The organism is Lysinibacillus sp. FSL M8-0337, from assembly GCF_038593855.1.
GTDB classification, from domain to species: Bacteria; Bacillota; Bacilli; order Bacillales_A; family Planococcaceae; genus Lysinibacillus; species Lysinibacillus sphaericus_D.
On the sequence record NZ_CP151996.1, the window covers coordinates 57,672 to 115,342 of the forward strand.

Sequence of the window (57,671 nt, forward strand, 5' to 3'; positions counted from 1 at the left end):
GATGCAGGTTACCCGCGACAGGACGGAAAGACCCCGTGGAGCTTTACTGTAGCCTGATATTGAATTTTGGTACAACTTGTACAGGATAGGTAGGAGCCAGAGATCTCGGAGCGCCAGCTTCGAAGGAGGCGTCGGTGGGATACTACCCTGGTTGTATTGAAATTCTAACCCATGCCCCTTAGCGGGGCAGGAGACAGTGTCAGGCGGACAGTTTGACTGGGGCGGTCGCCTCCTAAAAGGTAACGGAGGCGCCCAAAGGTTCCCTCAGAATGGTTGGAAATCATTCGTAGAGTGTAAAGGCACAAGGGAGCTTGACTGCGAGACCTACAAGTCGAGCAGGGTCGAAAGACGGGCTTAGTGATCCGGTGGTTCCGCATGGAAGGGCCATCGCTCAACGGATAAAAGCTACCCCGGGGATAACAGGCTTATCTCCCCCAAGAGTCCACATCGACGGGGAGGTTTGGCACCTCGATGTCGGCTCATCGCATCCTGGGGCTGTAGTCGGTCCCAAGGGTTGGGCTGTTCGCCCATTAAAGCGGTACGCGAGCTGGGTTCAGAACGTCGTGAGACAGTTCGGTCCCTATCCGTCGTGGGCGTAGGAAATTTGAGAGGAGCTGTCCTTAGTACGAGAGGACCGGGATGGACACACCGCTGGTGTACCAGTTGTCTTGCCAAAGGCATCGCTGGGTAGCTATGTGTGGACGGGATAAGTGCTGAAAGCATCTAAGCATGAAGCCCCCCTCAAGATGAGATTTCCCATTACGCAAGTAAGTAAGATCCCTCAAAGACGATGAGGTAGATAGGTTCGAGGTGGAAGTGTGGTGACACATGGAGCTGACGAATACTAATCGATCGAGGACTTAACCAAAAAAGTTTGAAACATTCAATGAACGTTTATCCAGTTTTGAAAGAACAACCTTTCTAAAAAGAGAGCTTCAAGACACAGTAATACGCCGTGTATTGGAGGTCGAATATAGTCTAGTGATGATGGCAAAGAGGTCACACCCGTTCCCATACCGAACACGGAAGTTAAGCTCTTTAGCGCCGATGGTAGTTGGGGGCTTCCCCCTGTGAGAGTAGGACGTCGCTAGGCAACTTAAAAAGATCGAAGAGAAATCTTCGGTCTTTTTTTATTTAAAATCATAACGTTTTCAAATCGCTAGGGGAAAGTTAAATAATTTATAGAAATAAAAAAATAATACTATAGCCCATTGCTATCTATGTCATAATTAGTTGCAAGCCAAAAAAGTAGGAGACCTTATAATCTATCTCATAGTCCAGCTACTATAACCAACATATATATTGTTTATAACCTGGGTGGCATCATATATCAATACAGTCAGTAAGAAATAGATAGTAAGTATTGCAAATGGTGAAAGCGATGAAAATAGAGATATTTAAAGAATTTGCTATATTGAGGAAGGCCATTCTTATTTAGGAAGTAAATATAATAGCTTTTTTGCATATTCCTATCATGCCAATTCTATAGTTAATTTATTGGCAATCATTGAATCGGTGTAGCAGTTAGAATGAAAATCAAATGCTGTTTTATAGTTATTTTTGCGTTCTAAATCTTAAGCTATCCTATTTTGTAGGATAGCTTTTTTATCCTGCCATAATCCCGTATAATTAAAGAATATAATAAACGAAAAAAGGGTGTCTTGTTTTGCAAAAGAAAAAGCCAATTGTAGAAGGTTTAGAGCGTTTTCGACAACAACAAAATATATCCTTTCATGTACCGGGACATAAACATGGAGAATTATCACATTTACCACAGGCTTTTAAAGATGTTATGCGATACGACGTAACAGAGTTAACAGGACTGGATGACTTACACTATCCTGAAGAAATGGTTTTAGAGGCTGAAAATTTACTAGCTGAAACATATGGTGCGATGAAAAGCTTTTTTTTAGTAGGTGGCTCAACAGTTGGGAATTTAGCGATGATATATGCTACATGTAAAAGAGGCGATACAATCATTGTACAACGTAATGCTCATAAGTCTATTTTTCATGCAATTGAGCTTGTTGGAGCGAAGGCTGTTTATGTTTCTCCTCTTTGGGACGACCGAACATTAACTGCAACACATGTTTCCTATCACGATCTAAAGCAGGCAGTTAATGACTATCCAGATGCAAAGGCAGTTGTTTTAACGTATCCAACATATTACGGTATGACATCAAAAGAAATATCACAGCAAATAGCATATTGTCATGAAAAAAATATACCCGTTTTAGTAGATGAGGCGCATGGGGCTCATTTTAATGCTTGTTCTTTATTCCAGCCATCTGCTTTAACCTTCGGCGCCGATGTTGTTGTGCAGTCAGCACACAAAACATTGCCTGCTATGACAATGGCATCTTTTATGCATGTGAACTCACAATTAGTCAATGTTGATCGTATCCATCACTATTTACGCATGTTACAATCCAGCAGTCCATCTTATGTATTGTTAGCTTCTTTGGATGATGCACGCTATTATATACAGACATATATGGAGAGCGATGGTGCATATATAATAGAGAAAAAAAATCAATGGATTGATGCATTACGTTCAATCGGTTCGCTTGAAGTAATTGAGGTAGACGACCCTATAAAATTATTGCTTCGCGTTAAAGGTTATAGTGGCTATCAACTACAGGAAGCATTAGAAGCGAAGCATGTATATGCAGAACTTGCCGATGCTCATCAGGTATTACTTGTACTGCCACTTTTAAAACAAGGGTATAGTTTTCCGTTTGCAGAGATTCGTGTACGTATAAAAGAGGCTGTAACAGCATTATTAAACACTGACAAAACAGAAATACAAACGGTTTCGCACACTGCCTACAGTTTCGCAGCTATTACGGAACCAGCATATTCATTTGATGAAATTGCCAATATGAAGAAGGAATGGCTACCCTACATGCGGACAATGGGACGTACGGCTGCAAGTATGATTATTCCTTACCCTCCTGGCATCCCATTGCTCATTCCGGGAGAAAAAATTACGGTAGCTAAACTAAGTCAGTTGGAGGAATTACTTGCAACAGGCGCAACATTTCAAGGAAATCACAGGTTAGAGGAAAAAATGATCGAGGTCATTAAATAGTTGGAGGCAATAACAGCATGAATTGCAATTTATTTATTACATTTGAAGGTCCAGAAGGTGCCGGGAAAACAACCATCATTAAAAAAATAGCTGAACGATTAGCACAAGAAAATATAGATGTTTTAGCAACGAGAGAACCTGGAGGTATTGAAATCGCCGAAAAAATTCGAACAATCATTTTAAATCCGGAACACACAGCAATGGATGAACGGACGGAAGCATTATTGTACGCAGCAGCGAGAAGTCAGCATTACTTTGAAAAAGTAAGACCCGCTTTAGATGCTGGTAAGATGGTTATTTGTGATCGATTTATTGATTCATCGTTAGCTTACCAAGGATATGCGCGTGGCATTGGTGTAGATGAGGTACTCTCTATTAATGAGTTTGCAATAGGGAAAAAATTACCTGATTTAACTATCCTATTTGATATTTCACCAGAGGTTGGTTTAGCACGTATACACGCTCATGGAGATCGTGAAGTAAACCGCCTTGATGTTGAAAGTTTGGCCTTTCATCAAAAGGTGCGTGAAGGATATTTACAATTAGTAAAACGTTATCCAGAACGTATAAGAGTCGTTAATGCGGACCAAAGTATGGAGCATGTAGTTGAAGATGTATGGGCAATAGTGTATAAGGCAATGCAGTAAAAACATGAAGTTAACTACCATATTGTGATATAATGGTAACATCTGATGACCCATTTACTGCATCGGATAAAAGAAAACTTTACCTTATAAGTGCTAAGAAGAATGCAATATGCCTACTTTCATCTGATACGCGTACGAATAAAGTTAAATCGTCGCAAAGTTTTTTAACATGAACGTTGCTAGCGTCTTTTCTTTCAACGTATGGATTGAAATTGTTGGACGATGTTGCTGTTTTGAATAAATTCTATCAAGGCCAATTATATAAAGGGGTGAGTGCGAATGAAGTTAGTCGTAGCTGTTGTACAAGATCAGGATAGTAGCCGCTTATCAAATGCTTTAACGAAAAATCAGTTTCGCGCAACAAAATTAGCGAGTACAGGGGGTTTTTTACGCTCTGGTAATACGACATTTCTAATTGGAACAGAAGACTCTCTCATACCCAAAGTTTTAGATATTATCCGTGATAATTGTCGAGCACGTGAACAATTGGTTGCACCCGTATCACCATTAGGTGGTAATGCAGATTCCTATATCCCATATCCAGTGGAGGTAGAGGTAGGGGGCGCTACCGTCTTTGTTTTACCGATTGAACAATTTCACCACTTTTAACAGTATTTAATATTTAGTGAGCATTGCCAAACTGGCAGTAATAATTTACAACTATAGATGACATTGATAATAAAGCAATTGGGGGCGAATGAAGCTTGAAGATCAATCAAGATATACGTGTCGGGATCAATACTAATCGTAAGGAGCCTCTACAAAATAATAATCCAAATAACCGATTTGGTGATATGGTCGTCAAGCAAGGCTCCAAATTGCAAACCGAACAACTAACACGATTGTTGGGGGATATTTCAACTGCTGGTGACCGTGTGGCAAGGTCCCGTAATTTGAGAGAGCTTGCTCGTTTTAAAATGCTTGTGAAGCGTTTCTTACAGGAAACTGTCGAGCATGGTATGGAATTAAAACAATCGCATACGTGGAATCGCTTTGGTGAAGGAAGACGATTGAAAATTATTGAGACAATTGATACGCGTCTTGTGGAGCTTGCACAAGATATTTTAGATGAAGAAAAGGAAGCAATTGACCTTCTCGACAAAATCGGTGAGATTAAAGGTCTATTAATTAATTTATATATGTAAAACCCGTGTCTTGTTCACTTGTAGGCGCGGGCTTTTTTCAAATTTAATCAGTAGGATTTACTCTTTACTATCACAATGGGTAAAGCGTTCGTTTCTTCTACCAAAAATAAATTTCATGTACAAGTCCATAAGGCTTTATAGATATAGGAAGGAATATAATAAAAATGGCGAAGAATGTTGAAGAGCTTTTCACACTACAGCCAGTCGTAATGAAGCAGCTTCAAACGATTTTTGACAAAAATAGATTAGCCCATGCATACATTTTTGATGGCGAAAAAGGAACAGGGAAAGTGGATATTATGCATTTTTTTGTAAAATTAATGCTATGTGAACACCCACATGAAAATGTTCCATGTGAAACATGTCGAAATTGCAGACGAGTTGAGTCGGGAAATCATCCGAATATTCACGAAATCTATCCGGAAGGTCAATTTATTAAAATTGATCAAATACGTGATCTTATTTCTGAAATGAAAATGATGGGTATTGAGCAAGGACGTAAAATATACGTACTTCATCATGCAGATCGTTTAAATATCGCATCTGCTAATATGATATTAAAATTTTTAGAGGAACCCGATGGAGAAGTTACGGCTATTTTGTTAACAGAGCAGATGCAATCAATATTGCCTACGATTCGTTCGCGCTGTCAGCATATTAAGTTTCAAAAAATGCCGCGTCAATTGTTGTTAAAGCATTTGCAAGAAAATGACGTTCCCCACTCCATGGCTTCTACGGTTAGCATGATGACGAACGAGCTCGAAACCGCTATTTTTTTAGCAAAAGATGAGCAGTTTGCACAGGCTCGAAAAACAGTGTTAAAATTAGTAGAGGCAATTCGCCAAAATGTACATGAAGCCATGATAGTTGTACATGAGGAATGGTTGCCACTATTTAAGGAAAAAAGCGAAATGGAGCAAGCATTGGATTTACTACTATTTGCTTACCGTGATATAGTGTCAATAAAAGCTAATCCCGAAGCAGCTTGTACTTATCCAGACATGTTACAGACGTTTAAAGAAGCTGCGTTACATTCGACTTTTGAACGCCTATCTAGTCAAATGGAGTCCATTTTACAGGCGCGTGCATCTTTACAGCGTAACATGAATAGGACGTTAATGATGGAGCAGCTAATGCTAAATCTGCAGGAGGGATATACATTTGTATAATGTAGTAGGAATCCGCTTTAAAAAGGCGGGTAAAATATATTATTTCGATCCAGCATCATTTCTACTAGAGGACAGTCAATATGTCATTGTAGAGACAGCTCGTGGTGTAGAATACGGTAAAGTGGTTGTCCCTCAAAAAGTAGTAGGGGAAAATGATGTAGTATTGCCACTTAAACAAGTACTACGACCAGCAGATGAACGTGATCGTATTCAAGTTGAAGAAAATGCGATTGAGTCAAAACGTGCATTTGAGCTAGCAAATGCAAAAATTATAGAACATAAACTAGAGATGAAACTTGTTGATGTTGAATATACATTTGATCGCAATAAAATTATCTTTTACTTTACGGCAGAAGGTCGTGTTGACTTCAGGGACTTAGTAAAAGATTTAGCATCTGTTTTTAGAACGCGTATCGAGCTCCGCCAAATTGGTGTGAGAGATGAAGCAAAATTATTAGGTGGTATTGGTCCTTGTGGCCGAATGCTATGCTGTTCAACATTTTTAGGTGATTTTGATCCGGTGTCTATTAAAATGGCAAAAGATCAGAATTTATCTTTAAACCCATCTAAAATATCTGGGTTATGTGGTCGTTTAATGTGCTGCTTGAAGTATGAAAACGATGAATACGAAGAAGCAAAAGAGGGTATGCCAGATATTGGTGAAATGACAATGACACCAGATGGCCGTGGGAGAGTTGTTGGTTTAAATGTGCTAGAAAGACTTATTCAAGTATATTTACAGGAGCAAGAGCGCACGGTTGAGTATACGCTCGAAGAACTGCTAGCATGCGAAAAAAATCTTATATAAGATAGAGAATTTAACGAGGTGGCTTGGGTGAAGGACCGTAATTTCTTAGATACCGTTATGGAGTTCGAACAACAGCTCGAAGCAATGCAGGCGCAATTTGGTGCATTGAAGCAATTTGTAGCGTTAATGATGGAAGAACATAAGGCACTCGAAACAGAAAATCATCACCTTCGTACACGTCTAGAAGAACTACTTTCTAAAGAGAACACCGTACAGGCTACAGATGAGAAGAAAGAGAATCCATTAGATATTGGCGAGGGATATGATAACTTAGCACGTCTATACCAGGAGGGCTTCCACGTTTGTCATGTTCATTTTGGAAGTTCACGTAAAGGTGAAGATTGTCTGTTTTGTCTATCATTTTTAAATAAGCAAAATGTGTAATAGAAGACTGATTCCCGCTTTGGTGGTATCAGTCTTTTGTTTTGTATAGTAGGAGGAAGGCTCATGGAAAATTGGTTGAAGGATGATGAAAGATTAGATTATTTGTTGGCAGAGAATTTACGTATTATTCAAAGCCCATCTGTCTTTTCTTTCTCATTGGATGCAGTGTTACTTTCGAAATTTGTCAATGTACCTTATTATAAAGGGGAAATAGTTGATTTATGCTCAGGTAATGGTGTCATTCCGTTATTTTTAAGTGCTAGAACGAAAGGACATATTACGGGTGTAGAATTACAGCCTCGTTTATTTGACATGGCAGAGCGAAGTATTCGGTATAATAACTTAGCGCAACAAATCAATATGGTACTTGGTGATGTAAAGGAAATTCCATCTCAATTAGGAATAGAAAAATATGATGTAGTGACTTGTAATCCGCCATATTTTTTAGCGCATGAAGCAAGTGATAAAAATTTATCTGAACATTACGCGATTGCTCGACATGAGTTACATTTAACACTCGATGAAGCGGTGCAATCCGCAAGTAGATTATTAAAACAAGGTGGAAAAGCAGCATTTGTACATCGCCCTGGTCGCTTATTGGATATTGTCACAGCTATGCGAGCAAATCGATTAGAACCAAAACGAATGCAACTGATTTATCCGAAAGTAGGGAAGGAAGCCAATACTTTATTAATCGAAGCAATAAAGGATGGTAAACCAGATTTGAAAATATTACCCCCACTGTATGTCTACGATTCAAATAATGAATATACAGCTGAAGTGAGAGCAATGCTTTATGGACAAAACGAATAGTCATTTCTTCTATGTGTTAGAATGTGCGGACAAGTCATATTATGCAGGATATACAACTAATGTAGAAAAGCGTGTTGCCGCACATAATGCAGGGAAAGGTGCCAAATATACACGGGCTAGAGGGCCGGTTGAATGTATTTATGTCGAAGCTTTCGACACAAAACAAGAAGCGATGCGGGCAGAATATGCTTTTAAGCAGTTAACACGGGCGCAAAAAACGAACTATATAGGGAGGGGTAAATCGTGAAATCACAAAAAAGTACGATGCAGGATCATCAAGGACATTTATATCTTGTCGCAACACCCATTGGCAATTTAGAGGATATGAGTGTACGTGCACTACGAATTTTAAAGGAAGCGGATGTAATCGCTGCTGAAGATACACGGAATACAAAGAAGCTATGCAACTATTTTGACATTGAAACACCACTTGTAAGTTATCACGAACATAATATTGATGCCGGGGGAGAGAAGCTACTTAGCTTTTTACGTCAAGGAAAGACGGTGGCATTAGTAAGTGATGCTGGTTTACCTTGTATTTCGGACCCAGGGGCAGATATTGTTAGTAAGGCAATTGCCGAAGGAATAGCTGTAGTACCAATACCAGGTGCGAATGCCGCAATTTCTGCTTTAATTGCTTCTGGTTTAACACCACAACCCTTTTTCTTTTACGGGTTTTTAAATCGTGGAAAAAAAGAGAGACGACAACAATTAGAGCAATTAAAAAAAAGACAAGAAACCATCTTATTTTACGAGGCTCCCCATCGTTTAAAAGAAACACTAAAGGATATGGAATTAATTCTTGGTAACCGTCGTATTGTGCTTGCGCGTGAACTGACAAAAAAATTCGAAGAGTTTCTTCGTGGTACTATAACAGAAGCGGTGGAATGGTCTCAAACTGAAGAAATCCGCGGAGAGTTTTGTATTGTATTGGAAGGAAATCAAAATGCAGAAGACGATATGCAAGAAGATGCCTATTGGATTGCCATGAATGTAGTGGAACATGTTGATTATATTATTGCCGAATCAGGCGTTACTTCTAAGGAAGCAATAAAAGAAGTTGCAAAACTGCGCCAAGTAGCGAAGCGTGATATTTATAACGAATACCATAGTGAGTGAGTAGTAAAGGTTGTCTCCATAGAGGCAATCTTTTTTTATTATGAAAATACAATATTCGCCAATTTATAACGATTGAGAGTGATTATCTCTATTAAAACGTTCATGTTTAAATTGATAATAATTGTAAAAACGGGTAATCTTAATAAAAGAGGTCTGACATGGACATTATATGGGAAGTATATATAAAACTTTTCCATTATAAAAAGAAATTTTTATCAAATAATAAAAACACCTAAACCGCTGTTGTCGATTTAGGTGCAGGAATGGGTTTATTTTTTTAAGCTAGATTGGATTTCTTTCATTAACATTTCTGCGCCTTCAGGGCTTAAAATTAATTTGCCTCCAACTAGACGGAAGTTATCATCAGAAACTTCACCAGTAACAGCACAAGTCATGTTAGGCATATATTTTTTTAGAATGATTTTGTCATCATCTACGTAGATTTCTAAAGCGTCTTTTTCAGCGATACCTAATGTACGACGAAGTTCGATTGGAATTACCACACGACCTAATTCATCGACTTTACGAACAATACCTGTTGATTTCATAATTATTTTTCCTCCTATAAGTGAAAGTTATATTTGTGTTTCGTCAAATTTCGACATAATTTCCTTGTCTGATAGTTATCATACCAAGTAATGCCATAAACGTCAATTAATTAATACAGTAATAATTTCTTATTTGTAAAAATTTTTGAGGAGAAAACTGTTATTTCTATTTTTTTAAAAGGTTTTTATTATAGATTTTATTTTATAGTAAAAAAGCTTCTTATAAAATACATTAAATGGATTAATATAATATTCGACATTTTTCGCATTCAATAAACTTTCATTGAAACGAATTTCGTACTTCGATAGAATAGATATTATACTGTGAAACATTGGAGGCAGTTCTCGTGAGCGAACAAAACAAAACATTCTATATAACAACCCCGATTTACTATCCAAGTGGAAAATTCCATATTGGTACAGCGTATACGACAGTAGCGTCTGATACGATTGCACGTTACAAACGTTTACGTGGCTATGATGTACGTTTCTTAACTGGGATGGACGAGCATGGACAAAAGATTCAAGAAAAAGCTGCAGAAGCTGGCAAGCATCCTCAAGAATATGTAAATGAGATTGCCGAGGCAGCGAAAAAACTATGGGCATTAATGGATATTTCTTATGATGATTTCATTCAAACAACGGAAGAACGTCATAAAAAAACTGTCGAAAAGATTTTCCAAAAGTTTTTAGACAACGGCGATATCTATAAAGGTGAGTATGAAGGGTGGTACTGTACTCCTTGTGAGTCATTCTTTACTGAAACGCAATTAGAAGATGGAAAGTGTCCAGACTGTGGTCGCGCTGTACACAAAGTTAAAGAAGAATCTTACTTCTTTAATATGAAGAAATACGCAGATCGCCTACTCGCTTATTATGAAGAAAATCTAGAATTCATCGAACCGGAATCTCGTAAAAACGAAATGATTAATAACTTTATTAAACCAGGGCTTGAAGATTTATCAGTTTCACGAACTTCATTTGATTGGGGTATCAAAGTGCCAGGAGACCCAAAACACGTAATTTACGTTTGGGTAGATGCGTTAACAAATTATATTACCTCTTTAGGTTACTTATCAGAAGATGAAACGTTATTTAATAAATATTGGCCAGCCGATGTACATGTGGTAGGAAAAGATATCGTACGTTTCCATACAATCTATTGGCCAATATTCTTAATGGCACTTGATTTACCATTACCTAAAAAAGTTTTCGCGCATGGATTTATTATGATGAAAGACGGAAAAATGTCTAAATCAAAAGGAAATGTTATCTATCCTGAAATGTTAATCGAACGTTATGGATTAGATGCAACACGTTACTTCCTATTAAGAGAGTTACCATTCGGCTCTGATGGCGTATTTTCACCAGAATCATTTGTGGAGCGAACAAATTTTGATTTAGCTAATGATTTAGGTAATTTATTAAACCGTACAATTTCTATGATTAATAAGTATTTTGATGGTAATATTCCTACAGAAAATCTTCAATCGACAGAATTTGATGAGGCATTAAAAGTGCATGCAGAAACTGTACGTATTAAATATGAAGAAAGTATGGAAAAAATGCAATTTAGTGTCGTATTAGCAGACCTGTGGACACTAGTATCTCGTACAAATAAATACATTGATGAAACACAACCTTGGGTACTTGCAAAAGAAGAAGTAGATAAGCCAAAATTAGGGGCTGTTATGCGAAATTTGGCAGAGAGTTTACATCATATTGCCGTTATGCTACAACCATTTATGACATCTACACCGACACGCATATTGCAACAATTAGGATTAGACGACAAATTTTTATCATGGGAAACAATTGAAACATTCGGTAATACTATTCCAGCAAACATTAAAGTGGTAGAAAAAGGTACACCAATTTTCCCACGTTTAGATGGTGAAATTGAAATTACTTACATTCGAGAAGAAATGCGCGGCTCTGTAAAAACTTCTCAAGAAGAAGAACCAAGCACAGAATCAAAAGTTGTAGAAATTCCAGAAATACCTGAAATTTCTATTGATGATTTTATGAAAGTGGACTTACGTGTGGCAACGGTTACAGCATGTGAACCGATTCCAAAAGCGGATAAATTATTAAAGCTACAAGTTGACCTTGGATATGAGCAACGCCAAGTAGTTTCGGGAATTGCTAAGTATTATACTGCGGAAGAGCTAGTCGGACAAAAAGTGATTGTTGTTGCAAACTTGAAACCTGTAAAATTACGTGGTGAATTATCACAAGGGATGATTTTAGCGGGTGAAAAAGATGGAATTTTAAAGCTAGCCTCTGTTGATCCAAAACTTGAAAATGGTGCAAAAGTAAAATAAAAAATGCAGTATGGCCTGTTGAGTAGAAAATATTCAGCAGGCCATTCTAAATTTGGACTATTATTTGGCTGAAAACTATTTCACTATAATTTATGCAACGCGTAAATTGGCGAATTTTAGGTACATGGTAATAGTTTTGACGAATATATATAAGTGTATTGTCACAATACTAATTTGTTTGTAACAAAATTGTAATGCAGATGAAAAATATGAAATAATAATCTTTAATAAAATCAAGGTTAGGGGAATGACAATGTTTATCGATACTCATGTACATTTAAATGCAGAGCAATATCAAGAAGACTTACAAGAAGTCATAGATCGAGCTCTTGAAGCAAAGGTTGAAACCATGGTAGTTGTAGGTTTCGATCGTAAAACGATTGAAAAAACAATGGAATTAGTAGAACAATACGATTTTATTTATGGTGTGATTGGTTGGCATCCAGTAGATGCCATTGATTGCACTGAAGAAGATTTAAAATGGATTGAGGAATTGGCGGCACATCCTAAAGTCGTTGGAATTGGTGAAACAGGGTTAGACTATTACTGGGATAAATCACCAAAGGATGTTCAGCAAGCTCTTTTTCGCAAGCAAATTCATTTAGCACAAAAAGTAAATTTACCAATTATCATTCATAATCGAGATGCAACAGCGGATGTTGTGGATATTTTACGTGAAGAGAACGCTGCTTCTGTTGGAGGCGTTATGCATTGCTATAGTGGCAGTGTAGAAACAGCACGTCAATGCATCGCAATGAATTTTATGATTAGTCTTGGCGGACCAGTGACTTTTAAAAATGCTCGTATGCCGAAAGAAGTGGCAACAGAGATACCTTTAGAGCACTTGATGATTGAAACAGATGCGCCATATCTAGCTCCACATCCATATCGTGGTAAACGTAATGAACCAGCATTGGTGCCATTAGTTGCAGAAGAAATTGCACGTTTAAAAGAAATCCCAATTGAGGAAGTTGCCAATGTAACGACTGCCAATGCAAAAAAATTTTTTAGGATTGACGTTTAACTAGCTAAAGTGCCTCCAATACTGTGTTTGCGGTTGGCTAAAATAGCATGGTCAAATTTTTTTGAAATACATTCGGGTTGACAGTGCTAAATCTAGTCCGTATAATCCAACTTTGTATTAAGGAGGCGTTTTTTCATGTCAAATAATTCCATGAAAAACTTGTTCTTAGGATCATTGAGGAGTAAGCAAACAGTGATAAGAATTGTTTCACTTGTCCTGTTTGTGTCAGTAATTTCATTCGTACTTTACCAAGGTACTAAAAAATCCGTAACGCTTAATGCTAACGGAGAAGCAATTGAAGTATCAACACATGCTAAAACTGTAGAAGAACTATTACAAAATCAAAATATAGACGTAGCAGCGCATGACAAAATATCACCCTCTCTGAATGCCAAAATTGTTAATGGTTTAGCAATTACTTGGGAACAGGCAAAAGAAGTAACAATTTCAGTTGATGGAAATCAGTCAAAAGTTTGGACAACTGAAAAACTAGTGAAAGACATTTTGAAGGAAGCAAATATCGAAGTATCAGAACATGATTCATTAGCGCAAGGTTTGGATACAGAAGTAGGAGCAGATAACAAAATCGATATTCAAAAAGCGTTTCAGGTAACGCTTGTCGATGGTTTAGAAAACAGACAAGTTTGGTCCACTTCGACTACGGTCGCTAACTTTTTAAAACAACAAGGAATTCAACTTAATGAATTCGATCGTGTCGAGAATAACCTGGAGGACGTTATCACTCCAGAGAGTAAAATCGCAGTAGTTCGCGTAGAAAAGGTTATCGATGTAGTGGAAGACTCTATAGATTTCACAATTGAAAAGAAGCAAGATGCTTCTTTGCTTAAAGGAAAAGAAAAAGTTGTCACGACGGGCGAGAAGGGTACAGTTTCTCGAACGTATGAAGTCGTGAAAGAAAACGGCAAAATTGTGGCAAAAAATTTACAATCTGAAAACGTTATAAAAGAGCCAAAGAAACAAGTAGTTGCTGTTGGTGCAAAAAAATTAGTAGCTAGCGCAACAACTGTGTCTCGTGGTTCAGCGGAGCCTGCTAGTGGGAAAGAATTTTATGTAACAGCAACAGCTTATACACCGTATTGTAAAGGCTGTTCAGGTACATCAGCTACTGGCATTAACTTGCGTTCAGGTTCTGGCTTAAAGGTAATCGCAGTAGATCCATCCGTTATTAAACTTGGCTCAAAGGTGTGGGTTGAAGGTTATGGAACAGCTATTGCTGGGGATACTGGCGGTTCAATTAAGGGTAATAAGATCGACATACTTGTACAAACAGATGCTCAAGCCCGCAACTGGGGACGTAAGAAAGTGCGTATTAAAGTATTAAATTAAAAAAATTGTAAAATATAACAAAATGTTTTCACTAAGCATTGGCTTTCCTGTATTGACTGGCGGGAAAGCTTTTTTCACGTATAGGACAAACGAGCTTTGTATTTCTGTACAATCACACAGGGCAGTTGTAAAATGGTCTGAAGATAAGGTAGAAAAGAGGAGCCTTTTTGCAAATTCAAGAAATCATTGTCGTTGAAGGAAAAGATGATACAACAGCCATTAAGCGAGCTGTGCAAGCAGATACTATTGAAACAAATGGATCTGCGATTTCAGAGGAGACGCTTAAACGTATTCAGCACGCACAGGATAAACGAGGTGTTATTGTGTTTACAGATCCAGATTATCCAGGACGGCGAATTCGAGCTATTATTGAGCAACATGTCTCAGGAGTAAAACATGCCTTTTTACCAAAATCAAAAACAATTGCAAAAAACGGTAAAGGTTTAGGCATTGAGCATGCGGCAGATGAGGATATTCGCGAAGCGTTAAGTCTTGTCTATACGCCAAATAGCAGCGAGCCCATTGCCGATGATATTACACTAGAAGATTTAATGACCGCTCGTTTAATCGGTCATCCATTGGCGAAAAGACGCCGTGATCGTCTAGGTGAAATATTGAATATTGGTGCAACAAATGGTAAACAACTTCATAAAAGATTGAAAATGTTTCAAATAACAGAACAGCAATTTGGTGCTGCTGTCGCACAGGTAGATCAGGAGGAAAATAATGCATAAGGATATTGCAACACCCATTCGAACACAGGAAATTTTAAAGAAATATGGTTTTTCATTTAAAAAGAGCTTAGGTCAAAATTTTTTAATTGACCCGAACATTTTAAGAAACATTGTTAGTCATGCGAATTTGACAGAAAACAGTGGTGCAATTGAAGTTGGTCCCGGTATTGGCGCATTAACCGAGCATTTGGCACGCAGCGCAAAAAAGGTCGTATCGTTTGAAATCGATCAGCGTTTATTACCAGTACTAGCCGATACATTAAGTCCATATAATAATGTGTCTATCGTGCATTCCGATATTTTAAAAGCAGATGTTGCTAAAGTAATTGAGGAGGAAATGCCAGGTATTGAGGATATTATGGTTGTTGCTAATTTACCCTATTATGTTACGACACCAATTTTAATGAAGTTGTTAAATGATCGTCTACCAATCCGTGGTTTTGTGGTGATGATGCAGAAAGAAGTTGCGGATCGTATTACAGCGAAACCAGGAACAAAAGAATATGGTTCATTATCGATTGCCATTCAATATTACGTGACGGCTGAAATTGCGATGACCGTACCGAAAACTGTTTTTATGCCACAACCAAATGTAGATTCAGCAGTTATTCGCCTTATTAAGCATGATGCGCCACCGGTTAATGTGATTGATGAGGACTTTCTTTTTGTTGTCACAAGAGCGTCATTTGTACAGCGTCGTAAAACCATCTTAAATAATTTACAATCGGGTTTACCAAATGGTAAGGCCAATAAAGAGAATATTATCGAGGCTTTAGAATCTGTAAATATCGAGCCAACTCGTCGTGGTGAGACGCTTTCTATTCAAGAGTTTGGAAAGCTGGCGGACGCACTTTACCCAACCTTTGCAAAGTAAAAAAAATTGTTACATTTTCATGTGTTATGAAAAAAAAACGTATTTTTTCAAAAAAAATAAGTTGACAACATTTACAAAGGGCTGATAAAATATTATATTTTGTTGACATTTTTGGGCGTATCACTTATACTAGTTATTAGTGAGGTGTAAGCGAAAATGCCAAAAACTTTAGCGGACATTAAAAAGTCGTTGGATTGTCATTTGGGTAAACGTTTGCAGTTAAAAGCAAACGGTGGTCGCAAGAAAACGGTCGAGTGTGCAGGGATATTGCGCGAAACATATCGTGCAATTTTTGTAGTTGAGCTTGATCAAGAAGACAATACGTGCAAGCGCGTATCGTATAGCTACACAGATATTTTAACTGAGGCAGTAGAGATTACATTTTTAGACGAAGCAAAAGCTGCTGTCGCGAAATAGTTTCTAGTACTTATTTCTATATTTTGGAGCACTCATGTATGTTAAAAACTACATGAGTGTTTTTCGTTTTATCGGACATACTAATGTCGTCAGTTGTTACAAGGAGGAGTTTATATGCCTAGAAAAGGTATCATGTCACCTCGTTTAAAAGAAGAGATCGCCAAAGAACTTGGATTTTATGATGTTGTGCAAAAAGAAGGTTGGGGCGGCATTAAAGCTCGAGATGCTGGTAATATGGTGAAACGTGCCATTGAGATGGCGGAAAGAGCAAGCAGTGAACAAGAGCGTAAGTAGTCTACTTTGCGTAAAATAGGTTGCTTACATTTATTTACTTCATTTAGCTAGGCTTGCCTATGCTGAACACAACAAAACAACTGACGAGAGAGAACCGTTATAAAACGGTTCTTTTTTCAGTTTGCTTTCTCATTATGGTAAAATAAAATGAATTATCTTGCGCGAAAAATGAATGGCTGTTTCTGCGTGTAGTTATGAGGGAGGAAGTAAGATGCTTTATGTAAAGGCGCCTGCAAAAATTAATTTAACATTAGATGTTCTTTATAAACGACCAGATAATTATCACGAAGTGGAGATGGTCATGACGACTGTCGATTTGGCAGATCGTATTAGCTTAGAATCTCGTGAAGATGGAGTAATCGAAATTATTTCAACGGATAATTTCGTACCAAATGATCACCGCAACTTTGCTTATCAAGCAGCGCGTCTTATAAAAGATACATACGGCATTAGACAAGGTGTATCCATTACAATTGAAAAAGAAATACCGATTGCTGCAGGTCTTGCAGGAGGTAGTAGTGATGCAGCGGCGACACTAAAAGGCTTAAATGAACTTTGGAATTTAAACTTATCCATAGATGAGTTAGCAGAGCTTGGTGCTAAAATTGGCTCAGATGTATCTTTTTGTGTATACGGCGGTACAGCGTTAGCAACTGGACGTGGAGAAAAAATTCAAGAATTACCTGCTCCGCCAAGCTGTTGGGTTGTATTAGCCAAGCCTAAAATAGGCGTATCAACAGCGGAAGTGTATGGCGGATTGAAAGTTGAAGGACTTGAGCATCCAAATACAAAGCAAATGATTCAAGCGATTGAGACGGATAATTATGAACTATTATGTGCATCTTTAGGAAATGTTTTGGAAACTGTAACATTTAAGTTGCATCCAGAAGTTATTATGTTAAAAGAGCAGATGAAACGTTTTGGAGCAGATGCGACATTAATGAGCGGAAGCGGTCCAACGGTCTTTGGCCTTGTGGATAGTGAGGCTCGTGTAAGTCGAATTTACAATGGCTTACGAGGCTTTTGTGAAGAAGTATATGCTGTGCGCATTTTAGGAGAGCGAAATACGCTTGCTTAAAAACGCATAATTGTGTTAATTTTACCTATAAATATTCGTGTTTAGGAGAGGGTCGCATGAAATGGAAGCGTAGTGAACGACTAGTTGATATGACGTACTATTTACTAGAACATCCACATCAGCTGATCCCGCTAACTTATTTTTCAGAATTATATCAATCAGCTAAGTCTTCAATTAGTGAAGATTTAACGATTGTAAAAGAAACTTTCGAAGAAAAAGGAATCGGGTTATTGACAACAGTGCCAGGGGCTGCAGGTGGTGTGAAGTATATTCCTAAAATGTCCGAAGAGGAAGTTCGTTTAGTGATACAGGATTTAAAAGCTGAACTTGAACATTCAGATCGTTTGTTACCTGGTGGCTATTTATTTATGACGGATTTACTAGGCAATCCAGATTTAATTAATCGAGTTGGTAAGGTCTTTGCATCTGCATTTGCTGACCAACAAATTGATGTCATTATGACGGTGGCAACAAAGGGGATATCTATTGCCCATGCCATAGCAAGACATTTAAATGTACCAGTAGTAGTTGTACGTAGAGACAGCAAAGTAACAGAAGGTTCTACAGTCAGCATTAACTACGTATCTGGTTCTTCTCGTAGAATTCAGACAATGGTATTATCAAAAAGAAGCATGAAGAGTGGACAGCGTGTACTGATTACCGATGATTTTATGAAGGTCGGAGGTACGATGAACGGTATGAAAAATCTATTAGAAGAGTTTGACTGTCAACTAGCAGGTATCGCGGTTCTTGTTGAAGCAGAGCATGCCGATGAAACTTTAGTAGACGATTACTATTCACTTGTAAAGCTTCATGAGGTTAATGAAAAGGATCGTACGATTGCATTAAGTGAAGGAAATTATTTTACAAAAAGGGAGAAATGACAAATGAATGTAGTATCTACAACGAATGCACCAGCAGCAATTGGACCATATGCACAAGGAATAATTGTAAATGGGATGTTTTATAGTTCAGGTCAAATTCCGCTTACTGCAACAGGGGAATTAGTAGAGGGTGATATCGCCGCTCAAACACACCAAGTATTTGCTAACCTAAAGGCAGTGTTAGAGGCTGCTGGTTCATCATTAGACAATGTAGTAAAAACTACTGTCTTTATGAAAGATATGAATGACTTTGTGGCAATGAACGAAGTCTATGCTAGTCACTTTGGCGAACATAAGCCAGCCCGTTCAGCAGTGGAAGTAGCTCGTCTACCAAAAGATGTGAAAGTGGAAATAGAAGTAATAGCCGTTGTAAAATAATATAAGCGCCCTTTAAAAGAACAATAGCTCTTTTAAAGGGTTTTTTACTAATACTCAAAATTTCTTACGAGTGCCATGTAGTCATTATCTTAGACATCTAAAAAACTTGTTTACTTAGAAAATGGAGCTGTATTACAGAAAAACATAAAAGATTCGTTAGTTTTCCAAAAATTTGACAAACTATTGTCAAATTTACGATGAACTAGAGAAAATATTATAGTGAATTAAAAATGAAGTATTCAAATTTTTTAGAAAATTTGTTAGACTATGAAAAGGAAAATATTCGGTAATAGGAATATAAATATTTTCATTTAGGCATCTAAGATGAGAGGTGGTGAGAAAATGGAAGTTACTGATGTAAGATTACGTCATGTTCAAACGGATGGTCGCATGCGTGCGATTGCTTCCATTACACTCGACAATGAGTTTGTGGTACATGATATCCGTGTAATTGATGGCAATACAGGCTTATTCGTTGCTATGCCAAGTAAACGTACACCGGATGGAGAATTTAGAGATATTGCGCATCCGATTAATTCAACGACACGTAACAAAATTCAAGAGATTATTTTAAACGCTTATCATAACTCAAGCGACATGCCTGAGTCAGAACAAGCAGCCGAATTAGAAGGAATTGGCGTATAGTTTTATGAAAATAAATGTTCGTTCAAAGGTTATTTACAAAATAAGGACTTTTTGGCGATGAAAAATAGAAAGAACTCCTCATTGAATGAAGGGTTCTTTTTATTTTTCAAAAAAGAGAAAACGGGCAGATTTTAGTGCATAGCTGATAACAATCGAGCATAAGCCGTGTTTGATTTAGGAATTCACTTTTTAGTCAATTCTACATGCCTTGAAAATAGATGAATTTTGCTATATAGTCATAAGAGAAAATGAGCGTATTGGAGGACTTACTGATGAGCAATATTTTTGCTGTCATTTTGGCTGCAGGTCAAGGTACACGTATGAAGTCCAAATTATATAAAGTGCTCCATTCAGTATGTGGGAAGCCCATGGTACAACATGTAGTGGATCACATTCAAACGTTAGATGTCGAGCGCATCGTAACGGTTGTAGGACATGGTGCAGAAAAAGTAAAACAACAACTTGGCGATAAAAGTGAGTATGTTTTACAAGCTGAACAACTAGGTACAGCACATGCAGTACAACAAGCAGAGTCAATTTTAGGTAGCGAGCAAGGAACAACATTAGTTGTTTGCGGTGATACGCCACTTATTCGTCCTGAAACGATGAAAGCGTTATTTGAGCATCATCTAGCAAACAATGCAAAAGCGACAATTTTAACAGCTGTTGCTGAAAATCCAACTGGCTATGGTCGTATTTTACGTGGCGATAATGGACAGGTGGAACAAATTGTTGAACAAAAAGATGCAAGTGTTACGCAACAGCAAGTAAAAGAAATTAATACGGGGACATACTGCTTCGATAACAAGGCGTTGTTTGAGACGTTAAAGCTTGTGAAAAATGACAATGCACAGGGCGAGTATTATTTACCTGATGTAATTGAAATTTTACAAAAGCAAGGCGATATTGTTGAAGCATATGTAACAGATGATTTTGAAGAAACACTCGGAGTCAATGACCGTGTGGCATTGTCACAGGCGGAAACGTTAATGCGTGCACGCATTAATGAACGTCATATGCGCAATGGTGTAACAATTATTAACCCAACTGCTACGTACATTAGTTCAGACGCAGTTATTGGACGTGATACTGTTCTACATCCTGGTTCTATGATTGAAGGGGCTACAGTAATAGGAGAAGATTGTATCATTGGTCCAAATTCACAAATTATTGATAGCCGTATCGGTGACCGTACTTCAGTACATTCCTCTGTTGTAAGAGAAAGCACTGTAGCGGAAGATACAGCGATTGGACCATTTGCACATATTCGTCCACTATCTGATATCGGTAGCCATGTTAAAATCGGTAACTTTGTAGAAGTGAAGAAAAGTACACTAGGTCATGACACAAAAGTATCCCATTTAAGCTATATTGGAGATGCTGAAATAGGAAATAACGTCAATGTTGGCTGTGGTTCTATTACAGTGAACTATGATGGGAAAAACAAATTCCAAACAATTATTGAAGATGATGTATTTGTAGGATGTAATACTAACTTAGTAGCGCCAGTGAAAGTTGGAAAAGGTTCATTTATTGCAGCAGGATCTACAATTACAAAAGAAGTTCCTGAAGATGCGCTAGCAATTGCTCGTGCAAGACAAGAAAACAAACCGAATTATGTAAGCAAATTAAATTCAAAATAATTATCAACTAAACAGGAGGCCATCATGCCGTATCAATATGCAAACTCACAATTAAAAATATTTTCACTCAATTCTAATAATCCACTTGCCCAAGAAATTGCGCAAGAAATGGGAGTTGAATTAGGGAAATCTTCTGTTAAGCACTTTAGCGATGGAGAGATTCAAATTAGCATTGAAGAAAGTATTCGTGGTTGTGACGTGTTTATCGTGCAGTCAACTTCTGCACCTGTAAACGAACATTTAATGGAGCTTTTAATTATGGTAGATGCTGTAAAACGCGCATCTGCACGTACAGTTAACGTTGTAATGCCTTACTATGGTTATGCTCGTCAAGACCGTAAAGCAAAAGCGCGTGAGCCAATTACAGCTAAATTAGTGGCAAACTTACTTGAAACGGCTGGTGCAACACGTGTTATCGTTTTAGATTTACATGCACCACAAATCCAAGGTTTCTTCGATATTTTAATCGATCACTTAATGGCGGTACCTTTACTATCTGATTACTTCAAATCAAAAGGTATTCCTGCTGAGGAAATCGTAATTGTTTCACCTGACCATGGTGGAGTAACGCGTGCACGTAAAATGGCAGAACGTTTAAAAGCACCAATTGCAATTATTGACAAACGCCGTCCAAAACCAAATGTTGCAGAAGTGATGAACATCGTTGGTAATGTTGATGGTAAAGTGGCAATCTTGATTGATGATATTATCGATACTGCAGGTACAATTACGATTGGCGCTGATGCATTACGTGCTGCGGGTGCAAAAGAAGTGTATGCATGTTGCTCACATCCAGTACTTTCTGGCCCAGCTATCGAGCGTATTGAAAACTCTGCGATTAAAGAATTAGTAGTAACAAATACAATTCAACTTTCTGAAGAGAAAAAATCACCAAAAATTACAGAGCTTTCAGTAGCTAAATTAATGGCAGATGCAATTTCTCGCGTTTACGAAAACAAATCAGTAAGTACTTTATTCGATTAATTAAAATCGGTTCATAATGTTTTTAGGGACAGATGCATGTCAATAAAGCAAAAGGCGGCGAACTCCATCGAAGGATAGTGTCCGCCTTAGCTTTTAAAAGGGTTATCTGTAACGCTAGAAATATAAATTATGGGGTTTGTTTTAGTTATACGTAAAAGAATTAGCATAATATGTGACAAAAAAAGGACAAATCTACATTTATGAGTAGATTTGTCCTTTTTGCGTAGCAGTTATGTGTGAAGTTTCTCATTAAAGGGTATAATAGTAATTGTTACTGCTTAATATTTGCATTCATATGTAAAAAGAATGTAAATATTATAAATAATTTCAGCGTTGTCAAAGACTTTTAACAGAACGAATAAATAGTATATTAAAATTCTGTAAATAGGTTGCGGCTTCGGTGAAATAAATTATTAATTTTTCTTGGAAGGGGAAGGTATAGATATGAGTACCGTGTTAAGTGTAAATAAACGCGAAACTGGGCATCGTTCGACATTAACCCAACTTAGAAAAGGGGGAGCCATTCCTGCTGTTATTTATGGCTACAAACTAGATTCAACCCCAATTTCTATTTCAGCGAAAGAATTTAGACAGTTCGTTCAAAAAAATGGGCGTAATGGTGTTATTCCGGTGGAGTTAGATGGTGAACGGGTAAATGTCGTTGTATCAGAAGTACAAAAATGTACACTGAAAGATGAAGTGAATCATGTTGATTTTTTAGCAATTGATATGACTGAAGAATTAGAAGTAGATGTTGCAGTAACACTTACTGGAGAATCCGTTGGTGTAAGTGAAGGTGGCATTTTAATGCAGCCAAACTTAGAAGTGAAAATTAAAGTAAAACCTACTGATATTCCAGAAACATTAGAAATTGATATTACGAAACTAGCAATTGGAGAATCTATCATGGTAGCGGATATTCGCAATCAAGTAGAGTTTGAAATTGTGAACGAAGATGATCATATCTTAGCAACAATTATGGCGCCAACCGTATCGGCAGAAGATGAAGAAGTCGAAGAAAGTGTTGAGGCATAAGGTTAAATAGACGTTAGTAGGGAAGGCTATCGAGGAAGTCGTAAAAGACGGACTTGATAGTCTTTTTTTTTGTTGAAAAAGCGACATGAAATTAATGGCGAATGAATTTTTAGCATATGGATAATTGTTCAGAAGTGATATGAACGAAATGCTTTCTTAGAGCGCAGTATGGTAAAATAATGACTATTAGATTGAAAGAAGTGAGGTACTTATGAAAATTATCGTTGGTTTAGGAAATCCAGGTAAACCTTATGAGCATACAAGACATAATATTGGCTTTGATGTCATAGATGCATTAGCGAAAAAGTGGGATGCACCATTAACAAATTCTAAGTTTAATGGCATGTATGCTACTGTACATCGTCCTGAAGGAAAGGTTCTACTTGTTAAGCCTTTAACATATATGAATTTATCAGGGGAATGTGTTAGACCTCTCATGGACTATTTTGATATTGAGGTGAAAGATTTAATCGTTATTTATGATGATTTAGATTTAGAAACAGGCAAATTGCGTTTGCGTCAAAAAGGCAGTGCGGGCGGGCATAATGGGATTAAATCGTTAATTCAGCATTTAGGAACGCAGGAATTTAATCGCATTCGTATTGGCGTGAGTCGCCCACCGGCAGGCATGAAGGTAGCGGATTATGTGCTATCCAAGTTTTCTAAAGAAGAAAATATTATTATGGCTGATGCTATTGATAATAGTGTTCATGCAATAGAAGCGTCTCTTTCAAAACCATTTCTTGATGTGATGAACCAATTTAACGGTGCATAATCTTTTTCCTAAATGTCTATACTTTAAGTAGTAAGTTGCTTAAAGGAGGATGATTTGGAGATGGCAATTCGCTACCGATGTAGGCATTGTGAAGTAGAAATAGGAACACTACCATTTGATGCAGATGATACAATTCGAAAGTTGCATATTTTTGAGTTAGGTGAGGCAGACGATTATGTTGAAAAGAATCAACAAGGTGAAACAACTGTCCACTGCATTTGTGAGCAATGTGAGGATTCGCTTAGACAATATCCAGATTATCACGCACTCAATAAATGGATTCAATAATTGGAAGGATGCTTTGGCGCACAATGTGTGCGTCCAAAGCTTTTTCCGTTTTTATTTTTTGAAGCACATGGTTATGCTGCTTTTAATCATACGAAAAAAAATTAATACAGATGAATGATTAGAGAGTCATCTTTTTAAACTAAAAATGAACTGACTAGGACAATTACACAAAGGTGAACATGATAATTAGACAATGGGAATGTGTAATATTGTACTAGAATAATAGTATAAAACACATTGAATAATTAGAATTTTCGCGCTGAAAGGAGCTTTTGACTGTGGAAGTTTTACGACAGCTTGTGTCGCAGGACAAACATATCACATCATTTTTACAGGAGATTCAGAGCGGCAATACAGCATCACAGCTTATTACAGGTTTAACAGGAAGCGCACGTCCAGTTATGGTCGATGCGTTATTTGAACATGTCCAAAAACCCATTTATATTGTGTCACCCAATTTATTGCAGGCGCAAAAGATGGCGGATGAGCTTGTTGGGTTATTGGGAGAGGAACATGTTCACTATTACCCAGCAGATGAATTTATTGCTGCTGACTTAGCAGTTGCCTCGCCAGAGCTTCGAGCAGAGCGTATTGCGACGCTTGATTGCCTAGCGAGAGGTGAAAAAGCTGTTTATATTATCCCGATTGCCGGTTTACGAAAAATAATGCCACCAAAAGAGCATTGGATTCATTATTTTTTACAGACAGCAGTCGGACAAGAAGTACAAATTGAGGAATGGTTACAGACGCTCGTAGCTATGGGCTATGTTCGTAATTCAATGGTAACGACACCTGGGGAGTTTGCATTGCGTGGAGGGATTTTGGATATTTATCCTCCCTATTTAGAGGCACCGATTCGAATCGAGTTATTTGATACAGAAGTGGACTCCATTCGTACATTTTCTGCGGATGACCAGCGTTCGATTGATAAATTGCAAGAAGTGCGTATTTTACCTGCATCAGAAGTGATTTTGACAATGGAAGAGCGAATTGCGTTAGCAGGTCGATTAGAAAGTGCGTTAGCGACAAGCTTGAAAAAAGTAAAGAAGCAAGAGACGAAAGAGCTGCTGTATCAACATATTCAGTATGATATAGAATTGTTGCAACAAGGGAACTTACCTGACTTTGTAAATAAATATGGCTCGTTGCTATATGATAAAACAGCTTATTTAGGTGACTATTTTGCACAAAATGGCATTGTATTATTTGATGAGCTAGGTCGTATTCAAGAAGTAATGGATGCATGGGAACGTGAAGAGGAAGAATGGTTTTTATCGCTAATCGAAGAGGGGAAAATGGTACATGATGTGAAACCAGCCTTTTCTTTAAAGGAAATATTGGCGATGCTGTCGCAGCAGAAGCTTTATTTCTCGCTATTTTCTCGTACGTTTGCAGGTATTACCTTTTCTAAAACGACTAATTTTTCATGTAAACCGATGCAACAATTCCACGGACAAATGGCATTATTACAAAGTGAAGTTGAACGATGGCAGCTTGGTAAATTTACCGTTCTTATCGTAGCTAGAGATAAAAACCGTGTGAAACGTGTACAGGAAATGCTTGAGGAATATGATATTCATGCAACCATTGGAGAGCCTCATGACCCAGGTCTATACATTGTAGAAGGCGGATTATCGAGTGGTTTTGAACTACCACTGCAGCGTCTGGCAATTGTGACAGAGGATGAATTATTTAAACAACAAGCAAAGAAAAAATCGCGCCCTCAAAAAATGACAAATGCAGAGCGTATTAAAAGCTATACAGAAATTAAAGCTGGCGACTTTGTCGTGCATGTGCATCATGGGATTGGGAAATACATTGGTGTAGAAACGCTTGTAGTCAATGGCACACATAAGGATTACTTGCATATACGCTATCGTGCAGACGATAAATTATATGTACCTGTGGAGCAAATCGATTTAATTCAAAAATATGTGGCATCTGAAGACCGCGAACCGAAGCTACATAAATTAGGTGGAGCAGAGTGGAAAAAAGCAAAAGCAAAGGTTTCCTCTGCCGTACAAGATATTGCAGATGATTTAATAAAGCTATACGCCAAGCGAGAAGCAGAAAAAGGGCATGCTTTTGCACCGGATAATGACGATCAACGGAATTTTGAGGCATCGTTCCCTTATGAAGAAACGGAAGATCAGCTTCGTTCCATAGTTGAAGTGAAACGTGATATGGAACGTGAACGCCCGATGGACCGCCTTGTATGTGGTGACGTAGGTTATGGTAAAACAGAAGTAGCCATTCGTGCAGCTTTTAAAGCTATTCAGGACGGTAAACAAGTTGCCTTCTTAGTGCCTACGACGATTCTAGCGCAACAACACTACGAGACAATCCGTGATAGATTTCAGGATTTTGCTATCAATGTTGGTTTATTATCTCGTTTCCGTACGAAAAAAGAGCAAGTAGCGACTTTAAAAGGATTAAAAGAAGGGCAAGTAGATATTGTAATAGGGACTCATAGAATCTTATCTAAAGATTTAACGTTCCAAGATCTTGGTCTATTAATTGTAGATGAAGAACAGCGTTTTGGTGTTACCCATAAGGAAAAAATAAAACAATTAAAAACGAATGTGGACGTTTTAACATTAACCGCAACGCCTATTCCGAGAACTTTGCATATGTCTATGGTAGGTGTTCGTGATTTATCGGTTATTGAGACACCTCCTGCCAATCGTTTCCCAGTACAAACCTATGTTATGGAGCATAGTGGGGCACTTGTACGCGAAGCCATTGAGAGAGAAATGGCGCGTGGTGGTCAAGTATTTTACTTATACAATCGAGTAGAGGATATGGCACGTAAAGTTGAAGAGATTCAAATACTTGTCCCTGAAGCGCGTATCGGCTATGCTCATGGCAAAATGACGGAATCACAATTGGAGTCTGTGATTTTAGCCTTTATTGAAGGGGATTATGATGTTTTAGTAACAACTACAATTATCGAAACAGGTGTTGATATTCCGAATGTGAACACGCTGATTGTCCATGATGCAGATCGAATGGGGTTAGCACAGCTCTACCAATTACGTGGCCGTGTAGGTCGCTCGAATCGAGTGGCATATGCTTACTTTATGTATCAACGTGACAAAGTACTGACAGATGTAGCTGAGCAACGATTACAAGCAATAAAAGAGTTCACAGAGCTCGGTTCTGGATTTAAAATTGCTATGCGTGATTTATCCATTCGAGGGGCTGGGAATTTATTAGGTGCGCAACAACATGGCTTTATTGATTCAGTTGGTTTCGACTTGTACTCCCAAATGCTAGAAGAGGCAATTGCAGAGCGACAAACTGGCGTGAAAAAAGAAGAGAAACCAGAGATAGAGATTTTACTCAACGTTGATGGTTACATTCCTGATGCGTATATACCAGACGGCTATCAAAAAATTCAGATGTATAAGCGCATTAAAGCGATGGACCAAGTGGATGAATACGAAGAAATTATGGAAGAATTACAAGACCGTTTTGGTGATTTACCAATCGAAACAGAACGTTTACTGCGTATTGCCCGCATGAAGATTTGGGGATTAGAAATGGGTGTTTCTTCTATTAAGGAAAAGCAAAAGGTCATCTCCATTTTGCTATCGGAGGAAGGTTCAGCCAAAGTGGATGGAAGTAAAATTGTAAGCGAGACGATGAAGTTTGAGCGAGCTGTTGGCTTCGGTATGGATAGTAAGCAATTGATATTGACAATTGATGAGCGTAAATGCATAAAATACCATCATTTTGATATATTAGAAGAAATAATGCAGATTATTGCAAATTCCAAAAAAAATATGTGAAAAAAGGCTGAACTTGTTGACAAATTGGCAAGTTCAGCCTTATTGTATGAAAAGACAAATTTTTATTAAAAAAATTAATGTTGGATTCATAATCCTTTTCGTTCATTTTTTGCATAGATTGTCTCAAGAAAAACCATACTATTGTTGAAGAAAAATTTTAATGAATACGAAAGCGAGGCAGTTTAGCATGAAAGCAACAGGAATTGTTCGTCGTATAGATGATTTAGGACGTGTGGTAATACCAAAGGAAATTCGTAGAACGCTACGTATTCGTGAAGGTGACCCGTTAGAAATTTATACGGACCGTGAAGGTGAAATCATTTTGAAAAAATATTCTCCAATTAATGATTTAGGAGAATTCGCCCGTGAATATGTGGAAACATTATATGAAACACTAGGCACACCGGCATTTGTAACAGACCGTGACGAAGTAATCGCTGTTGCAGGGATTGGTAAGAAGGAATACATTAATCGTCGTATTACATCCTTTGCGGAAGGTTTTATGGACGAGCGTTCAACAAAAATTGAGAAGATGGAAACAACAATTGAAATTGTTCCTGGACAATATGAGCAAGTTAAATCCTATTGTGCAACACCAATCATGGTGAACGGGGATCCTATTGGTTGTATCATTGTTTTATCTAAAGTACATTTTGTTGGCGAAGTAGAAGTAAAAGTTGTGGAAACAGCTGCTAACTTCTTATCAAAACAAATGAATAATTAATGAACATCGAAAGTTATTGTCATAACTCTTTTTAGGGTGAACAATAACTTTTTTTGTATACATAAAGCATTGCTGATAGCAAAGATTGTTCAGGTGAGCGTCAAACTTTTGAGGTATGCTATACTATTGGCATTGTTAAACGAAGGAAAGAGGACAATGTATGTCGGAACGATTTGGTATGAAAAGTTACATGAAGGGTGCAGCATTATTAACCATTGCGGCACTCATTGTGAAGATTTTAAGCGCAATTTATCGTGTGCCTTTTCAAAACCTTGTAGGTGACGAAGGATTTTATATTTACCAACAAGTGTATCCTGTAATATCCATATTTGTAGTATGGACATCGAGTGGTTTTGCTGTAGCAATTTCCAAAATGCTAGCCGATAATGATTGTGTGGTCGATGTGGAAGAACGTACACAGAGAAGACGAAGCATTATGCGCATTATATTTCGTTATTTAACGATACTCTCCTGGATATTTTTTGTTGCATTATTTGCTGGTGCGGACGTCATTGCGAAAATGATGGGAGATGCAAATCTTGCTCCTTTATTACGGACGGGGTCATTTATTGTATTGGTTATGCCGGCACTTGCTATTTTTAAGGGAGGCTTTCAATCCAGAGGGATTATGGAGCCAATTGCTTATGCACAAGTTTTGGAGCAAACGGTAAGGGTTTCTGTTATTTTGACCGGTACATTTATCATAATGGCGACGTCAAAATCTCTCTACGGTGCTGGCCAAATGGCGATTATCGGGACTGTTATTGGAGAAGGCGTAGGCTTATTATTAATTGCGTATCTCTTTAGAAAACGCTTTGGTTCATTTATAGGAAAACAGCAACAACGCTTAGCCAGTTTTCCGGTGTTAAAAGAAGTGACACTACTAAGTTTAAGTGTAAGTATGAGTAGTTTATTACTGCTTGGTTATCAACTAGTCGATTCTTTTACTATCTATTCGCTATTAATAGATAGCGGGATGGACCACACGATAGCGAAGGAAACGAAAGGGATTTACGATCGTGGACAACCATTAGTGCAACTTGGTGTTGTCATTGCTGCCTCATTATCTCTAGCAATCGTTCCGCTCGTTGCCCATATGTCTAATAAGCAAAATGGACGTAGTGCGTTGCCATTTATACAGTTGACATATAGAGCTTCTATATTATTTGGCTGGGCTGCTTCACTAGGGTTAATATTAGTGATGCCTTATATAAATACAATGCTGTTTAAAACAGATGCTTTATCGGAAGTACTAATGCTATATGTACTCCAAATTGTACCGTTGTCTATTATTTTGACATTTACAGCGATTTTGCAAGGTTTTGGGAAATTAAAAAAGCCAGCCCTGTTTTTATTGACAGGTTTTTCGTTGAAAGTGCTGCTAAATGTGTTCACAATTAGGACATTAGGTGTTTTAGGTGCTGCTATTGCAAATAATGTGGGCCTGTTGTTCACAGCATTAGCGCTTGTTTTTTACTTAAAAAAATTAACGGGTATGCAATTAGCACCTGCTAGTTTTTACAAAAAGATTAGCATTGCATCATTATGTATGGCAATAGTAGTCATACTTTGGCTTCAAATTACCCCATCTTTATTAGATGGTTTATTATCTCAACGTTTAGTGGCAGTGGTTGCTGGTTTTAGTGCGGTTTGTATTGGTGCATTTGTTATGATTACGTGCATTGCCAAGCTACGAGTACTGGCTGAAAAAGAATGGTATCTACTGCCTTTTGGTCGAAGAATGGCAGTTTATCAACTATGGTTAAATCGAAAGAAGTAGGTGGAATGAATGAATAATACATTAACAATAATTGGTCTTGGCGCTGGTGATTTCAGTCAGTTGCAAATGGGCGTTTATAAAAAATTAATGGCAGCCGAAAAGTTATTTGTGCGGACGGTGGATCATCCTGTATTAGATGAGTTAGCTAACGAAGGCTTACAGTTTGAAAGCTTTGATGCAATTTATGAAAAGCATCATACGTTCCAGCCAGTGTATGAAGAAATTGCACAACGATTAATTGAAGCGACTAAATTTGGAGATGTTATGTATGCTGTGCCAGGCCATCCGCTAGTGGCAGAGCAAACAGTGCAATTACTGATTGAAGCTGCGGATGAAGGTAAAGTGAAGGTAGTGATTGAAGGCGGACAAAGCTTCTTAGATCCTATTTTTGGTGCGTTAAAAATCGATCCGATTGAGGGCTTTCAATTACTAGATGGCACTAGCTTTTCCATGCATGACATTAATATGCGTCAGCACATTTTAATTGCGCAAGTATATGATACATTTAGTGCATCTGAAGTAAAGCTGACATTGATGGAAAAATATCATGATGAATATCCGGTAACCGTTGTTACAGCAGCGGGTTCCTCACAAGAAAAGCTTGTAACAGTGCCACTGTATGAGCTAGATCAAAGCGTTGAAGTAAATAATTTAACAACGGTTTATGTACCGCCAGTCACATCACAGGAAGAGGCTTTACGTGATTGGACAACATTCCGCCAAATAATTGCTACTTTACGTGGGCCAAACGGCTGCCCGTGGGACCGAGAACAGACACATGAATCACTTAAAAAATATTTACTGGAAGAAGCACATGAATATTTGGCCGCTGTAGATGCAGAAGATGATTTTGCAATGATTGAAGAACTTGGAGATGTGTTACTACAAGTATTTTTACATGCACAAATTGGAGAAGACCAAGGCTACTTCACACTAGAGGACGTGTTGGCTTCCGTTAGTGAAAAAATGATTCGTCGACATCCTCATGTATTTGGAGATGTATCAGTGGAGGATGCAGATGGTGTTGTCGCTAATTGGGAAGCGATAAAGGCAGAAGAAAAGGGTATTAGTGACAAACCACTGCTGGAAGAAGAATACCGCCCGTCATCCGCGTTGCAAACGGCATACAATTATCAAAAAAAGGCTGCAAAAGTTGGCTTTGATTGGCCAGATGTAGAAGGTGCTTGGGATAAGTTTGCGGAAGAGTGGCAGGAATTTCGTCAGGAAGTGGCGAAAGGATCTAATGGAACACGACTCGATGAATTTGGAGATGTTTTGTTTACACTTGTAAACTTAGCGCGCTTTTATAAGCTATCACCTGAAGAAGCAATGTTGCATGCAAATGAGAAATTTGCACGACGTTTTGGCTATGTTGAAGCGAAAGTAAAGGCGAGCGGTCAGCCATTTTCAAATTATACACTAGAACAATTAGATGCTTTTTGGGATGAAGCCAAGCAGCTTGAGAAGGAGTAAAAACATGCGATTAGATAAATTTTTAAAAGTTTCACGATTAATCAAACGACGTACGTTAGCAAAAGAAGTCGCTGACCAAGGTCGTATTACTATTAATGGTAAAGTAGCGAAAGCTAGTAGCAGTGTGAAGGCTGGCGATGAATTAGCGATTCGCTTCGGTCAAAAAATTGTCACAGCACGTGTGGAAGAATTACGTGATACAGTGAAAAAAGAAGATGCTGCAAAGATGTTTACAATTTTAAAAGAAGAGCGTCTTGAAAAGGTTGAGCCTGAATTTATTGATGATGAGGACTAATGAAAATTATTTTAGTAGATACTTGCCGCTAATATAGGCGGGCAAAACGCTAGCTAAAAAGACGATAAGGTGCTAGTGATAATATAGATTTGTGCCGAATTGCCAGCAATCAGATGGCAGTTTTACCAAAGTGCATGGATAGCAGAATAGGTACCGTTATAAATTTTTCTTCTTAAAAGTAAGGTAACTTCCATAAAGTTTGTCATGCTTTGAAGGTTGTCCGCATAAAGTGAACAGAAGCTAGGACGACTAAAGGAGGAAAAAAATGACGCTACATCAAGAAAGTAATCGTTACACAATTCCATCTGGAGAGCATATTTTAACGATTCGTAATCGTAAAAGAATGGACATGACTTCTGTAAAATCAATTGAACGCTTTGATCAGGAAGAGTTTTTTATCAAGACGTCCCAAGGGCATTTATTGATTCGTGGAGAGGAACTGCATATCGTTCACTTAGATGTTGACAAAGGGTTATTGACACTTGAAGGAACTGTAAAAACCTTGCAGTATGACGAGGAGGAAAGTGGCTTCTCGAAAGGTTTCCTTCATAAATTGTTTGGATGATTGTTAGTCAGCAATTCGTTCAGCTATTAGTCATGGTTGTGAGCGGTATAGCAGTGGGATTTATTATTGATAGTGTAAGGCTCATAGTTTTTTCAACTCCAAAAAAGTCAAGCCTCCGAAAGTGGATGATGGTGTTAGAGCTGCTGACATGGATTCTGCTTGGAGGGTTAACGTATTATTTATTATTTTGGCTAAAAGACGGCGCGTGGCGGGCTTACGACCCGCTAGCGCAGATTGCTGGTATATTTTTATATCAGACTTTTTTTCAAACCTTTTTACGTTTCATGGCACGCATTGTAGTGAATATAACATGGAGACCTTTTTGGTTTATTGTCCGATTAATAATCGCTATTATTCGACAAATATTACAGATATTCATTAAAATTGCTGCGTTCGTCTTAAGGCCTTTTGTCAAAATTTATTCGTATTTGTCCTACACTTTATTAAAAAAATTTCGATATATCAAGTATAATAAAAGACAACAATAACTTCGGAGGTGCGGGCATGACTAGACGTCATTCATCAAAAGATGAACAGAAAAACTACACCAAGCTTGATAATGACTATGTCCGTAACACGGATAAGGCTATAAATCATAAAGTGCAATCGCGTAAACGAAAAATGCGTCGTATTGTCTTTTTTGCGATTGCGCCAGTCGTTATCATCGCCTTTCTCTTAAATATACTTGCCCATCAGTCTGAAACGCTAGCTACAAAGGAAAAGAAAAAAGAAGAAGCCAATCAGCATTTGATGAAGGTAAAAGAGGAACAGGATTCACTTAATCTTAAAATTAAACAATTAGAAGATGATGAGTATATTGCAAAGTTATTGCGTAAAGAGTACTTCTTATCTGAGGAAGGCGAAATTATTTTCATTATGCCAGATAAGGAAGATAAAAAAGACGACTGAAAAGCTATGTATTGTTGACACTCTTTTTTAGTTATATATAATGAAAAGAGAAACTTATTGAAGTAAAAAGTTTGATTAAATTGATTACATGGCTCAAAAGAGTCGCTTAATTTTTAAGGAGGAGCATTTTTTTTATGTCAATTGAAGTAGGCAGCAAGGTACAAGGTAAAGTAACAGGAATCACAAATTTTGGAGCATTCGTTGAGCTGCCAGACGGCAAAACAGGCTTAGTACACATCAGTGAAGTTGCTGACAATTATGTAAAAGATATCAATGAGCATCTAAAAGTTGGAGATGAAGTTGAAGTAAAAGTGATGAATGTTGAAGCGGATGGAAAGATTGGTCTTTCAATCCGTAAAGCAAAGCCTCAAGCTGAGAGACCAGAGCGTCCTCAACGTCCGCGTCGTGACAATCGTTCTAACGATCGTAACGAACGCCATCAGCCGAAGGAAAACTTTGAGCAAAAAATGGCACGTTTCTTAAAAGATAGTGATGAGCGTTTAGCAACATTAAAACGTGCTACAGAGTCAAAACGTGGTGGTCGCGGGGCTAGAAGAGGGTAGTTTGCTGACTGTTTTAATCGTAGAAAAAGTGTATTAAATAGAACGGAGATTAGCTTTTGTTTATGACAAAGGCTAATCTTTTTTGGTTTAAAGTCTATAGAATATGTACATTTGGAATGATAAGGGTCAAAAAAACGTAATTCCAAAAGATTGAAACTACGTAAATAAAGAAAACACCTTATAATGTTGAGGTTGGTCTTTTCTTCTTCTTAGGAGCAGGTGCAGGTTGCTCCTGTGTTGTTTTAACTGTCTTTTGCGCTGGCTGGGACACCATTTTTACGAGCAAGTACACGCCGTATACGCTTACGACTAGACCAGTAAGGAGTAAAAATATTTGTATAGCAAATGGTAAGTTAATGAGTATGGATACGAGAATAATCATAGAGCCACTCCCGCAAATTAAAGCTGCTTTCGTTAATAAACTCAAAGAAAGGTAACCTCCTAATAACATGTGCATTTTACCATAAGTATGCCACAGTTTTAGAAAAGAGGCATACTAAAAGTGCTGATGCCAATTGTACGGTATTGTAAACCAATAATATGGATGTTGATTTTCGCTGAAGATGGGCTTGCCATGTGGTGCTCAACATGTAGATCGGTTCTTGTTTACAAAAGATTCACTTCAGTATTTTTAAAAACACAAAAAATAACAAAAGGCATCAAGGAGTTAAACTTCACTCTTGATGCCTTTTGTCGACAATTTAAACGGCTTAGAAAATACTTCTAAGCCATTTTGCAGTATGACCCCTACGGGATTCGAACCCGTGTTACCGCCGTGAAAGGGCGGTGTCTTAACCGCTTGACCAAGGGGCCAATTATGGTGGCGGCCGAGGGGATCGAACCCCCGACCTTACGGGTATGAACCGTACGCTCTAGCCAGCTGAGCTAGGCCGCCGAAATGTTATTGGAGCGGAAGACGAGGTTCGAACTCGCGACCCCCACCTTGGCAAGGTGGTGTTCTACCACTGAACTACTTCCGCATTTCTTTTTTAAGGACAAGTTAAATAATACAATCCATTAAACCAAGTGTCAATATTCTTTATGAAAAAAGTTTAATAAAAATCTTAAAAAAATGAAAAAGCATCTATTTGCATGTGAACAAACACCGTGAGCGCATGAATATCAGCGCAAAAAATGACGTTAGCACCATAAAAACACGTAATAATAGAATATTCCGAAAAATATTTACTGTAATTTTGCACAGTATCCTATTTTTTTAGTACTTGCTGACAATTAACGTATTTATGCATATGTATTCGTCGAAATGTTTATATTTTTTTTTGCCATCGTCAGACAATCTTTCCACTCATAATTTCTTATAATAACGAAAAAGTGTAGAAAGGGGATTATGTAATGACTAGTGTTGAATGGTATGAAACAGCGAATGTAGACGACCAAAAATTGGGGGCAAGAAAAAGGCAATTGCTGATAGGTTCCCTATTTTTCTTAACATCCTTTTTTTTAGCTCAATCTGTGGTGTTTGAAGCAGCTGTACCTTTCTCTGTCCCGTTTTGGGCGATTATTCGCAGTAAATATAAAGAGTATGCGAAGTTCGTCTTAATAGGCGGTTTAATAGGCTGTTATTTCCTTGGTTTCGGACAAGTCCTCATTCTAGCATTACAAATAGGCATGTATGAATGTATACAACGTTTCCGATATTGGCAGTTACCCCAAAGTATTGCCGTTTCACTTGCTGTACTTATCGTACAAGTATTATGGCAAGGAGTAATGCACCAAGGGCTTCCGCCAGTGCTTGTACAATTTTATGTAGGATGTGAAGTAGCTTTAGCGCTCATTATGACGTTATTTATGCAAGTGCTTTTTGTTAACTCCTATGAGTGGTTTACAAGCCATTGGACATATGAACGGCTAGGCTCAGCATTAGTTGTATTTGCGGCTATGCTTACGGGGATGCAAGCCGTCGTCGTTAGCTATTTTTCTCTACCCATTTTTTTATTACAACTACTTATTTGTTTTGGTGCATCCGTGGGAAGTGTGCCGCTAGCTACTGTAATAGGAGCGGTATTAGGAGCACTTATAGGTGTGGCAAAGTTATCTTTTACAGGAATGTTGTCGGTTGCAACCTTAACGGGGCTTTGTGCAGGTATGGGGGCTCGTGCAGGGAGATTTGGTGTAGCGATTGGTAGCATTTTGCCGAGTGTGTTTTTTTTATTTTATGACGCAACATTGCCATTAGATAGCGTGTACTTCACGTCAATTGCTATAGGCAGTTTGGTTTTTTTAGTTCTTCCTAAAAGCTATTCAGATAAAGTGCGTAACAAGCTTTTTCCACAACGTGAAGAAGTGTTATTAGCTAGGCAACATTGGTTGACAGAGCATGTTACATTTAAGCTAGAGCACTTTCAACATTTCGTTCATTTCATGAAAGAACTTGTATTTGAACGCTTTATGACAGCCCCTGTAGCAGTGAAAGAAGAAGTGGCTCCTATGAATACATGTTTAAGTTGTTTTCGCCATGATCGGTGCTGGGGCGCGCAAAATAATGGCATGGACAAGCTTATGACAGATTGGTTTCATATGAAAGGTGTAGGGAAAGAATCGTCTATCCACCGGGTGGAAGAACAAATTCGATATAAATGTGTTAAAGCAACCAAAATTTTCGAGGAATTGGAGACGGAACTGTATAGGGAGCGTATTAATGGACAGTATTTTCATGGTAAAAAAATGATTGCCCTTCAGTTACGCGATATGAGTAATCATCTTAATCAGTTAATTGCAGAGATGAAAGAAGAAACAATCTCTTTCGTCAGCGTAGAGAAGGATATTATTCAACGCTTGAAGGATGCTCATATCGAGTGTTTTCAGCTTGATGTGCTGAGCAATAAGGCGGGCGCGCGAAAAATCGTATGCGCACTAGCTCCTGCACGTGTTAATTGGGAAGAGGATACAACAGTAGCAGAGCGTATGATTTTGCCAATTTTATACGATATTTTTGAAGAACCGTTTGAAATTGATAAAGTTGTTGCGTGTGATGTACCATTTCGTCACATTCAAGTAAGCTTTAGATCAGCTATTAGCTTTGAAGTAGAGTATGATATATATAGCATGTCAAAAGATGCAACGCTCTATTCTGGTGATTCACACGCGCTATTCCAATTGCATCCAGGGTTATTTGCCATCTTGTTGTCTGATGGAATGGGGCAGAGTAAAGAAGCACAGCATGAGAGTAGGAAATTGATTCATTTAATGCGGGAATGTTTGAATTTCAATATGAATCCCGAGACGGCGATGCATACCTTACATTATGTGATGTCTCTTAAGCAACAGGATGATATGTATGCTACGCTCGACTTTGCTCTAGTCGATTTACAACATGGCGATTTATGGTCGTGGAAGGCGGGGGGCATGTCCACCTATATTTTACGAGGCAAAGAGGTATTGAAAGTTGAGAGTAACGCAGCACCTGTTGGGTTTTTGTCAATTTCGGCGGTTGAAGCTGAAAAAAGAAAGCTCAAGGCGGGCGATGTCATACTGATGCATTCCGATGGTCTGTTTTCAAGCATTGCCGATTGGGATGAGCAAGAAGAATCCTTTTTAGCATTCGCACAGCAGGTAGCAAGCACAAATAAAACCATACAAGATAAATTAACAACAATCATGCAGTCCTTCCAATCGTATTATGCAATAGAGGATGACTGTACAGTATTGATGTTAGAAGTTACCCACGTCGTGCCAACATGGGCAGTATTTAAACCAGCTCAATATTCCATGAGTAAATCTTCGTAAAAAGAAACGAAAAGGGGAGGAGAAGCGTTTGTCATTTGAATTAAAGGTCAAACAATTTATTGATGAAGAGCAATTATTACAGCAAGACGACCATCTTCTCGTCGCCGTTTCGGGTGGTGTAGATTCAATGGCACTACTCCATTACTTTGTGAAAACTAAAGAGCAATGGGGCATTGAGGTCGAGGCAGTGCATGTCGATCATATGTTAAGAGGCGAGGCATCCGCTGAGGATAGAGCTTTTGTCCAACGCTATTGCGATAAATATGGCGTTATGTTGCATGCAACAGCCATTCCTATTCCAGAAATTTTAGCGCTGGAAAATGGCAACTCACAGTTAGTTTGTCGTAGAGAACGCTATCGTTATTTTGCAGAAGTCATACATAAAACGATGGCAACCAAGCTTGTAACTGCACATCATGCGGACGATCAACTGGAGTCAGTATTAATGGCCCTGACGAAAAATGCTACGATGAATAGTATGCAAGGTATTCGTCCAAAGCGTATTTTTGCAGGAAAATCATTAATTCGTCCGTTTTTAACGGTTACAAAGTCCGAAATAAGGGAATATTTACGGAAGCAGGGTTTGAATTATCGTGAAGATGCGAGCAATCTGAAAGACTCCTACGTAAGAAATCGTTATAGACACCACGTAGTACCCCTATTGGAGGCGGAAAACCCACGTGTAGCTGAGCAGACGAGTCGATTTACAAAGCATTTGCAAGAGGATGATGCGTACTTAATGACACTTGCACAAGACATATTTTCAAAAACAGTAAAAATATACAAAGAAAATATGTATAGTATGGAGATAGAAGCATTTGAAATGGTAGCACCTGCTTTACAAAGGAGGCTCATTTTAATACTATTAAACTATCTTTACAAAGATTCAAATACGATACAAAGTTATGCTATCTTAACTTCGCTTTTAAAGCTTTGTGAAACAACATCTGGGTATGCAGAAGTTCACTTACCAGAAGGTTTTATGGCAGTTCGCCGTTATGGCAAATTGACGATTCAGAAAAGCGAATCATTAGAAAGTGAAATTTACCCTGAAAAAGGAATTGTTTTAACTGCTAATGATAGGACAACATTAAAAAATGGTGTCCGTCTATCTGTCGTTAAGCTGTCTGAATTAGCATCCGAATTGCTTACAGATAGTGCACAACTTTTTTACTTTAACGCTAATAAACTTACACTTCCACTCTATATTAGGGCACGTAAGGAAGGAGACCGAATGCTGTTAAAAGGAATGGATAAGCCAAAACGTTTATCTCGCCTTTTTATAGATGAAAAGATTCCTTTAAATGAGCGAAATAGCTGGCCGTTACTGATTTCTCAATCTAACGAGGTCGTAGCGGTAATTGGTGTGCGTATGGGTGTTTATTTTTCAACTACGCCGCAACCAAGCGATGATACAGTGCTCATCGTAGACTAATGGTCTTTGTAAAATATTTCACCTACATACAGGTTGAAAGTTTTTGATACACACGAGGAGGAATCAATATGTTACAAAATGACATCGAAAAAATTATGATTACAGAAGAACAACTGCAAGAAAGAATCGCTGAGCTAGGCGCCCAATTGACAGAGGAATATCAAGATTCATTCCCGTTAGCTGTCGGCGTACTTAAAGGTGCGATGCCCTTCATGACAGACTTAATGAAACGTTTTGATTCTTTTATTGAGCTAGATTTTATGGATGTATCTAGCTATGGTAATGCAACAGTTTCATCTGGTGAAGTGAAAATTTTAAAGGATTTAAACACAAGTGTTGAGGGTCGTGATGTATTAATTATCGAGGACATCATTGATAGCGGGTTAACGCTAAGCTACCTGGTAGATCTATTTAAATACCGTAAAGCAAAATCCATTAAAATTGTTACCCTTTTAGACAAACCATCAGGACGAAAAGTAAACCTTTCTGCTGATTATGTTGGCTTCAAAGTTCCCGATGGCTTTGTTGTTGGCTATGGTTTAGACTACGCTGAAAAATACCGCAATTTACCATATATCGGTATTTTAAAGCCAGAAGTTTATTCATTTTAATGACTTAGCCCGCTCGCATAGATGCGTGGGTACCAGTTAAGCCTCCAGCGGATGACATAGGTAGATTGAAAAAAACAATTCAATTTCGGACGCATCGAAAGTTGCGCCAAAAGAGGATTACCGGTTGCAAATTCGCTGGGATTGTAATTAGTGGGAGTAAATATGTTTAGATTTCGACAAAATTCGAACGAAACTTTTTTTAAGTAAGGCTTTTCGTTGTATGATGAAATCATGATATGTTAAGATTTTACTTATAATTTTTCTGTTTGTAATGAGGAGGCTGGAGATGAATCGAATATTTCGATATACCATATTCTATTTACTGATTTTCCTAGTGATCATTGGTATATTTGGTACTTTCAATGGCGGTAAATCGCCGACGAACGAAATTACTTACCCAGAGTTTTTAGAAGCTCTTGATAAGAATGAAATTACAGAAGCAAAAATTCAACCTGATAAATCAGTATATATTGTTGAAGGTTCCATGAAAGGTTATGAAAAAGGCGAAAGTTTCACAGTGAATCTTCCACGCGATAACCAATCATTGATGGATCGAATCGATGAAGCTGCTAAGGATAAGAATAGCAATATAGATTTCTTGAAAGCACCAGAAACGAGTGGATGGGTACAGTTCTTTACAGGTATTATTCCATTCATCATTATCATCTTCTTATTCTTCTTCCTAATGAGTCAATCTCAAGGTGGCGGCAATAAAGTAATGAGCTTTGGTAAAAGTAAAGCTAAGCTATATGATGACCAAAAGAAAAAAGTTCGTTTTACTGATGTAGCGGGTGCAGATGAAGAGAAAGCGGAACTTGTAGAGGTCGTTGATTTCTTAAAGGATCACCGCAAATTCACTGAAATAGGTGCTCGTATTCCAAAAGGTATCTTACTTGTAGGTCCTCCAGGTACAGGTAAAACATTACTTGCTCGTGCAGTAGCAGGTGAAGCTGGCGTACCATTCTTCTCGATTTCAGGTTCTGACTTCGTAGAAATGTTTGTCGGTGTAGGTGCTTCGCGTGTGCGTGATTTATTCGAAAATGCGAAGAAAAATGCTCCATGTATCATTTTCATTGATGAAATTGATGCTGTAGGTCGTCAGCGTGGTGCTGGTCTTGGCGGTGGTCACGATGAACGTGAGCAAACATTGAACCAATTATTAGTTGAAATGGATGGCTTCGGTGCAAACGAAGGGATTATTATTATCGCGGCAACAAACCGTCCAGATATTTTAGATAAAGCGTTATTACGTCCTGGTCGCTTTGACCGTCAAATTACAGTAGGACATCCTGATGTAAAAGGCCGTGAAGCCATTCTAAAAGTGCATGCTCGCAATAAGCCTCTATCGGATTCAGTCGATTTAGCAGCTGTAGCACAACGTACACCAGGCTTCTCGGGTGCGGATTTAGAAAACTTATTGAACGAAGCTGCACTTGTAGCAGCACGTAAAAGTAAACGTACGATTAATATGGCAGATATTGATGAGGCATCTGACCGTGTCATTGCAGGTCCAGCGAAAGCGAGCCGCGTTTACTCTGCAAAAGAGAAAAAGCTTGTATCCTTCCATGAAGCGGGTCACGTTGTTGTTGGTCTAGAGCTTGATGAAGCGGATACAGTTCATAAAGTAACGATCGTACCACGTGGTCAAGCGGGTGGTTATGCGATTATGTTACCGAAGGAAGAACGTTTCTTCACAACAAAACAAGAGCTGTTAGACCGTATTGCGGGACTTCTTGGTGGTCGTGTAGCTGAAGAAATCGTGCTAGGTGAAGTATCTACTGGGGCTCATAATGACTTCCAAAAGGTAACAAGCATTGCACGTGCAATGGTTACAGAATATGGTATGAGTGAAAATCTTGGTGCGATGCAATTTGGGTCAAGTCAAGGTGGGAATGTATTCCTTGGTCGTGACTTCAACTCTGATCAAAACTACTCCGATTCAATTGCTTATGAAATCGATAAAGAAATGCAAAAAATTATCGATACGCAGTATGAACGTACTAAACGTATTCTGACAGAAAAACGCCATTTACTTGATTTAATTGCGAATACTTTAATGGAAAAAGAAACATTAAATGCGCAAGAAATCGAACATTTACGCGATCATGGTGTTTTACCAGAACCTGAAGCGGTAGAAAACGTTGTAGAACAAGCGCCTAAAGCTGAAGCACAACCAACTTTAGAAAAAGTCGGTAAACCTGTTCTTGAAAAAGAATTGCTAAGCGAAGCGCCAAATCCAACAACAGCGGATTTACCAAAAGAAGGTTTCGACCAAAAGGATGCTCCTAAAGGGATCGACGAAAAACGTGATTAATCACATAAAAGACTGCTTATGAAATTTCCATAAGCAGTCTTTTTCTTTGCTTTTTTTTTGCATGAAGCATTACGATGTAAATAGTATGTTATGCGTCTGCATAATGGATAGGAGTGTTGAACATGGAAAACGTAACATTGAATAATGGACTAGAAATGCCTTTAGTAGGCTATGGTGTATTCCGTGTACCAGATGGAGATGATTTGGCTGAAGCTGTTAAAACGGCTATCGCAAAAGGCTATCGTAGCATAGATACTGCACAAGTGTATCGTAATGAGGAAAGCGTTGGGCGTGGAATTCGCGCAGCAATTGATGAAGGTCTCGTTGCACGTGAGGAGCTTTTTATAACTTCAAAAGTTTGGAATGACGGACTTTCTTATAAAGAGACACTAGCCGCATACGCTAGCAGTTTAGAAAAATTAGGTTTAGATTATTTAGATTTATATTTAATTCATTGGCCAGGTTTAGATACGAGCTATATTGAGGCATATAAAGCGCTTGAAAAAATTTATCAGGACGGGCGTGTTCGTTCCATCGGTGTCAGCAATTTTCATGTACATCATTTAGAACATTTATTAAAAGAAACGACGGTTATCCCTGTTATCAATCAAATAGAATTTCACCCCCATCTGACGCAGGAGGAAGTACGTAATTATTGTAAAGAACATCGTATTCAAGTTGAAGCATGGTCACCATTAATGAATGGTTCTTTGTTGGAGGAAGCGTTAATTCAACAGTTAGCAAGTAAATACAACAAAACTCCAGCACAAATTGTTTTGCGATATGATGTTCAACATGGTGTTGTAACCATCCCAAAAACAATGACACCATCACGTATGACAGAAAACTTAGATGTTTTTGATTTTGCGTTAGCTGATGAAGAAATGGCGCAACTAGATGCTATGAATGACGGTTTGCGTTGCGGACCAGACCCTGAAAAATTTAATTTTAAATAATGTGATGGAGCTACCTTCTAAAATTTCTAAAATGTCGGGTAGCTCCTTTATCGTGAGTAGGAATGCTATTTCATTGGCTTAAAAGTGTGGTATCATTTTCTAAAGTGTTCAAACTTTATTTGGTGTTCAGCGAAGCGCCTTCTTAAACTAAAATAAGAGCCGCTAGTCCGATGAAGTGGAGTTGCACAAACGAAATGTTTGGTGAAAGTAGTGAAGCACAGTCGGTTTCATTGGGGCGAATTTGATATGGAGGCATCGGCCGTGATTTTAGTATTGGATGCAGGAAATTCAAATATTGTATTGGGAGTCTATGATACAAATGATCAGCTCGCTTTTCATTGGCGAATGGTTACGGATCTTCATAAAACGGAAGACGAATATGCGATGCAAGTACTCGCTTTTTTTAACCATGCAGGCATTTCATTTGAACAAATTACTGGCATTATTATATCCTCGGTTGTACCGCCGATTATGTTTTCGTTAGAAGCAATGTGCAAAAAATATTTCCGGAAAAAACCATTGGTCGTTGGCCCCGGTGTCAAAACAGGTTTAAATATTAAATATGAAAACCCACGAGAGGTTGGTTCGGATCGAATCGTAAACGCAATAGCAGCGCTCGATGCATATAAAGCACCGTTAATTATTGTGGATTTTGGTACAGCAACAACATATTGTTATTTGAATGAAAAAGGCGATTATATGGGCGGTGCTATTGCTCCAGGTATTTCAATTTCAACGGAGGCACTTTATACGCAGGCAGCTCGATTACCACGTATTGAAATTCTTCGTTCTACACATATTGTTGGAAAAACAACCGTTTCTGCGATGCAGGCCGGCATTTTTTATGGTTTTGTTGGACAAGTGGAGGGCATTGTTAATCGCATGAAGGCACAAAGTAAAGAAGAGCCGCTTGTGATTGCAACTGGAGGATTAGCCAATTTAATTGCTGGGGAGACGCAAGTAATAGATGTCGTCGATCCATTTTTAACATTAAAAGGTTTATATAAGTTATATAAACGTAACCAATAAGAAAAGAGGGACTTTTCATTTATGAAAGATTATTTAGTTCGAGGTTTAGGATTTAATGGGCAGGTACGTGTTTTCGCTGCTTGTACAACAGCCACTGTAGGAGAAGCACAACGCCGTCATAATACATGGCCAGTTGTGTCAGCGGCTCTTGGCCGTTCCATGACTGCTGGTGTCATGATGGGAGCTATGTTAAAAGGTCAAGAAAAGATTACGATTAAAATCGAAGGTAATGGTCCAATCGGTCCTATGGTAATTGACAGTAACGCTCAAGGCGAAGTCCGTGGTTTTGTAACAAATCCACATGTGCATTTTGATTTAAACGAACAAGGTAAATTGGATGTACGAGCTGGTGTCGGCACGGAAGGTGCGTTAACGATTGTCAAGGACCTGGGCTTACGTGATATGTTCTCTGGTCAAACACCAATCATATCTGGAGAAATTGCAGAAGATTTTACTTACTATTTTGCAACATCTGAACAGGTACCTTCATCTGTGGGACTTGGTGTACTAGTAAATCCAGATAATTCTATTCTAGCAGCGGGCGGCTTTATTCTTCAACTGATGCCGGGCTGTGAAGAAGAAACAATTGATGCAATCGAGCAACATTTAGCGACGCTAGAGCCTGTATCGAAAATGATTGAAAAGGGCTATACGCCAGAGCAAATTTTAGAGGCTGTATTAGGAGAAGGAAAAGTCCAAATTTTAGATTCAATGCCGGTTGAATTTAAATGTCAATGTTCAAAAGAGCGATTTGGTGCAGCAATTTTAGGTTTGGGTTCGCAGGAAATTCAAGAAATGATTGATGAAGATGGTGCGGCTGAAGCGCAATGTCACTTCTGTTTAGAAACATATCATTTCTCAAAAGAAGAACTAGAAGGTTTTATCGATGAGCTCAACGCGTAATCGGAGACCACAGACATCTTCAACACCCAACCAAACGCCCTTATTGCAACGCCGTTTAAAAACAAAACCGGCTTTAATAGTTATTGCTATATTATTACTAGGGAATTTTTTATGGTTTATTGCTTGGTTAATTCCAAATAAAGGTCAGGAAATTGGTAGCGACGAACAAGTCGCTACCGTTGATGGCGATGTAATAACACGCCAAGACTGGATGATTGCTATGGAAGAACGCTATGGTAAAGAAACTCTCCAAAACTTAGTGAATGAATCTGTTATGGAAAAGGCTGCTGATAAATATAAAATAAAAGTGTCGAATCAAGAGATTGATTTAGAACTTGCCCTAATGCGTTCAGCTCAAGATAAATTCGATACAGCATTGCAAAATCTTTCGGCTGACCAGTTAAAGCAGAAAATTCGCTCGGAGCTTATTTTAGATAAAGTACTAACAAAAGATGTAGTGATTAAAGAAGACAGTATAAAAAAATACTATGAAGAAAATAAAGCGTTATATAATACTGACACAAGTTATCGTACAAATTTTATTGAGGTAGACTCAAAAAAAGCTGCTGAAGAAGCGCTAAGTGAACTAAAAAATGGTTCTGATTTTTCTGTGCTGGCACGTGAAATTTCAATTGACAGTGCATCGGCTAGCTTAGGTGGAGACATCGGCTTCTTAACAGAAGAGCAAGGTAATATTGATCCAGCTCTGTTAAAGGCGGTTAAAACTTTATCGGCAAATGAAATTAGTAAGGTATTTAAGTTAGATAATGGCCATTACGGAATCGTGCAAGTTCAAGAAGTAATAGAAGGTCAATCCTTTACATATGACGATGTGAAAGAACATATCGAACGGGAGCTTGCGTTGGAGCAATTGCAACAATCTATAACACCTGAAGCATTTTGGTCTGAATTTAAGGCGACTTGGTATTATGGTGAAGAAAAGAAATGATAAAGGGAAGCCAGAAAGTAACGTACTTTCTGGCTTCAAATAAATATTCTGAAAATATAAGCTTTATTGATTGACAATGCAACTGGAAAATTGATAAAATACAAAATAAGTAAAACCTATAAAATTAGTAGGGATTAGGAGTGGAATAATAAATGAGTAGATTAGCGAACTCAGTAGCTGAATTAGTTGGTAAAACACCAATTGTAAAATTAAATCATGCAACAGGTGAAAATGAAGGTACTGTATATGTTAAATTAGAGTATTTTAACCCAGGGAGCTCAGTAAAAGACCGTTTAGCGTTGGCGATGATTGAAGCTGCTGAAAAAGACGGAACGTTAAAACCAGGTGGTACGATTATTGAACCTACTTCTGGTAATACAGGAATTGGATTAGCAATGATTGCTGCAGCTAAGGGCTATAAAGCAATCTTAGTAATGCCAGAAACAATGAGTTTAGAGCGCCGTAATTTACTGCGTGCTTATGGTGCTGATCTAGTATTAACACCTGGACCAGCAGGCATGAAAGGTGCCATTTCAAAGGCGGAAGAGTTATCTGCAGAGCACGGATACTTTTTACCACAGCAATTCACTAACCCAGCAAACGCAGTTGTTCACCGTTTAACAACAGGGCCAGAAATCGTGGAAGCTTTTGACGGCTTGAAATTAGATGGATTTGTTGCTGGTGTTGGTACAGGTGGTACAATTACTGGTGCTGGTAGCGTATTAAAAGAGAAGTACCCAGAAATTGAAATTATTGCTGTTGAGCCAAAAGATTCTCCAGTACTTTCAGGAGGTCAACCAGGTCCGCATAAAATCCAAGGGATTGGTGCTGGATTCGTACCTTCTGTTTTAGATACGGACGTTTATTCTTCAGTATTCCCTGTAGAAAATGAAATTGCCTTTGAAGTAGCACGTAAAGTAGCGCGTGAAGAGGGTATTCTATGCGGTATTTCTTCAGGTGCAGCGATCTATGCAGCAATTGAGACAGCAAAACGCTTAGGTAAGGGCTCAAATGTTCTTGCAATCGTACCTTCAAATGGTGAGCGTTACCTATCTACACCTTTATACCAATTTGAAGACTAATTTTCAGATAACATGACATCCTCCTATTAGGGAGTCTTATAGACTGTAGGCAATCTCAAAAAATTGAGAGTGTGCCTACAGTTTTTTCTTTATGGAATAGCTGTGGCGTCAAATTCTGCGCGCAGGTTGATTCCCTTAAAGGGGGTTACTTGCTTTTTGTAGGCGGGTTTTAAGTATTCTTTGCGCTTATCACGCAGGACTCGAGCAAGCGTTCACTACAATCAATTAATAAATTCACATACGTATTTTAGCTTGGCAACATGTTTAGAAAAATTCTTAATTATACAGAACGTCCGTATGGAACATCTTTTGAGCAAGAAATAATGCCATTAAAAACGACAGTATTGGCAAGCGGTTGTAGTAAGAAGTGACGTTAATAGTTATTTATTTTAGAAGCAAAAAAAATTCGCATCTCTGCATTTTTCACGTTAAGATGGAATCACATCATATGATCCAAAGGGGAAGAGCAACGTGAATAAATTATCTACGAAATCAGTAAAAATGGACGCAGACGCGTTTTTTTATAGCTATAAAAAGCAAACGACAGATGAAAAAGCCCATGTATTTTTAGAGAGTGGACGTGGGGGGCACTATTCGATCGCTGCTTGGCAGCCATTAGCAACTGCTCAATCAATTGCGGGTGGTTTGCTTATTGAGTGGAGAGATGGCGCTCGCGAAATGTTATACGGGGAGCCACTTGATTTATTAGAACAGTTAGTAGCGAACTATCAATTAACTTATGATGCTAAACTGCCTGTTTTCCAAGGAGGCGCAATCGGTTTTGTGTCATACGATTACGCACGGAAAATTGAGGAGCTGCCAGAACTAGCAACAGATGATTTAAAGGTGCCAGATATTTATTTTTATTTATTTGATTGTTGGGCAGTACATGATGTTAAGACAAATGAAGTAACGTTTATGAAGTTAGCTAACTGTGATGTGAACCTTGAAGAGCGAGCACATACTTGGCAAGTAGCGGCACAGGAAGGTTTGCAGTTAAGAAAGTTCGAAAAGACAAATGCTGTTGAAGTGGTAAATGATGAAAGTGAGCTGCTTGTGTCATTTGCAGGAACGGACTTTGAAGCTGCTGTGAAGAAAATTCAAAGCTATATAGCACAAGGTGATGTGTTTCAAGTGAATTTATCAGTCCGTCAATCGAAAAAACTAAATGCTACAGCAATGGATGTTTATGAAGCGTTACGTACCTTTAATCCTTCGCCATATATGGCGTATATTGAAGCCCCTGAATTTGCGGTTGTGTCGGGTTCGCCAGAGCTATTGGTGAAACGCCATGGTAAGGAGTTATCAACACGACCAATAGCAGGAACGCGTCCGAGAGGAAAGTCTGACGAACAAGACATTGCGTTAGCTCAGGAGTTAATTGATAACGAGAAGGAGCGAGCAGAACATGTGATGCTCGTTGATTTAGAACGTAATGACCTAGGGAGAGTATCCACGTACGGTACAGTGGAGGTCGATGAGTTTATGGTCATTGAACGCTATTCACATGTCATGCATATTGTGTCAAATGTCCGTGGCGAACTAGCTGAAGGAAAGACCAATGCGGATGTTGTTCGAGCGATGTTCCCAGGTGGGACGATTACAGGCGCACCTAAAATTCGTACGATGGAAATTATTGAAGAATTAGAACCAGTCCGTCGAGGGTTATATACGGGTTCCATCGGCTGGTTAGGCTATACAGGAGATATGGAATTGAATATTGTAATACGAACAGCATTTGTTAAAGATGGAATGGCCCATATCCAAGCTGGTGCAGGAATTGTCATTGATTCTGTTCCGGAAAGAGAATACCAAGAATCTTTAAATAAAGCAAAAGCTATGTGGCAGGCTAAGGCAATGGCAGAGGAGCGAGCAAAATGATTTTAATGATTGATAACTATGATTCTTTTACATATAATCTTGTGCAGTATTTTGGAGAATTTGGACATGAGTTAATTGTGAAAAGAAATGATTCGCTAACAATTGCGGATATTGAAAAACTTGCGCCCGATATGATTGTGATTTCTCCTGGACCTTGTAGTCCGAACGAAGCTGGTGAAAGTCTAAACATCATTCGATATTTCGCGGGAAATATTCCTATTTTAGGGGTGTGTCTTGGACATCAAGCAATAGCTCAAGTTTTTGGGGGGCATGTTATTCGTGCAGAACGTTTAATGCATGGTAAAACGTCTCCGGTGTTGCATGCTGAAAATGGTCTACATGCAGGTATGCCCAATCCATTTCAAGCAACACGATATCATTCGCTTATTGTGGAAAAAGAAAGCTTACCAGCCTGTTTTGATGTGACAGCTTGGACCGCGGAAGGAGAAATTATGGGGATTCGACATAAAGAGTATCCAATCGAAGGAGTTCAATATCATCCAGAATCTATTATGACGGAACAGGGGAAAAAGCTTCTACGTCATTTTATCGAATTGTATGTAGAAGGAGCGAAATAATATGCAGTGCTGGTTGAACGGGACCTATGTAACAGCGGAGGAATTGCGAATCTCACCATTTGACCATGGTTTTTTATATGGCTTAGGTTTTTTCGAGACGTTGCGTACTTACAATGGGAAGGTATTATTTTGGGAAGCGCATATGGAACGATTACAAGCGGCACTTACGCAGTTCCATATTCACATGCCTTATACACAACAGGATTTACTAGCTGTTATTGAACAACTAAATTTAGCCGCCGGTGGGCAAGATGGTTATTTTCGTTTAAATGTATCTGCTGGGGAGCACAGTATAGGCTTGCAACCGAGCGAGTATACACAACCCAATGTGATCGTCTTTCGGAAAGAGTTGCCTGATACTCCTCGTGGTAAGGAAAAAACAGCGCAATGGTTAGAGGTAAGACGAAATACTCCTGAAGGTACTTTGCGTGTTAAATCGCATCATTATGGCAATAACGTTTTAGGGAGGTTTGAAATGTCCTCTTTAGCCATGCAGGAAGGTTTCTTTTTAACAGAGGAGGGCTATGTGGCTGAAGGTGTCACTTCAAATATATTTTGGGTGAAAGATGATATACTATATACGCCTTCTTTAGAAGCGGGTATTTTACCTGGTATTACGAGAGCGTGGATACTAGAACATGCGCAATCAGTAGGTATGGAAATACGAGAAGGTTTATTTACTAAAAACGATGTGGAGCAAGGGAGCGAATGTTTTATTACAAACTCTGTGCAAGAGCTTGTTCCGATTTGCAAGTTAGAAGATATTCAGTTGTTAGGCAATAAAGGACCGATTTATTTACGTTTACATGAGGCGTTTATCAAAGAGGTGGAACAACAATAGAAGGAGCATTAAAATGCTAGAAAACTATACAACTACGTTAACAATTAATGGGATTACTTTAGATTATAACAGTGAAACATTTATTATGGGTATTTTAAATGTCACGCCAGACTCTTTTTCAGATGGTGGGAAATACAATAGCGTTGAGGCCGCTGTAGAGCAGGCTAAAAAGATGGTTGCTGAAGGTGCGAAAATTATTGATGTTGGCGGTGAATCGACACGCCCTGGTTATGAGCGTATTTCTGATGAAGATGAAATTGCGCGCATTGTTCCGGTTATTCAGGCACTAGTAGCGGAAGTACCAGCTATTATTTCGGTTGATACGTATAAAGCAAAAGTAGCGCGTGCGGCGATTGAAGCGGGTGCTCATATTATTAATGATATTTGGGGTGCCAAATCAGAACCTACCATTGCAGAAGTTGCTGCGGAACTAAATGTACCGATTATTTTAATGCATAATCGCGAAAACAAAGATTATGGAAGTAATTTTTGGGCAACAGCCAAAGCGGATTTAGAACAGAGTATTGCTATTGCGAAGAAGGCTGGTGTGCAAGATTCTCATATTATATTGGATCCAGGCATTGGTTTTGCTAAAACAACAGCTCAAAATATTGCAATGATGCAGCATCTAGCGGATTTAGTGAATATGGGATACCCTGTGTTATTAGCAACCTCGCGTAAGTCAATGATTGGCAATGTATTGCAGCTTCCTGTAGAAGAACGGATTGAAGGAACATGTGCAACTGTTGTTTATGGCATTGAAAAAGGCTGTCATCTAATCCGTGTGCACGATGTGAAAGAAATGGCTCGTGCTGCACACATGGCTGATGTGTTAGTAGGTAAACGTATTTACAAGGAGGAAGCGTAATGGACTATATTCATTTAAAGGACATGCAGTTTTATGGCTATCATGGTGTTTTAGCAGCAGAAACAACACTTGGTCAACGCTTCCGCGCCAATGTTTCACTAGCGGTTGATATGACTAAAGCGGGTGACACAGATGATTTAACGTATACAGTGAATTATGCTGAAGTGTATGCGCTTTGTCGTGATATCGTTGAGGGCGAGCCTTTTAAACTAATTGAAGCCCTTGTTGCGAAAATCGCTAATAGTATTCTCTCTGCATATCCTGACAAGGTCAAAGGTGTACGAGTTGAGCTGATTAAACCAGATCCGCCAATCCATGGTTATTACAAAGAAGTTTCAGTTGAGATAACTAGAGGTGACTTCTAATGAATGACGTATATATATCAATTGGCACCAATATTGGTGAACGTTATGAAAACCTTCAGCGTGCAATTGAACTTTTGATGGAAAAAGACCAGATAGAGGTTATGCGTATATCTTCTATCTATGAAACTGCAGCTGTAGGCTTTACTGACCAAGCAGATTTTTTAAATATCGCTGTATATATTAGAACAAGCAGTTCTTCTTGTGAAATGCTAAAGATTTGTCAGTCAGTAGAGAATGAGCTAGGTCGTGTTCGGGAGTTTCGATGGGGGCCTCGAATCATCGACCTTGACATTCTACTCTACAATCACGAAAATATTGAAACAGAGAGCTTACTTGTGCCACACCCAAGAATGTATGAACGAGCTTTCGTGTTAGTACCATTAATAGAAATTACGCCTACCCCATCTGGAGAGCAATTGCAAAGAGCACACGAAACGCTGCAACAGATGAATTGGCAAGAGGAAGGCGTAACACTATGGAAGCAATCGGCGGATACGAGATTGATGCCGTCTATGAAATAATGTGCATAAGTTTGATTTGTGGAGAGCTTAATAATAAATGCCAAAAGCATTAACAATACATCTTTAGCAATGACGGGTGAAAGCCCATAGAAGGAGGAAATCGACGTTGAGTCAGACAACTGAAAAGCCGTTTCAAATTGGCGATATTGTCATGGACAACCGTGTCGTATTAGCACCAATGGCTGGTATCTGTAACTCTGCTTTTCGATTAACGGTGAAAGAATTCGGAGCAGGGCTAGTATATGCAGAAATGATTAGTGATAAAGGGATTGTTAGTAAAAACGAAAAGACGTTAGGTATGCTATATATTGACGAACGTGAAAATCCCCTTTCCCTACAAATTTTTGGTGGAGATAAAACGACACTTGTAGAAGCGGCGAAGTATGTAGACGAAAATACAACTGCCGATATTATTGATATTAATATGGGCTGTCCAGTCAATAAAATAATTAAGTGTGAAGCAGGTGCGCGTTTACTGCTAGATCCAAACAAAGTTTACGAAATGGTAGCTGCGGTTGTTGATGCGGTGAAAAAGCCAGTCAGTGTAAAAATGCGTATTGGGTGGGACGATGAACATGTCTTTGCTGTGGAAAATGCGCAGGCTGTGGAACGTGCCGGCGCTTCAGCAGTAGCGGTTCATGGTCGTACACGTGTGCAAATGTACGAAGGAAAAGCAAATTGGGATATTATTCGTCAAGTAAAGGAAAATGTCAATATCCCTGTGCTTGGCAATGGTGATGTTGAATCGCCCCAAGATGCAAAGCGTATGCTAGATACAACAGGGGTGGATGCTGTAATGATCGGACGAGCAGCATTAGGTAATCCGTGGATGATTTATCGTACAGTTCAGTATTTGGAAACAGGAGAGTTAAAAGACGAGCCTGGCGTTCGTGAAAAAATGGATGTATGTTTATTGCACTTTGAACGCCTAATGCAATTAAAAGGAGAGAGTGTGGCTGTGCGCGAAATGCGTAAGCATGCATCGTGGTATTTAAAAGGTATTCGTGGTAACGGTAAAGCTCGCAGTGCTATTAACCAAACCGAAACAGCAACAGAATTACGTGCTATATTAAATGGTATTGTGCAAGAATATGAGCAACGTGAGTCTGAAATTTATGTACCAGAGCAAAAAGAAATTATCATATAATGGGATAAGGGGCATCTCAATTTAAATTTGAGATGTCTCTTTTGCTATGATTAATGTAAAAAGTAAATATAGAACAACCTGATCTGCCCACTTTAATTTTTAGAATTATTAATTATTTTAACTCTTGTGGAATTTAAACCGAAACAGATGAATACAGCTTTAAAATTGTGTACAATAGAAATATTATGGACGTAAACGCGGACAATTTAATAAGGAGTGAAACAAGTGTCAAACATAGAAGAGTTAAATGATCAGCTATTGGTGAGACGTCAAAAAATGACTGCTATTCAAGAGAACGGTCAAGATCCATTTGGTAGTCGATTTGAGCGTACACATCTTTCTACAGAAGTGCGCGAACAATTTGCAGATCAAACAAAAGAACAGCTAGAAGAAAACCTACAAGAAGTAATTATCGCAGGTCGTATTATGACAAAGCGCGGTAAAGGGAAAGCTGGCTTTGCACATATTCAAGATTTAGGTGGACAAATTCAAATTTACGTTCGTCAGGATCATGTTGGTGAAGAAGCTTATGACTTATTTAAACAAGCTGACCTTGGTGATATCGTAGGTGTACGTGGTAACGTATTCCGTACGCAAGTGGGAGAGCTTTCAGTGAAGGCTGAAGGATTTACGTTCCTAACAAAAGCGCTACGTCCTATGCCTGAAAAATTCCATGGCTTACAAGATGTAGAACAACGATACCGTCAACGTTATTTAGATTTAATGACAAACGAAGATAGCAAAAAAACATTTATTACGCGTTCTAAAATTATCCGCGCAATTCGTAACTATTTAGATAATGCAGGCTACTTAGAAGTAGAAACACCAATGCTTCATACAATTGCTGGTGGTGCAGCGGCTCGTCCGTTTATTACTCACCATAATGCACTTGATATGGAACTATACATGCGTATTGCTATCGAGTTGCACCTAAAACGTTTAATCGTGGGTGGACTAGAAAAAGTTTATGAGATTGGCCGTGTATTCCGTAACGAAGGTATCTCTACTCGTCACAATCCGGAGTTCACAATGATTGAGCTGTACGAAGCATATGCAGACTACAAAGATATCATGTCATTAACAGAAAACTTAATTGCCCATGTAGCACAAGAAGTTCTTGGCACAACATCCGTACAATACGGTGAAGATGAAATTAACCTTGCTGTAGGTTGGAGACGTGTTCATATGGTAGATGCAGTTAAAGAAGCTACAGGCGTTGATTTCTGGCAGCCAATGACGAAGGAACAAGCGCAAGCACTTGCAAAAGAACACGGGGTAGAAGTCAAAGCGGCGCATGAAGTCGGTCATATTATTAATGAATTCTTCGAGCAAAAAGTAGAAGAAACACTAGTGCAGCCAACTTTTGTATTCGGTCACCCTGTAGAAATCTCTCCTTTAGCGAAGAAAAACCCAGAAGACGAGCGTTTCACAGATCGTTTTGAGCTGTTTATCGTACGTCGTGAGCATGCGAATGCATTCACAGAGCTTAATGATCCAATCGATCAACGTGAACGCTTTGAGGCGCAACTAGCTGAAAAAGAGGCGGGCAATGACGAAGCACACGAAATGGATAATGACTTTATTGAAGCTTTAGAATACGGTATGCCGCCAACAGGTGGATTAGGTATTGGTATTGACCGTCTAATCATGCTTCTTACAAACTCACCATCAATTCGTGATGTACTATTATTCCCAACAATGCGTCATATAACGAAATAATCATTAAATTAGGAGATCCTTGTTGAAAAGGGTCTCTTTTTTTATTGAGAAATGACAAAAACAGAGGTATAGTAATAACAATGTTTTCAAAGCAAGAATAATTGTAAAAACATCGTAGCTAGAAACTACTATTAATAGCTTACTAATGACGTTTTTTTAAAGAAATAATATTTTTGTAGAAAAATACTTGCAGAGATTTTAGAAACGTGATAAATTATTACTTGTCGTTAAGACGACGCAACATTAAGTATTACAAACTTCTTAAATAATGACTGCAAAAAAATGTTGACAACAACATTTGGAAGTGGTAAGATTTAAAAGTTGTCGCTTCTTAAAGAAGTAAAGTATTTTAAAAAAGTTGTTGACAACGAAGTTTGAAAATGTTATTATATAAAAGTTGCTGAAACAAACGGCAACGAAATGAACCTTGAAAACTGAACAAGCAAAACGTAATCAATATAGTTTTTAGTAGCTAACTTCGTTAGTGAACGAAACAAAATTTTGGACATCAAAATTGATGCCAGCAAAACAATTTGAGCTAATCAAATTTCTTTTATGGAGAGTTTGATCCTGGCTCAGGACGAACGCTGGCGGCGTGCCTAATACATGCAAGTCGAGCGAACAGAGAAGGAGCTTGCTCCTTCGACGTTAGCGGCGGACGGGTGAGTAACACGTGGGCAACCTACCTTATAGTTTGGGATAACTCCGGGAAACCGGGGCTAATACCGAATAATCTATTGTTCCTCATGGGACAATACTGAAAGACGGTTTCGGCTGTCGCTATAGGATGGGCCCGCGGCGCATTAGCTAGTTGGTGAGGTAACGGCTCACCAAGGCGACGATGCGTAGCCGACCTGAGAGGGTGATCGGCCACACTGGGACTGAGACACGGCCCAGACTCCTACGGGAGGCAGCAGTAGGGAATCTTCCACAATGGGCGAAAGCCTGATGGAGCAACGCCGCGTGAGTGAAGAAGGATTTCGGTTCGTAAAACTCTGTTGTAAGGGAAGAACAAGTACAGTAGTAACTGGCTGTACCTTGACGGTACCTTATTAGAAAGCCACGGCTAACTACGTGCCAGCAGCCGCGGTAATACGTAGGTGGCAAGCGTTGTCCGGAATTATTGGGCGTAAAGCGCGCGCAGGTGGTTTCTTAAGTCTGATGTGAAAGCCCACGGCTCAACCGTGGAGGGTCATTGGAAACTGGGAGACTTGAGTGCAGAAGAGGATAGTGGAATTCCAAGTGTAGCGGTGAAATGCGTAGAGATTTGGAGGAACACCAGTGGCGAAGGCGACTATCTGGTCTGTAACTGACACTGAGGCGCGAAAGCGTGGGGAGCAAACAGGATTAGATACCCTGGTAGTCCACGCCGTAAACGATGAGTGCTAAGTGTTAGGGGGTTTCCGCCCCTTAGTGCTGCAGCTAACGCATTAAGCACTCCGCCTGGGGAGTACGGTCGCAAGACTGAAACTCAAAGGAATTGACGGGGGCCCGCACAAGCGGTGGAGCATGTGGTTTAATTCGAAGCAACGCGAAGAACCTTACCAGGTCTTGACATCCCGTTGACCACTGTAGAGATATGGTTTTCCCTTCGGGGACAACGGTGACAGGTGGTGCATGGTTGTCGTCAGCTCGTGTCGTGAGATGTTGGGTTAAGTCCCGCAACGAGCGCAACCCTTGATCTTAGTTGCCATCATTTAGTTGGGCACTCTAAGGTGACTGCCGGTGACAAACCGGAGGAAGGTGGGGATGACGTCAAATCATCATGCCCCTTATGACCTGGGCTACACACGTGCTACAATGGACGATACAAACGGTTGCCAACTCGCGAGAGGGAGCTAATCCGATAAAGTCGTTCTCAGTTCGGATTGTAGGCTGCAACTCGCCTACATGAAGCCGGAATCGCTAGTAATCGCGGATCAGCATGCCGCGGTGAATACGTTCCCGGGCCTTGTACACACCGCCCGTCACACCACGAGAGTTTGTAACACCCGAAGTCGGTGAGGTAACCTTTTGGAGCCAGCCGCCGAAGGTGGGATAGATGATTGGGGTGAAGTCGTAACAAGGTAGCCGTATCGGAAGGTGCGGCTGGATCACCTCCTTTCTAAGGATATTTTCGGAATACAAACCTTGGGTTTGTAAGATTACGTTTTGCGTTCAGTTTTGAAGGTTCATCA

General features: G+C 38.8%; 54 protein-coding genes, 3 tRNA genes and 3 rRNA genes (1 of these 60 only partly in view). 55 read left to right on the top strand and 5 right to left on the bottom strand.

What is annotated here, in order from left to right; translation table 11 throughout:
• From MKY08_RS00235 to rsmI, 12 genes are all read left to right on the top strand, one after another.
• A 23S ribosomal RNA gene (locus MKY08_RS00235) occupies positions 1–868 on the top strand; it begins 2,060 nt to the left of the window's first position.
• Positions 869–977: 109 nt separating this feature from the next.
• Positions 978–1,093, top strand: a 5S ribosomal RNA gene (gene rrf / locus MKY08_RS00240).
• A gap of 573 nt (positions 1,094–1,666) precedes the next feature.
• Positions 1,667–3,091 carry an aminotransferase class I/II-fold pyridoxal phosphate-dependent enzyme gene (locus MKY08_RS00245; RefSeq protein ID WP_069510800.1) on the top strand — a complete coding sequence of 475 codons (1,425 nt, stop codon included), beginning with the start codon at positions 1,667–1,669 and terminating at the stop codon, positions 3,089–3,091.
• 17 nt (positions 3,092–3,108) lie between these two features.
• On the top strand, positions 3,109–3,738 hold the full coding sequence (tmk, locus tag MKY08_RS00250; protein ID WP_069510802.1) for a dTMP kinase: 630 nt from the start codon (positions 3,109–3,111) through the stop codon (positions 3,736–3,738).
• Positions 3,739–4,017: 279 nt separating this feature from the next.
• On the top strand, positions 4,018–4,347 hold the full coding sequence (locus tag MKY08_RS00255; RefSeq protein WP_024362572.1) for a cyclic-di-AMP receptor: 330 nt from the start codon (positions 4,018–4,020) through the stop codon (positions 4,345–4,347).
• 95 nt (positions 4,348–4,442) lie between these two features.
• Positions 4,443–4,883, top strand: a complete 441-nt coding sequence (locus MKY08_RS00260; RefSeq protein ID WP_069510804.1) for a YaaR family protein — start codon at positions 4,443–4,445, stop codon at positions 4,881–4,883.
• Between the two features lie 164 nt (positions 4,884–5,047).
• Positions 5,048–6,052: a DNA polymerase III subunit delta' gene (gene holB, locus MKY08_RS00265; RefSeq protein ID WP_069510806.1), complete on the top strand. Its 1,005-nt coding sequence runs from the start codon at positions 5,048–5,050 to the stop codon at positions 6,050–6,052.
• Entirely contained in the window at positions 6,045–6,860 is an 816-nt protein-coding gene (locus tag MKY08_RS00270; RefSeq protein ID WP_024362575.1) for a stage 0 sporulation family protein, read from the top strand. The genes holB and MKY08_RS00270 overlap by 8 nt, the downstream gene beginning before the upstream one ends.
• Before the next feature lie 27 nt (positions 6,861–6,887).
• Positions 6,888–7,244: a DNA replication initiation control protein YabA gene (gene yabA / locus MKY08_RS00275; protein ID WP_024362576.1), complete on the top strand. Its 357-nt coding sequence runs from the start codon at positions 6,888–6,890 to the stop codon at positions 7,242–7,244.
• A 63-nt stretch (positions 7,245–7,307) separates the two neighbouring features.
• A complete protein-coding gene (locus tag MKY08_RS00280; protein ID WP_069510807.1) occupies positions 7,308–8,057 on the top strand; it encodes a tRNA1(Val) (adenine(37)-N6)-methyltransferase in 750 nt (249 codons plus the stop codon).
• Entirely contained in the window at positions 8,041–8,304 is a 264-nt protein-coding gene (locus tag MKY08_RS00285; RefSeq protein ID WP_069510809.1) for a GIY-YIG nuclease family protein, read from the top strand. The genes MKY08_RS00280 and MKY08_RS00285 overlap by 17 nt, the downstream gene beginning before the upstream one ends.
• Positions 8,301–9,176 (top strand): 16S rRNA (cytidine(1402)-2'-O)-methyltransferase, encoded by an 876-nt coding sequence (rsmI, locus tag MKY08_RS00290; RefSeq protein ID WP_069510811.1) that lies wholly within the window; start codon positions 8,301–8,303, stop codon positions 9,174–9,176. The genes MKY08_RS00285 and rsmI overlap by 4 nt, the downstream gene beginning before the upstream one ends.
• Positions 9,177–9,445: 269 nt before the next feature.
• On the opposite strand, the gene MKY08_RS00295 is transcribed toward rsmI, so the two are convergent.
• On the bottom strand, positions 9,446–9,724 hold the full coding sequence (locus tag MKY08_RS00295; protein WP_024362580.1) for an AbrB/MazE/SpoVT family DNA-binding domain-containing protein: 279 nt from the start codon (positions 9,722–9,724) through the stop codon (positions 9,446–9,448).
• Between the two features lie 347 nt (positions 9,725–10,071).
• Here MKY08_RS00295 and metG point away from each other — a divergent pair, with 347 nt between their 5' ends.
• The 25 genes from metG to MKY08_RS00420 all read left to right on the top strand — a co-directional run bounded on the left by metG (position 10,072) and on the right by MKY08_RS00420 (position 34,548).
• Positions 10,072–12,048: a methionine--tRNA ligase gene (gene metG / locus MKY08_RS00300; protein ID WP_069510813.1), complete on the top strand. Its 1,977-nt coding sequence runs from the start codon at positions 10,072–10,074 to the stop codon at positions 12,046–12,048.
• Between the two features lie 253 nt (positions 12,049–12,301).
• Positions 12,302–13,072 (top strand): TatD family hydrolase, encoded by a 771-nt coding sequence (locus MKY08_RS00305; RefSeq protein ID WP_069510816.1) that lies wholly within the window; start codon positions 12,302–12,304, stop codon positions 13,070–13,072.
• A 135-nt stretch (positions 13,073–13,207) separates the two neighbouring features.
• Positions 13,208–14,419, top strand: a complete 1,212-nt coding sequence (locus MKY08_RS00310; protein WP_069510818.1) for a G5 and 3D domain-containing protein — start codon at positions 13,208–13,210, stop codon at positions 14,417–14,419.
• Positions 14,420–14,586: 167 nt separating this feature from the next.
• Positions 14,587–15,153 (top strand): ribonuclease M5, encoded by a 567-nt coding sequence (gene rnmV / locus MKY08_RS00315; RefSeq protein ID WP_069510820.1) that lies wholly within the window; start codon positions 14,587–14,589, stop codon positions 15,151–15,153.
• Entirely contained in the window at positions 15,146–16,027 is an 882-nt protein-coding gene (gene rsmA / locus MKY08_RS00320; RefSeq protein WP_069510822.1) for a 16S rRNA (adenine(1518)-N(6)/adenine(1519)-N(6))-dimethyltransferase RsmA, read from the top strand. The genes rnmV and rsmA overlap by 8 nt, the downstream gene beginning before the upstream one ends.
• A 156-nt stretch (positions 16,028–16,183) precedes the next feature.
• Entirely contained in the window at positions 16,184–16,444 is a 261-nt protein-coding gene (locus MKY08_RS00325; protein WP_004229199.1) for a Veg family protein, read from the top strand.
• A gap of 114 nt (positions 16,445–16,558) precedes the next feature.
• Complete coding sequence (locus tag MKY08_RS00330; RefSeq protein WP_004229193.1) at positions 16,559–16,738, top strand: small, acid-soluble spore protein, alpha/beta type; 180 nt, start codon at positions 16,559–16,561, stop codon at positions 16,736–16,738.
• A 211-nt stretch (positions 16,739–16,949) separates the two neighbouring features.
• Entirely contained in the window at positions 16,950–17,816 is an 867-nt protein-coding gene (gene ispE, locus MKY08_RS00335) for a 4-(cytidine 5'-diphospho)-2-C-methyl-D-erythritol kinase (protein ID WP_069510824.1), read from the top strand.
• A gap of 56 nt (positions 17,817–17,872) precedes the next feature.
• A complete protein-coding gene (purR, locus tag MKY08_RS00340) occupies positions 17,873–18,700 on the top strand; it encodes a pur operon repressor (RefSeq protein WP_024362588.1) in 828 nt (275 codons plus the stop codon).
• Positions 18,701–18,703: 3 nt separating this feature from the next.
• Positions 18,704–19,078: a RidA family protein gene (locus MKY08_RS00345; protein WP_024362589.1), complete on the top strand. Its 375-nt coding sequence runs from the start codon at positions 18,704–18,706 to the stop codon at positions 19,076–19,078.
• Between the two features lie 342 nt (positions 19,079–19,420).
• Complete coding sequence (gene spoVG, locus MKY08_RS00350) at positions 19,421–19,723, top strand: septation regulator SpoVG (protein ID WP_069510826.1); 303 nt, start codon at positions 19,421–19,423, stop codon at positions 19,721–19,723.
• 272 nt (positions 19,724–19,995) lie between these two features.
• Complete coding sequence (gene glmU / locus MKY08_RS00355) at positions 19,996–21,366, top strand: bifunctional UDP-N-acetylglucosamine diphosphorylase/glucosamine-1-phosphate N-acetyltransferase GlmU (RefSeq protein WP_069510827.1); 1,371 nt, start codon at positions 19,996–19,998, stop codon at positions 21,364–21,366.
• Between the two features lie 24 nt (positions 21,367–21,390).
• A complete protein-coding gene (locus MKY08_RS00360; RefSeq protein ID WP_024362592.1) occupies positions 21,391–22,350 on the top strand; it encodes a ribose-phosphate diphosphokinase in 960 nt (319 codons plus the stop codon).
• A 444-nt stretch (positions 22,351–22,794) separates the two neighbouring features.
• Positions 22,795–23,385, top strand: a complete 591-nt coding sequence (locus MKY08_RS00365; protein WP_069510829.1) for a 50S ribosomal protein L25/general stress protein Ctc — start codon at positions 22,795–22,797, stop codon at positions 23,383–23,385.
• 211 nt (positions 23,386–23,596) lie between these two features.
• Positions 23,597–24,160 (top strand): aminoacyl-tRNA hydrolase, encoded by a 564-nt coding sequence (pth, locus tag MKY08_RS00370; RefSeq protein ID WP_069510831.1) that lies wholly within the window; start codon positions 23,597–23,599, stop codon positions 24,158–24,160.
• Between the two features lie 60 nt (positions 24,161–24,220).
• A complete protein-coding gene (locus MKY08_RS00375; protein ID WP_069510833.1) occupies positions 24,221–24,448 on the top strand; it encodes an anti-sigma-F factor Fin in 228 nt (75 codons plus the stop codon).
• Between the two features lie 278 nt (positions 24,449–24,726).
• Positions 24,727–28,239, top strand: a complete 3,513-nt coding sequence (gene mfd, locus MKY08_RS00380) for a transcription-repair coupling factor (protein ID WP_069510835.1) — start codon at positions 24,727–24,729, stop codon at positions 28,237–28,239.
• 187 nt (positions 28,240–28,426) lie between these two features.
• Positions 28,427–28,963: a stage V sporulation protein T gene (gene spoVT / locus MKY08_RS00385; protein ID WP_024362596.1), complete on the top strand. Its 537-nt coding sequence runs from the start codon at positions 28,427–28,429 to the stop codon at positions 28,961–28,963.
• A 160-nt stretch (positions 28,964–29,123) separates the two neighbouring features.
• Positions 29,124–30,743, top strand: a complete 1,620-nt coding sequence (locus MKY08_RS00390; RefSeq protein WP_069510837.1) for a polysaccharide biosynthesis protein — start codon at positions 29,124–29,126, stop codon at positions 30,741–30,743.
• 9 nt (positions 30,744–30,752) lie between these two features.
• Positions 30,753–32,216 (top strand): nucleoside triphosphate pyrophosphohydrolase, encoded by a 1,464-nt coding sequence (mazG, locus tag MKY08_RS00395; protein ID WP_069510839.1) that lies wholly within the window; start codon positions 30,753–30,755, stop codon positions 32,214–32,216.
• A 4-nt stretch (positions 32,217–32,220) separates the two neighbouring features.
• Complete coding sequence (locus tag MKY08_RS00400; protein WP_024362599.1) at positions 32,221–32,511, top strand: RNA-binding S4 domain-containing protein; 291 nt, start codon at positions 32,221–32,223, stop codon at positions 32,509–32,511.
• Between the two features lie 265 nt (positions 32,512–32,776).
• Positions 32,777–33,076, top strand: coding sequence for a sporulation protein YabP (yabP, locus tag MKY08_RS00405; RefSeq protein WP_004229167.1), 300 nt, complete (start codon positions 32,777–32,779; stop codon positions 33,074–33,076).
• Positions 33,073–33,564, top strand: coding sequence for a spore cortex biosynthesis protein YabQ (gene yabQ, locus MKY08_RS00410; RefSeq protein WP_024362600.1), 492 nt, complete (start codon positions 33,073–33,075; stop codon positions 33,562–33,564). The genes yabP and yabQ overlap by 4 nt, the downstream gene beginning before the upstream one ends.
• 16 nt (positions 33,565–33,580) lie before the next feature.
• Entirely contained in the window at positions 33,581–33,985 is a 405-nt protein-coding gene (locus tag MKY08_RS00415; protein WP_069510841.1) for a septum formation initiator family protein, read from the top strand.
• Between the two features lie 134 nt (positions 33,986–34,119).
• A complete protein-coding gene (locus MKY08_RS00420) occupies positions 34,120–34,548 on the top strand; it encodes a S1 domain-containing RNA-binding protein (protein WP_024362602.1) in 429 nt (142 codons plus the stop codon).
• A gap of 178 nt (positions 34,549–34,726) precedes the next feature.
• Here MKY08_RS00420 and MKY08_RS00425 read toward each other — a convergent pair whose 3' ends face one another.
• The 4 genes from MKY08_RS00425 to MKY08_RS00440 form a co-directional block, all read right to left on the bottom strand.
• A complete protein-coding gene (locus MKY08_RS00425; protein WP_024362603.1) occupies positions 34,727–34,975 on the bottom strand; it encodes a hypothetical protein in 249 nt (82 codons plus the stop codon).
• A gap of 314 nt (positions 34,976–35,289) precedes the next feature.
• A tRNA-Glu gene (locus MKY08_RS00430) sits at positions 35,290–35,361 on the bottom strand.
• A 5-nt stretch (positions 35,362–35,366) separates the two neighbouring features.
• Positions 35,367–35,443 (bottom strand) — tRNA-Met (locus MKY08_RS00435).
• Positions 35,444–35,453: 10 nt separating this feature from the next.
• Positions 35,454–35,528: transfer RNA gene (locus tag MKY08_RS00440), tRNA-Gly, on the bottom strand.
• 373 nt (positions 35,529–35,901) lie between these two features.
• On the opposite strand from MKY08_RS00440, the gene MKY08_RS00445 reads away from it, so the two are divergent.
• The 18 genes from MKY08_RS00445 (at position 35,902) to MKY08_RS00530 (ending at position 57,598) form a co-directional block, all read left to right on the top strand.
• Positions 35,902–38,295 carry a SpoIIE family protein phosphatase gene (locus tag MKY08_RS00445; RefSeq protein ID WP_069510843.1) on the top strand — a complete coding sequence of 798 codons (2,394 nt, stop codon included), beginning with the start codon at positions 35,902–35,904 and terminating at the stop codon, positions 38,293–38,295.
• A gap of 28 nt (positions 38,296–38,323) precedes the next feature.
• A complete protein-coding gene (tilS, locus tag MKY08_RS00450; RefSeq protein ID WP_069510845.1) occupies positions 38,324–39,730 on the top strand; it encodes a tRNA lysidine(34) synthetase TilS in 1,407 nt (468 codons plus the stop codon).
• Between the two features lie 68 nt (positions 39,731–39,798).
• A complete protein-coding gene (hpt, locus tag MKY08_RS00455; RefSeq protein WP_069510847.1) occupies positions 39,799–40,341 on the top strand; it encodes a hypoxanthine phosphoribosyltransferase in 543 nt (180 codons plus the stop codon).
• A 286-nt stretch (positions 40,342–40,627) separates the two neighbouring features.
• Positions 40,628–42,655 (top strand): ATP-dependent zinc metalloprotease FtsH, encoded by a 2,028-nt coding sequence (gene ftsH, locus MKY08_RS00460; protein WP_069510849.1) that lies wholly within the window; start codon positions 40,628–40,630, stop codon positions 42,653–42,655.
• 122 nt (positions 42,656–42,777) lie between these two features.
• Entirely contained in the window at positions 42,778–43,611 is an 834-nt protein-coding gene (locus tag MKY08_RS00465; protein ID WP_069510851.1) for an aldo/keto reductase, read from the top strand.
• Between the two features lie 261 nt (positions 43,612–43,872).
• Positions 43,873–44,640 (top strand): type III pantothenate kinase, encoded by a 768-nt coding sequence (locus tag MKY08_RS00470; protein ID WP_025218335.1) that lies wholly within the window; start codon positions 43,873–43,875, stop codon positions 44,638–44,640.
• A gap of 21 nt (positions 44,641–44,661) precedes the next feature.
• The gene (gene hslO, locus MKY08_RS00475; protein WP_024362610.1) at positions 44,662–45,543 is read left to right on the top strand and encodes an Hsp33 family molecular chaperone HslO; all 882 of its coding nucleotides are present in this window, start codon (positions 44,662–44,664) and stop codon (positions 45,541–45,543) included.
• Positions 45,527–46,492 carry a peptidyl-prolyl cis-trans isomerase gene (locus MKY08_RS00480; protein WP_069510853.1) on the top strand — a complete coding sequence of 322 codons (966 nt, stop codon included), beginning with the start codon at positions 45,527–45,529 and terminating at the stop codon, positions 46,490–46,492. The genes hslO and MKY08_RS00480 overlap by 17 nt, the downstream gene beginning before the upstream one ends.
• Positions 46,493–46,644: 152 nt before the next feature.
• Positions 46,645–47,574 (top strand): cysteine synthase A, encoded by a 930-nt coding sequence (gene cysK / locus MKY08_RS00485; protein ID WP_069510855.1) that lies wholly within the window; start codon positions 46,645–46,647, stop codon positions 47,572–47,574.
• A gap of 501 nt (positions 47,575–48,075) precedes the next feature.
• Positions 48,076–49,455, top strand: a complete 1,380-nt coding sequence (locus MKY08_RS00490; protein WP_081327913.1) for an anthranilate synthase component I family protein — start codon at positions 48,076–48,078, stop codon at positions 49,453–49,455.
• Positions 49,452–50,033, top strand: a complete 582-nt coding sequence (pabA, locus tag MKY08_RS00495; RefSeq protein ID WP_069510859.1) for an aminodeoxychorismate/anthranilate synthase component II — start codon at positions 49,452–49,454, stop codon at positions 50,031–50,033. Before MKY08_RS00490 ends, pabA begins: the two co-directional genes overlap by 4 nt.
• A 1-nt stretch (position 50,034) precedes the next feature.
• Entirely contained in the window at positions 50,035–50,874 is an 840-nt protein-coding gene (gene pabC / locus MKY08_RS00500; protein WP_069510861.1) for an aminodeoxychorismate lyase, read from the top strand.
• A gap of 13 nt (positions 50,875–50,887) precedes the next feature.
• The gene (gene folP, locus MKY08_RS00505) at positions 50,888–51,742 is read left to right on the top strand and encodes a dihydropteroate synthase (RefSeq protein ID WP_069510863.1); all 855 of its coding nucleotides are present in this window, start codon (positions 50,888–50,890) and stop codon (positions 51,740–51,742) included.
• Entirely contained in the window at positions 51,742–52,107 is a 366-nt protein-coding gene (folB, locus tag MKY08_RS00510) for a dihydroneopterin aldolase (protein ID WP_024362617.1), read from the top strand. The genes folP and folB overlap by 1 nt, the downstream gene beginning before the upstream one ends.
• Positions 52,107–52,628 carry a 2-amino-4-hydroxy-6-hydroxymethyldihydropteridine diphosphokinase gene (gene folK / locus MKY08_RS00515; protein WP_069510865.1) on the top strand — a complete coding sequence of 174 codons (522 nt, stop codon included), beginning with the start codon at positions 52,107–52,109 and terminating at the stop codon, positions 52,626–52,628. The genes folB and folK overlap by 1 nt, the downstream gene beginning before the upstream one ends.
• A gap of 106 nt (positions 52,629–52,734) precedes the next feature.
• Positions 52,735–53,775 (top strand): tRNA dihydrouridine synthase DusB, encoded by a 1,041-nt coding sequence (gene dusB, locus MKY08_RS00520; RefSeq protein WP_069510868.1) that lies wholly within the window; start codon positions 52,735–52,737, stop codon positions 53,773–53,775.
• Positions 53,776–53,991: 216 nt separating this feature from the next.
• Positions 53,992–55,494 (top strand): lysine--tRNA ligase, encoded by a 1,503-nt coding sequence (lysS, locus tag MKY08_RS00525; RefSeq protein ID WP_176723162.1) that lies wholly within the window; start codon positions 53,992–53,994, stop codon positions 55,492–55,494.
• A gap of 552 nt (positions 55,495–56,046) precedes the next feature.
• Positions 56,047–57,598: ribosomal RNA gene (locus MKY08_RS00530) — 16S ribosomal RNA — on the top strand.
• The last annotated feature ends 73 nt before the right edge of the window (positions 57,599–57,671 follow it).

Bases quoted from the DNA above. Each gene is read 5' to 3' on its own strand.
- cysK (WP_069510855.1), top strand. From the start codon at position 46,645: ATGAGTAGATTAGCGAACTCAGTAGCTGAATTAGTTGGTAAAACACCA.
- MKY08_RS00280 (WP_069510807.1), top strand. From the start codon at position 7,308: ATGGAAAATTGGTTGAAGGATGATGAAAGATTAGATTATTTGTTGGCA.
- tmk (WP_069510802.1), top strand. From the start codon at position 3,109: ATGAATTGCAATTTATTTATTACATTTGAAGGTCCAGAAGGTGCCGGG.
- MKY08_RS00375 (WP_069510833.1), top strand. From the start codon at position 24,221: ATGGCAATTCGCTACCGATGTAGGCATTGTGAAGTAGAAATAGGAACA.
- MKY08_RS00325 (WP_004229199.1), top strand. From the start codon at position 16,184: ATGCCAAAAACTTTAGCGGACATTAAAAAGTCGTTGGATTGTCATTTG.
- MKY08_RS00345 (WP_024362589.1), top strand. From the start codon at position 18,704: ATGAATGTAGTATCTACAACGAATGCACCAGCAGCAATTGGACCATAT.
- folK (WP_069510865.1), top strand. From the start codon at position 52,107: ATGAATGACGTATATATATCAATTGGCACCAATATTGGTGAACGTTAT.
- MKY08_RS00310 (WP_069510818.1), top strand. From the start codon at position 13,208: ATGTCAAATAATTCCATGAAAAACTTGTTCTTAGGATCATTGAGGAGT.
- MKY08_RS00420 (WP_024362602.1), top strand. From the start codon at position 34,120: ATGTCAATTGAAGTAGGCAGCAAGGTACAAGGTAAAGTAACAGGAATC.
- MKY08_RS00285 (WP_069510809.1), top strand. From the start codon at position 8,041: ATGGACAAAACGAATAGTCATTTCTTCTATGTGTTAGAATGTGCGGAC.
- MKY08_RS00490 (WP_081327913.1), top strand. From the start codon at position 48,076: ATGGACGCAGACGCGTTTTTTTATAGCTATAAAAAGCAAACGACAGAT.
- pabC (WP_069510861.1), top strand. From the start codon at position 50,035: ATGCAGTGCTGGTTGAACGGGACCTATGTAACAGCGGAGGAATTGCGA.
- rsmA (WP_069510822.1), top strand. From the start codon at position 15,146: ATGCATAAGGATATTGCAACACCCATTCGAACACAGGAAATTTTAAAG.
- folB (WP_024362617.1), top strand. From the start codon at position 51,742: ATGGACTATATTCATTTAAAGGACATGCAGTTTTATGGCTATCATGGT.
- glmU (WP_069510827.1), top strand. From the start codon at position 19,996: ATGAGCAATATTTTTGCTGTCATTTTGGCTGCAGGTCAAGGTACACGT.
- MKY08_RS00295 (WP_024362580.1), bottom strand. From the start codon at position 9,724: ATGAAATCAACAGGTATTGTTCGTAAAGTCGATGAATTAGGTCGTGTG.
- hpt (WP_069510847.1), top strand. From the start codon at position 39,799: ATGTTACAAAATGACATCGAAAAAATTATGATTACAGAAGAACAACTG.
- MKY08_RS00445 (WP_069510843.1), top strand. From the start codon at position 35,902: ATGACTAGTGTTGAATGGTATGAAACAGCGAATGTAGACGACCAAAAA.
- MKY08_RS00400 (WP_024362599.1), top strand. From the start codon at position 32,221: ATGCGATTAGATAAATTTTTAAAAGTTTCACGATTAATCAAACGACGT.
- ftsH (WP_069510849.1), top strand. From the start codon at position 40,628: ATGAATCGAATATTTCGATATACCATATTCTATTTACTGATTTTCCTA.
- MKY08_RS00305 (WP_069510816.1), top strand. From the start codon at position 12,302: ATGTTTATCGATACTCATGTACATTTAAATGCAGAGCAATATCAAGAA.
- MKY08_RS00255 (WP_024362572.1), top strand. From the start codon at position 4,018: ATGAAGTTAGTCGTAGCTGTTGTACAAGATCAGGATAGTAGCCGCTTA.
- hslO (WP_024362610.1), top strand. From the start codon at position 44,662: ATGAAAGATTATTTAGTTCGAGGTTTAGGATTTAATGGGCAGGTACGT.
- pth (WP_069510831.1), top strand. From the start codon at position 23,597: ATGAAAATTATCGTTGGTTTAGGAAATCCAGGTAAACCTTATGAGCAT.
- mazG (WP_069510839.1), top strand. From the start codon at position 30,753: ATGAATAATACATTAACAATAATTGGTCTTGGCGCTGGTGATTTCAGT.
- MKY08_RS00415 (WP_069510841.1), top strand. From the start codon at position 33,581: ATGACTAGACGTCATTCATCAAAAGATGAACAGAAAAACTACACCAAG.
- MKY08_RS00465 (WP_069510851.1), top strand. From the start codon at position 42,778: ATGGAAAACGTAACATTGAATAATGGACTAGAAATGCCTTTAGTAGGC.
- folP (WP_069510863.1), top strand. From the start codon at position 50,888: ATGCTAGAAAACTATACAACTACGTTAACAATTAATGGGATTACTTTA.
- spoVT (WP_024362596.1), top strand. From the start codon at position 28,427: ATGAAAGCAACAGGAATTGTTCGTCGTATAGATGATTTAGGACGTGTG.
- MKY08_RS00330 (WP_004229193.1), top strand. From the start codon at position 16,559: ATGCCTAGAAAAGGTATCATGTCACCTCGTTTAAAAGAAGAGATCGCC.
- purR (WP_024362588.1), top strand. From the start codon at position 17,873: ATGAAATGGAAGCGTAGTGAACGACTAGTTGATATGACGTACTATTTA.
- spoVG (WP_069510826.1), top strand. From the start codon at position 19,421: ATGGAAGTTACTGATGTAAGATTACGTCATGTTCAAACGGATGGTCGC.
- MKY08_RS00480 (WP_069510853.1), top strand. From the start codon at position 45,527: ATGAGCTCAACGCGTAATCGGAGACCACAGACATCTTCAACACCCAAC.
- MKY08_RS00365 (WP_069510829.1), top strand. From the start codon at position 22,795: ATGAGTACCGTGTTAAGTGTAAATAAACGCGAAACTGGGCATCGTTCG.
- ispE (WP_069510824.1), top strand. From the start codon at position 16,950: ATGCTTTATGTAAAGGCGCCTGCAAAAATTAATTTAACATTAGATGTT.
- pabA (WP_069510859.1), top strand. From the start codon at position 49,452: ATGATTTTAATGATTGATAACTATGATTCTTTTACATATAATCTTGTG.
- MKY08_RS00360 (WP_024362592.1), top strand. From the start codon at position 21,391: ATGCCGTATCAATATGCAAACTCACAATTAAAAATATTTTCACTCAAT.
- yabP (WP_004229167.1), top strand. From the start codon at position 32,777: ATGACGCTACATCAAGAAAGTAATCGTTACACAATTCCATCTGGAGAG.
- holB (WP_069510806.1), top strand. From the start codon at position 5,048: ATGGCGAAGAATGTTGAAGAGCTTTTCACACTACAGCCAGTCGTAATG.
- MKY08_RS00390 (WP_069510837.1), top strand. From the start codon at position 29,124: ATGTCGGAACGATTTGGTATGAAAAGTTACATGAAGGGTGCAGCATTA.
- yabQ (WP_024362600.1), top strand. From the start codon at position 33,073: ATGATTGTTAGTCAGCAATTCGTTCAGCTATTAGTCATGGTTGTGAGC.